Annotated in this window: 52 protein-coding genes and 5 pseudogenes (1 of these 57 cut by a window edge); 24 read left to right on the plus strand and 33 right to left on the minus strand. The window is 60.1% G+C overall.

Annotated features, from left to right (window positions below; genetic code table 11):
- The first annotated feature begins 763 nt into the window (after positions 1-763).
- The 3 genes from RBB39_RS06605 (at position 764) to rlmM (ending at position 4,134) form a co-directional block, all read left to right on the plus strand.
- Entirely contained in the window at positions 764-2,323 is a 1,560-nt protein-coding gene (locus tag RBB39_RS06605) for a BCCT family transporter (RefSeq protein WP_045992980.1), read from the plus strand.
- Between the two features lie 310 nt (positions 2,324-2,633).
- Complete coding sequence (locus RBB39_RS06610) at positions 2,634-3,071, plus strand: DUF2721 domain-containing protein (RefSeq protein WP_045992979.1); 438 nt, start codon at positions 2,634-2,636, stop codon at positions 3,069-3,071.
- The gene (gene rlmM / locus RBB39_RS06615; RefSeq protein ID WP_045992978.1) at positions 3,061-4,134 is read left to right on the plus strand and encodes a 23S rRNA (cytidine(2498)-2'-O)-methyltransferase RlmM; all 1,074 of its coding nucleotides are present in this window, start codon (positions 3,061-3,063) and stop codon (positions 4,132-4,134) included. Before RBB39_RS06610 ends, rlmM begins: the two co-directional genes overlap by 11 nt.
- Before the next feature lie 31 nt (positions 4,135-4,165).
- On the opposite strand, the gene RBB39_RS06620 is transcribed toward rlmM, so the two are convergent.
- On the minus strand, positions 4,166-4,453 hold the full coding sequence (locus RBB39_RS06620) for an antibiotic biosynthesis monooxygenase (protein ID WP_045992977.1): 288 nt from the start codon (positions 4,451-4,453) through the stop codon (positions 4,166-4,168).
- A 26-nt stretch (positions 4,454-4,479) separates the two neighbouring features.
- On the opposite strand from RBB39_RS06620, the gene tusA reads away from it, so the two are divergent.
- Positions 4,480-4,734 carry a sulfurtransferase TusA gene (gene tusA, locus RBB39_RS06625; protein ID WP_045992976.1) on the plus strand — a complete coding sequence of 85 codons (255 nt, stop codon included), beginning with the start codon at positions 4,480-4,482 and terminating at the stop codon, positions 4,732-4,734.
- Between the two features lie 87 nt (positions 4,735-4,821).
- Here the strand turns inward: tusA and RBB39_RS06630 are convergent, their stop codons facing one another.
- From RBB39_RS06630 to RBB39_RS06640, 4 genes and pseudogenes are all read right to left on the minus strand, one after another.
- Positions 4,822-5,535, minus strand: coding sequence for a hypothetical protein (locus RBB39_RS06630; RefSeq protein ID WP_045992975.1), 714 nt, complete (start codon positions 5,533-5,535; stop codon positions 4,822-4,824).
- Positions 5,536-5,633: 98 nt separating this feature from the next.
- A complete protein-coding gene (locus RBB39_RS22750; RefSeq protein WP_371931864.1) occupies positions 5,634-5,861 on the minus strand; it encodes a prepilin-type N-terminal cleavage/methylation domain-containing protein in 228 nt (75 codons plus the stop codon).
- Between the two features lie 91 nt (positions 5,862-5,952).
- Positions 5,953-6,705, minus strand: a pseudogene (locus RBB39_RS06635) (DUF3080 family protein); the annotation flags it as partial.
- Positions 6,706-6,707: 2 nt separating this feature from the next.
- Positions 6,708-8,147, minus strand: a complete 1,440-nt coding sequence (locus RBB39_RS06640) for an MATE family efflux transporter (RefSeq protein WP_231498674.1) — start codon at positions 8,145-8,147, stop codon at positions 6,708-6,710.
- A gap of 449 nt (positions 8,148-8,596) precedes the next feature.
- Here RBB39_RS06640 and RBB39_RS06645 point away from each other — a divergent pair, with 449 nt between their 5' ends.
- The gene (locus RBB39_RS06645; RefSeq protein ID WP_045992972.1) at positions 8,597-9,151 is read left to right on the plus strand and encodes an elongation factor P hydroxylase; all 555 of its coding nucleotides are present in this window, start codon (positions 8,597-8,599) and stop codon (positions 9,149-9,151) included.
- Between the two features lie 9 nt (positions 9,152-9,160).
- Here the strand turns inward: RBB39_RS06645 and RBB39_RS06650 are convergent, their stop codons facing one another.
- From RBB39_RS06650 to RBB39_RS06660, 3 genes are all read right to left on the minus strand, one after another.
- The gene (locus RBB39_RS06650; protein ID WP_253028415.1) at positions 9,161-10,171 is read right to left on the minus strand and encodes an MBL fold metallo-hydrolase; all 1,011 of its coding nucleotides are present in this window, start codon (positions 10,169-10,171) and stop codon (positions 9,161-9,163) included.
- Positions 10,172-10,510: 339 nt separating this feature from the next.
- A complete protein-coding gene (locus RBB39_RS06655; RefSeq protein WP_045992971.1) occupies positions 10,511-10,990 on the minus strand; it encodes a hypothetical protein in 480 nt (159 codons plus the stop codon).
- 1 nt (position 10,991) lies between these two features.
- On the minus strand, positions 10,992-11,861 hold the full coding sequence (locus RBB39_RS06660; RefSeq protein WP_045992970.1) for a TatD family hydrolase: 870 nt from the start codon (positions 11,859-11,861) through the stop codon (positions 10,992-10,994).
- 200 nt (positions 11,862-12,061) lie between these two features.
- Here RBB39_RS06660 and RBB39_RS06665 point away from each other — a divergent pair, with 200 nt between their 5' ends.
- On the plus strand, positions 12,062-14,005 hold the full coding sequence (locus tag RBB39_RS06665) for an ATP-binding cassette domain-containing protein (RefSeq protein WP_045992969.1): 1,944 nt from the start codon (positions 12,062-12,064) through the stop codon (positions 14,003-14,005).
- 205 nt (positions 14,006-14,210) lie between these two features.
- Here the strand turns inward: RBB39_RS06665 and RBB39_RS06670 are convergent, their stop codons facing one another.
- A complete protein-coding gene (locus tag RBB39_RS06670) occupies positions 14,211-14,657 on the minus strand; it encodes a universal stress protein (RefSeq protein WP_045992968.1) in 447 nt (148 codons plus the stop codon).
- Between the two features lie 111 nt (positions 14,658-14,768).
- Between RBB39_RS06670 and RBB39_RS06675 the strand changes: the two genes are divergently transcribed.
- Positions 14,769-15,299, plus strand: coding sequence for a hypothetical protein (locus tag RBB39_RS06675; RefSeq protein ID WP_045992967.1), 531 nt, complete (start codon positions 14,769-14,771; stop codon positions 15,297-15,299).
- A 145-nt stretch (positions 15,300-15,444) separates the two neighbouring features.
- On the opposite strand, the gene slyA is transcribed toward RBB39_RS06675, so the two are convergent.
- A complete protein-coding gene (gene slyA / locus RBB39_RS06680) occupies positions 15,445-15,891 on the minus strand; it encodes a transcriptional regulator SlyA (protein ID WP_045992966.1) in 447 nt (148 codons plus the stop codon).
- Between the two features lie 148 nt (positions 15,892-16,039).
- Positions 16,040-17,434, minus strand: a complete 1,395-nt coding sequence (locus RBB39_RS06685) for a DUF5924 family protein (protein ID WP_083970420.1) — start codon at positions 17,432-17,434, stop codon at positions 16,040-16,042.
- A gap of 232 nt (positions 17,435-17,666) precedes the next feature.
- Here RBB39_RS06685 and fadB point away from each other — a divergent pair, with 232 nt between their 5' ends.
- A complete protein-coding gene (gene fadB / locus RBB39_RS06690; RefSeq protein WP_045992965.1) occupies positions 17,667-19,826 on the plus strand; it encodes a fatty acid oxidation complex subunit alpha FadB in 2,160 nt (719 codons plus the stop codon).
- A gap of 23 nt (positions 19,827-19,849) precedes the next feature.
- Positions 19,850-21,028: an acetyl-CoA C-acyltransferase FadA gene (gene fadA, locus RBB39_RS06695; RefSeq protein WP_045992964.1), complete on the plus strand. Its 1,179-nt coding sequence runs from the start codon at positions 19,850-19,852 to the stop codon at positions 21,026-21,028.
- Positions 21,029-21,125: 97 nt separating this feature from the next.
- Here the strand turns inward: fadA and RBB39_RS06700 are convergent, their stop codons facing one another.
- The 4 genes and pseudogenes from RBB39_RS06700 to RBB39_RS06715 all read right to left on the minus strand — a co-directional run bounded on the left by RBB39_RS06700 (position 21,126) and on the right by RBB39_RS06715 (position 26,010).
- Entirely contained in the window at positions 21,126-21,656 is a 531-nt protein-coding gene (locus RBB39_RS06700) for a hypothetical protein (RefSeq protein ID WP_045992963.1), read from the minus strand.
- A 474-nt stretch (positions 21,657-22,130) separates the two neighbouring features.
- Positions 22,131-22,373, minus strand: a pseudogene (locus RBB39_RS06705) (flavodoxin family protein); the annotation flags it as partial.
- 194 nt (positions 22,374-22,567) lie between these two features.
- Positions 22,568-24,829 (minus strand): ThiF family adenylyltransferase, encoded by a 2,262-nt coding sequence (locus RBB39_RS06710; RefSeq protein WP_306168936.1) that lies wholly within the window; start codon positions 24,827-24,829, stop codon positions 22,568-22,570.
- Positions 24,826-26,010, minus strand: a complete 1,185-nt coding sequence (locus tag RBB39_RS06715; RefSeq protein WP_306168937.1) for a metallohydrolase — start codon at positions 26,008-26,010, stop codon at positions 24,826-24,828. Before RBB39_RS06715 ends, RBB39_RS06710 begins: the two co-directional genes overlap by 4 nt.
- Positions 26,011-26,108: 98 nt before the next feature.
- Between RBB39_RS06715 and RBB39_RS06720 the strand changes: the two genes are divergently transcribed.
- From RBB39_RS06720 to RBB39_RS06765, 10 genes and pseudogenes are all read left to right on the plus strand, one after another.
- Positions 26,109-26,984, plus strand: coding sequence for a YafY family protein (locus RBB39_RS06720; RefSeq protein WP_306168938.1), 876 nt, complete (start codon positions 26,109-26,111; stop codon positions 26,982-26,984).
- A gap of 6 nt (positions 26,985-26,990) precedes the next feature.
- Positions 26,991-27,758, plus strand: a complete 768-nt coding sequence (locus RBB39_RS06725; protein WP_306168939.1) for a hypothetical protein — start codon at positions 26,991-26,993, stop codon at positions 27,756-27,758.
- Between the two features lie 220 nt (positions 27,759-27,978).
- A pseudogene (locus tag RBB39_RS06730) lies at positions 27,979-29,658 on the plus strand (Mu transposase C-terminal domain-containing protein).
- Positions 29,659-29,660: 2 nt separating this feature from the next.
- Positions 29,661-30,583: pseudogene (locus tag RBB39_RS06735) on the plus strand (TniB family NTP-binding protein).
- Positions 30,580-31,797 carry a TniQ family protein gene (locus RBB39_RS06740; RefSeq protein WP_306168940.1) on the plus strand — a complete coding sequence of 406 codons (1,218 nt, stop codon included), beginning with the start codon at positions 30,580-30,582 and terminating at the stop codon, positions 31,795-31,797. The pseudogene RBB39_RS06735 and the gene RBB39_RS06740 overlap by 4 nt, the downstream one beginning before the upstream one ends.
- A gap of 278 nt (positions 31,798-32,075) precedes the next feature.
- Complete coding sequence (locus RBB39_RS06745) at positions 32,076-32,696, plus strand: class I SAM-dependent methyltransferase (RefSeq protein WP_306168941.1); 621 nt, start codon at positions 32,076-32,078, stop codon at positions 32,694-32,696.
- A 142-nt stretch (positions 32,697-32,838) separates the two neighbouring features.
- The gene (locus RBB39_RS06750) at positions 32,839-33,354 is read left to right on the plus strand and encodes a hypothetical protein (protein ID WP_306168942.1); all 516 of its coding nucleotides are present in this window, start codon (positions 32,839-32,841) and stop codon (positions 33,352-33,354) included.
- A gap of 19 nt (positions 33,355-33,373) precedes the next feature.
- Positions 33,374-33,625, plus strand: coding sequence for an SHOCT domain-containing protein (locus RBB39_RS06755; protein ID WP_306168943.1), 252 nt, complete (start codon positions 33,374-33,376; stop codon positions 33,623-33,625).
- A gap of 54 nt (positions 33,626-33,679) precedes the next feature.
- Complete coding sequence (locus RBB39_RS06760; protein ID WP_306168944.1) at positions 33,680-34,429, plus strand: methyltransferase domain-containing protein; 750 nt, start codon at positions 33,680-33,682, stop codon at positions 34,427-34,429.
- 70 nt (positions 34,430-34,499) lie between these two features.
- On the plus strand, positions 34,500-35,114 hold the full coding sequence (locus RBB39_RS06765) for a recombinase family protein (RefSeq protein WP_306168945.1): 615 nt from the start codon (positions 34,500-34,502) through the stop codon (positions 35,112-35,114).
- Between the two features lie 152 nt (positions 35,115-35,266).
- Here the strand turns inward: RBB39_RS06765 and RBB39_RS06770 are convergent, their stop codons facing one another.
- From RBB39_RS06770 to merT, 7 genes are all read right to left on the minus strand, one after another.
- Positions 35,267-37,705 carry a cation-translocating P-type ATPase gene (locus RBB39_RS06770; protein ID WP_306168946.1) on the minus strand — a complete coding sequence of 813 codons (2,439 nt, stop codon included), beginning with the start codon at positions 37,703-37,705 and terminating at the stop codon, positions 35,267-35,269.
- Positions 37,706-37,836: 131 nt separating this feature from the next.
- Positions 37,837-38,493, minus strand: a complete 657-nt coding sequence (locus tag RBB39_RS06775) for a cytochrome c biogenesis protein CcdA (protein ID WP_306168947.1) — start codon at positions 38,491-38,493, stop codon at positions 37,837-37,839.
- Positions 38,494-38,497: 4 nt separating this feature from the next.
- Positions 38,498-39,166 (minus strand): MerR family transcriptional regulator, encoded by a 669-nt coding sequence (locus RBB39_RS06780; protein WP_306168948.1) that lies wholly within the window; start codon positions 39,164-39,166, stop codon positions 38,498-38,500.
- 100 nt (positions 39,167-39,266) lie between these two features.
- Complete coding sequence (gene merA, locus RBB39_RS06785) at positions 39,267-40,673, minus strand: mercury(II) reductase (RefSeq protein ID WP_306168949.1); 1,407 nt, start codon at positions 40,671-40,673, stop codon at positions 39,267-39,269.
- The gene (gene merF / locus RBB39_RS06790; RefSeq protein WP_138179092.1) at positions 40,666-40,923 is read right to left on the minus strand and encodes a mercury resistance system transport protein MerF; all 258 of its coding nucleotides are present in this window, start codon (positions 40,921-40,923) and stop codon (positions 40,666-40,668) included. The genes merA and merF overlap by 8 nt, the downstream gene beginning before the upstream one ends.
- 2 nt (positions 40,924-40,925) lie before the next feature.
- On the minus strand, positions 40,926-41,222 hold the full coding sequence (merP, locus tag RBB39_RS06795) for a mercury resistance system periplasmic binding protein MerP (protein ID WP_306168950.1): 297 nt from the start codon (positions 41,220-41,222) through the stop codon (positions 40,926-40,928).
- Positions 41,223-41,234: 12 nt separating this feature from the next.
- Positions 41,235-41,585: a mercuric ion transporter MerT gene (merT, locus tag RBB39_RS06800; protein ID WP_306168951.1), complete on the minus strand. Its 351-nt coding sequence runs from the start codon at positions 41,583-41,585 to the stop codon at positions 41,235-41,237.
- A 71-nt stretch (positions 41,586-41,656) separates the two neighbouring features.
- Here merT and merR point away from each other — a divergent pair, with 71 nt between their 5' ends.
- The gene (merR, locus tag RBB39_RS06805) at positions 41,657-42,064 is read left to right on the plus strand and encodes an Hg(II)-responsive transcriptional regulator (RefSeq protein ID WP_306168952.1); all 408 of its coding nucleotides are present in this window, start codon (positions 41,657-41,659) and stop codon (positions 42,062-42,064) included.
- A gap of 148 nt (positions 42,065-42,212) precedes the next feature.
- On the plus strand, positions 42,213-42,524 hold the full coding sequence (locus RBB39_RS06810) for an antitoxin Xre/MbcA/ParS toxin-binding domain-containing protein (protein ID WP_306168953.1): 312 nt from the start codon (positions 42,213-42,215) through the stop codon (positions 42,522-42,524).
- 41 nt (positions 42,525-42,565) lie between these two features.
- Here RBB39_RS06810 and RBB39_RS06815 read toward each other — a convergent pair whose 3' ends face one another.
- The 8 genes and pseudogenes from RBB39_RS06815 to RBB39_RS06850 form a co-directional block, all read right to left on the minus strand.
- Positions 42,566-42,778, minus strand: coding sequence for a hypothetical protein (locus tag RBB39_RS06815; RefSeq protein ID WP_306168954.1), 213 nt, complete (start codon positions 42,776-42,778; stop codon positions 42,566-42,568).
- An 18-nt stretch (positions 42,779-42,796) separates the two neighbouring features.
- Entirely contained in the window at positions 42,797-43,045 is a 249-nt protein-coding gene (vapB, locus tag RBB39_RS06820) for a type II toxin-antitoxin system VapB family antitoxin (RefSeq protein ID WP_371931863.1), read from the minus strand.
- Between the two features lie 91 nt (positions 43,046-43,136).
- Positions 43,137-43,607 (minus strand): flavodoxin family protein, encoded by a 471-nt coding sequence (locus tag RBB39_RS06825; RefSeq protein ID WP_306168955.1) that lies wholly within the window; start codon positions 43,605-43,607, stop codon positions 43,137-43,139.
- Between the two features lie 23 nt (positions 43,608-43,630).
- Positions 43,631-44,146: a hypothetical protein gene (locus tag RBB39_RS06830; protein WP_306168956.1), complete on the minus strand. Its 516-nt coding sequence runs from the start codon at positions 44,144-44,146 to the stop codon at positions 43,631-43,633.
- On the minus strand, positions 44,146-46,833 hold the full coding sequence (locus RBB39_RS06835) for a hypothetical protein (protein ID WP_306168957.1): 2,688 nt from the start codon (positions 46,831-46,833) through the stop codon (positions 44,146-44,148). Before RBB39_RS06835 ends, RBB39_RS06830 begins: the two co-directional genes overlap by 1 nt.
- Positions 46,830-48,905 carry a hypothetical protein gene (locus RBB39_RS06840; RefSeq protein WP_306168958.1) on the minus strand — a complete coding sequence of 692 codons (2,076 nt, stop codon included), beginning with the start codon at positions 48,903-48,905 and terminating at the stop codon, positions 46,830-46,832. Before RBB39_RS06840 ends, RBB39_RS06835 begins: the two co-directional genes overlap by 4 nt.
- Complete coding sequence (locus RBB39_RS06845) at positions 48,898-50,094, minus strand: site-specific integrase (protein WP_306168959.1); 1,197 nt, start codon at positions 50,092-50,094, stop codon at positions 48,898-48,900. The genes RBB39_RS06840 and RBB39_RS06845 overlap by 8 nt, the downstream gene beginning before the upstream one ends.
- Positions 50,095-50,184: 90 nt before the next feature.
- Positions 50,185-50,406 (minus strand): annotated as a pseudogene (locus RBB39_RS06850) (flavodoxin family protein); the annotation flags it as partial.
- A 257-nt stretch (positions 50,407-50,663) separates the two neighbouring features.
- Here RBB39_RS06850 and RBB39_RS06855 point away from each other — a divergent pair.
- The 3 genes from RBB39_RS06855 (at position 50,664) to RBB39_RS06865 (ending at position 52,351) form a co-directional block, all read left to right on the plus strand.
- Positions 50,664-51,143, plus strand: coding sequence for a YbhB/YbcL family Raf kinase inhibitor-like protein (locus RBB39_RS06855; RefSeq protein ID WP_045992961.1), 480 nt, complete (start codon positions 50,664-50,666; stop codon positions 51,141-51,143).
- A 75-nt stretch (positions 51,144-51,218) separates the two neighbouring features.
- The gene (locus tag RBB39_RS06860) at positions 51,219-51,908 is read left to right on the plus strand and encodes a hypothetical protein (RefSeq protein ID WP_045992960.1); all 690 of its coding nucleotides are present in this window, start codon (positions 51,219-51,221) and stop codon (positions 51,906-51,908) included.
- 107 nt (positions 51,909-52,015) lie between these two features.
- Positions 52,016-52,351: a zinc ribbon domain-containing protein YjdM gene (locus RBB39_RS06865; RefSeq protein ID WP_045992959.1), complete on the plus strand. Its 336-nt coding sequence runs from the start codon at positions 52,016-52,018 to the stop codon at positions 52,349-52,351.
- Between the two features lie 103 nt (positions 52,352-52,454).
- On the opposite strand, the gene RBB39_RS06870 is transcribed toward RBB39_RS06865, so the two are convergent.
- The 3 genes from RBB39_RS06870 to RBB39_RS06880 form a co-directional block, all read right to left on the minus strand.
- Entirely contained in the window at positions 52,455-53,939 is a 1,485-nt protein-coding gene (locus tag RBB39_RS06870) for a YfcC family protein (RefSeq protein WP_045992958.1), read from the minus strand.
- A gap of 485 nt (positions 53,940-54,424) precedes the next feature.
- Complete coding sequence (locus tag RBB39_RS06875; protein WP_253028414.1) at positions 54,425-56,185, minus strand: ShlB/FhaC/HecB family hemolysin secretion/activation protein; 1,761 nt, start codon at positions 56,183-56,185, stop codon at positions 54,425-54,427.
- 153 nt (positions 56,186-56,338) lie between these two features.
- Positions 56,339-57,151: the end of a collagen-like triple helix repeat-containing protein gene (locus RBB39_RS06880; RefSeq protein ID WP_306168960.1), read on the minus strand. 1,476 nt of this gene lie beyond the right edge of the window; only the last 813 of its 2,289 coding nucleotides appear in the window; its start codon lies beyond the right edge, outside the window; it ends in the stop codon at positions 56,339-56,341.

Here is a 57,151-nt window from a genome sequence, read left to right on the forward strand (position 1 = left end):
AGAGTAGGTCATCGTCAGGCATTTATTCAGAAGAAGCCCAATTCCGAGAGGAGTTGGGCTTTTTCGTACGCATGGGGAAGACCCCCCTCTTTATATGTGGGGCCGCGCCGATAACCCCCTCGGCGCGGTCCGGCCGCTCGCAAGCTCGCGTCGTTCGTCACCCCTTGCAGCTTCGCTGCAAAAGCTCGGGGTGACTCACCCCCATGCGAGAGATAAGCTGCCTTGTTTCTAGTACAACTCCGGATACCGGAATTTTCCACAAGGTTAAGCTCGCTTTCTATAAGCGGGCGCGGGACGATAACCCCCTCGACGCGGTCCGGCCTGGTTCTTCTCAGGGGAAGGCTCGCGTCGTTCGTCCCCCCTTGCAGCTTCGCTGCAGTTCTTTTGAAGAGCGTCGGGGTGACTCACCCTGATGCGAGGGCGCTGTTGTTTGTGTGACGCCCGGAGGTCGTATACCCCTCCAGTGGCATGCTGGCATGACCGGAAAAAGACTCAAGCGTTGAACCATCGCGCTGTTCAGGGGGTGGTCATGCGGCGTCGACATTGTCATGCTTTTTTTTACGACACGCCTGGAACGGGTTCCAGGCGCGTCGCCGGGTTCGATTCGCGCATGAGGCGCGGTGAACCCTTTCCCTTCAGCCACAGAGCTGTCATGAAATCGCGGAATCCTCCGTGCTTCCTTCATGCCCATCAGGGCGCCATTCATCTTTCCCAAAAGGAGAGTCCGACAGCCTGACCCTAGTCTGCTGTCGCTACCCACCACATGAGTCATACCACCGCTTCCTCCGACTCGCGGGCTTCTTCGGCCGGTTCTCGACTGGGTGATCCCATCGTGCTCATCTTGAGCATCGGCTTCATCATGGGCTTCGTCGCCCTGTCTGTGTACGACATCGAGATGGTTGCCAACGGCATCTCTGCAGGCTTCGCCTGGACCGCCAAGACCCTGGGCAGCTATTTCCAGCTGTTGTTGCTGGCGACCTTCTTCATCGCCATGGGCATCGCCGTGTCTCCCAGCGCCAAGGCGCGTATCGGCAATCTCGAGACGCCAGAGATCAGTACCTTCAAGTGGCTGTCGATGATCATGTGCACGCTGCTCGCGGGCGGCGGTGTGTTCTTCGCCGCCGGTGAGCCGGTCTATCACTTCGTGGTGACGCCGCCGGCCTTCGACAGCGAAGCCGGGACGGCCGAGGCCATTTCAGGGGCTCTGGCCCAGTCGTTCATGCACTGGGGGCTGCTGGCCTGGGCCGTGCTGGGTACGCTGGCGTCGGTGGTGCTGGCTCATGCCCACTACGTCAAGGGACAGCCGCTGCAGCCGCGGACCCTGCTGTATCCGGTGCTGGGCGAAAAGGTCATGAAGGGGCCCTTCGGTGGCCTGGTCGACGCTCTGTGCGTGATCGCCGTGGTGGCGGGTACTGTCGGCCCCATCGGTTTCCTGGCGACTCAGGTCAGCTTCGGTTTTCATGAGCTGTTCGGTGTCAGTGAAGGCTACAGCACCCAATTGATGGTGCTTGCTGCTCTGGGGGTGGTGTACGTGACCTCGGCGGTCACCGGAATCCACAAGGGGATCCAGATCCTCAGCCGCTTCAACGTGTTTCTGGCTCTAGCGATCGCTGCGACGATCTTTATCCTGGGACCGACGCTGTTTCTGACCGATGCCTTTACCCAGGGGGCGGGCGCCTATCTGAGCTCGTTCTTCGAGATGGCGACCATGACCACCCAGACCGCACCGGACTGGTGGATGCAGTGGTGGACAGTGTTCTTCTTTGCCTGGTTTATCGGTTACGGCCCGCTGATGGCGATCTTCGTCGCTCGGATTTCTCGTGGACGCTCCATCCGGCAGATGATTCTGGCGGTGGCGGTGATGGCGCCTGTGGCTACCATGATCTGGTTCACCCTGCTGGGGGGTTCCGGCATCTACTATCAACTGAGCGGTGCCATCGATCTGACCGAGGCGTTGAACAACTTCCAGTTTGATGTCGCGACCCTGACCGTGGCCCAGGCGCTGCCCGGCGGAAGCCTGATGGCCATGGCCATCCTGCTGTTGACCACCATCTTCGTGGCGACGACCGGTGACTCCATGAGCTACGCCATTTCCGTGGTCGGTGCCGGTCACGACGAGCCCAACGCACTGGTTCGTGCCTTCTGGGGCATCGCCATGGCGCTGATGGCTGCCATTCTGCTGAGAATGGGTGCAGGCCAGATCAGTGCCCTGCAGCAGTTTATCGTGATCACCGCTATCCCGGTGTCGCTGGTGCTGCTGCCGACATTGTGGACGGCCCCTCGGGCGGCTCGTCAGATGGCCAAGGAGCAGGGCATCCTGTAATCGGGACATCGCCTCTGTTTGCCGCGGCCTGATGGCTCTGAAGGTTGAGTCCTGATGGCGGCCTCCGCTCCATTGTCTGCCCCCGACGCTTGCGTCGGGGGCAGTTTCGTATATGGCACAGCCGTCCGGCAGTGGCTACCGGATCGGCAAGTTGTGCGTCTTTCCACGCGAGCTTGTCTCAGCGTACCGGGTGTGTCGCACCTGGTGCGTCAAGCTGACCTTCGAGGCAGGGGGAAGGGCCGCGCGACTCGTCGCCAGGCGCCGTGACTGCTACCATGATCGACTTTCGTCGATCCTCTGGAGTGCCCCCGTGAATCTAACCACGCCGGCCCTGCTGTTTCCCGCCATTTCATTGCTGTTGCTGGCCTATACCAACCGCTTCCTGACCCTGGCCGGACTGATCCGCAAGCTGGCGGAGCAGGTAAAGGAGGGGGAAGAGGATCACGTCACCCAGATCCGACTACTGCGCCGGCGCATCTCGCTGACCAAGCGAATGCAGATCGCCGGGGTCTTCAGCTTCCTGCTGTGTACCCTGTCGATGTTTGCGCTGTTCCTGTCATGGACGCCGCTGGGTATGCTGCTTTTCGGCATCAGCCTGGCATCGCTGTCGATATCCCTGGTGTTTTCGTTGTGGGAGGTGGTGATCTCCACCAACGCCCTGAATGTTCAGTTGAAGGATATCGAACTGACCGCCGAGGGACGCGCCGGACTCGACTGGAGAAAGAGAACCTTTACCCATGACGCCTGATCAAATCCTTCTATTCTGTCGCCCGGGGTTCGAGCCGGACCTGGCCGCCGAGCTTACCGACCGCCTGCACGCTGAGTTCCTGGCCGAAGGCGAGGGCGCCAGCGTCGAGCCCCTGATGGAGGAGGGGCTGGTCAGGGTCAGCATGGACGGCGAGCACCCGGCCAATGACTTGCATCGTCGCCTGCGTCTCGACGAGCTGGTATTTGCCCGTCAGTCGTTGCTGGCCCTGCCGGAGCTCTCGCTGTCCCGGGACGATCGACTCTCGCCCATCTTCGAGCAGCTCAAGGCCTGTGGCTGGAGCTTCGAGTCGATCTGGCAGGAGACCCCGGATACCAACGAGGCCAAGGCGCTGAGTAGCCTGTTGAAGGCGTTGGAACGCCCGCTCAACTCCCAGCTCAAGAAGCGTGGTGCCTTGCGGCGCAAGGCGGGAGGACGACGGCTGCACCTGGTCTGGCGTGACGGTGACCGGGTCCAGCTGGCGATGAGCTTTCCCGGCAATCGCAGTGAATTCCCCGGCGGCATTCGACGTCTGCGCTTCCCCCACGCTGCGCCAAGCCGATCGACCTTGAAGCTCGAGGAGGCCTGGCATGAATTCGTGCCGCGTGACGAGTGGGACGAGCGGCTCGGGGAGGGCATGCAGGCGGCGGATCTTGGTGCTGCCCCGGGGGGCTGGACCTGGCAGCTGGTGCAGCGGGGGATGCAGGTCTACGCCATCGACAATGGCCCCATGGACAAGGCCCTGATGGCCAGCGGCATGGTCGAGCATCTGCGTGAGGATGGCTTCGTGTGGGAGCCGCCGATGCGCCTGGACTGGCTGGTCTGCGACATCGTCGACAAGCCCTCGCGCGTCATCACCATGATGGAGCGTTGGCTGTTGCAGCGCTGGTGTCGCGAGGCGGTGTTCAACTTGAAGCTGCCGATGAAGAAGCGCTGGGAGGAGGTATCGCTGTGTCTTTCCGGCCTCGCGTCACGCTTGCAGGAGGCCGGGGTTCGGGCCGAAATACGCTGTCGTCACCTCTATCACGACAGGGAAGAGGTCACCGTGCACGTTCGCCTCGATTGAGGCGGCGACACGGGCAGCAGATGGGCGTGGGTCAGTAGGCCGGTTCGAAGATCCGGACGTTCTCTGCCTCGGTCAGCAGCGGCTGGACGTGCTGCATCACTCTTTCTCGGGCCTCGCTGTTGTACCATGCCTTCCAGGCGCGCAGATCGCGCCACTTGGTGATCATCAGACGGCGGTCGGAGCGTCCTTGTTCGACCAGGCTCTCGCCGCCGAAGAAGCCATCGGCGCCCAGCGACTGGCGCATGGCCTCTCGTGCGGCCTGCTCGTATTCTTCTTCCAGGCCCGGCATGATGCGGCGCTCGATGATGATCTTGATCATGCTTTCACTCCAACTCCGAGGTATTGATGGTGGATTCTTCCGATGCGCTGCCCGCAAGCGACAAGGAACTGGATACCAGCGGTCTGTTCTGCCCTGAACCGATCATGATGATGCACAACGCGGTGCGGGACATGAGTCCTGGCCAGGTGCTCAAGGTCACGGCGACAGATCCGGCGACCACCCGAGATGTGCCCAAGTTCTGCCAGTTTCTCGGGCACGAGCTGGTGGAGCATCGCAGTCTTGAAGATGGCTCGCACTTCTACTTTATCCGGCTGGGATAAGATTGCCGAGGGAGGGGACTCAACGCTTGAGCCCCCTCCCTGGTGATGACGCTGATCCTGACGCTCCTTCCGACGCTCCTTCTTACGTTATGGCGCGGCTTCCTCATCGTCGTCAGGCATGACCATCATGGCCAGAGCTTCCAGCGTCGCCGGGTCTTCCTGGCGAATACGATTGGCGATCTGGCGCTGGAAGAAGTACACCACCCGGTGTCGGCTGTGGCCCGGGTAGAGGCAGGCGTCGCCGGGCAGTACCGGGACGGTTTCGATCAGGTTCTCGTCGGCCAGCAGGGACTCGATGGTGCCATCGCTGTACAGGCGCCAGCCGAAGACCTGCTTGAGCTGCCAGGGCGCGCCTTCCTCGTCCATGCACAGGGCGTGGGTACCCTGATGATCCGGCAGGCTCTGGATCAGGGTGGTTTCGCGGGTATCCTCGTATTCGAAGTAGGCCGCCGCGTGGGCCAGTTCCATTTCCTTGTGTTCCGGGGGCTGGTCGAACAGCTCCTCGGTTTCCGGATCACGGTAGCCGACGAAGTGACCGTGGTCCGGATCGTCGAGCTGCTCGCATGGCGTCAGCGACTCCATCCACGGGACCAGCCCGACAATATCGCCGTTCTCACGCATCCCCCAGGCCAGTATCGGCATGCCGTACAGGGTATCCGGGTGCGCGTCGAGTCGGTACACCATCTCCAGTCCATCGAGCTCCGGGGCCAGGCGAACCAGGCGTCTGCGGGCCAGTTGGCGTTGGCGCATGCTCTCCAGGTCGATGACCCGAGCGGGGCGGGGTGACAGTGGAATGCCCATGATCTCCCTCCAGCGGCTGCTTGCTTACGGCATCGCATCTCGGCCCGGGGCCGGACGCTGCGCTCTACGTCCCTGTTCTCATCAATAGCACAGACTCATCAACTAGCGTAAGTCCTCGTGGGTATCACAGCGTTGACGCCATTGCTGACGCAACCACAGGTGATCGTCTCGTACGCGCACGAAACTTGCCAGTGGCGTGGTTTCGGCTTCGAGCTCGAGCCATTGCCGGCGGTAGCCCTGAAAGGCCTGGCTGCCCGCCACATGGGCGTCCAGCAGTCGGTCCATGCCTGCGAACCAGCGTAGCGCCTGCGTCTCGAGGCGCTCAAGTGACGCTAGGGTGTCGCCTTCCTCGGGCAGCGTCGTCGTCTGTGAACATGCCGCATCAGCGCCGGTCCGGTCGTTGTCTGAGCCATGGCGGGAGGCGAGGGCGCGCTCTAGCAGTCGACTGGCTTCCTCGAGGCGTTGGCTTGCCAGCATCAGGGCGCGCATCAGCTCGGCACTCAGTGGACGATCCCGCAGGGTGGCAAGCGCCTGTTCCAGTGGCCCGGACTCTGGCGTCCACTGGCGGTCGAACTGGTGGATGACCGCTTCGTTCAGATAGCCAAGCGCCGCAAGCTGCTCGTCGACCGCCGAGAGTTCGTCGAGAGGCAGGGGAGAGCTTGCCCGCGAGAAGCTGCCGGTCCACTCCTCGGAGGAGACCAGGGCGTTGTAGCTGGCCAGCGGTAGCTGGCGTGTCTTGATGTCGGTCAGGCGAGCCAGGCGCTGGCGGTCACCCTCGGCCAGGGCGTCGGCGGCCTCGGCGTTCCAGCAGGCGCTGAGGCGGCGCCACAGACGCAGCTCGTAGAGCCAGCGCTGGCTGGGGGCGGCGGTCTTGCCAAGCTGGTTGTTGCGCTCGGCGACCAGGTTGGCGATATGGCAGCCGCGCAGGGCAAAGACGTCGAGCATGCCTTCCCTGATCGGCGGGATCTCCAGCGTCAACTGACGGCGTTCGGGGAAGTCGCCGATGTTTGCCACCGGCGCGGGCTCCGGTGGTGGCTGGTCGAGTGCCTTGGCTAGCCGCTGTTGATAGGCCAGCAGATCACGTTCCAGCGCCGAGTCGCCACAGCCCACCAGCAGCGACAGGCAGGAGGTGAGCAGCAGCCGCCACCGGCCAGGACGAAAGCCGTTCATGCTCAGCCGTCCTCCGCGCGCCTGGCAACGCTTCGGGCCTTGCGCCGGAAGCGCTCACCGAGCAGCAGCGCGGCGACGGTCAGCCCCGCGATCAGCCCGATCCAGTAGCCGTGTACCCCCATCGGTTCGATCCAGTCGCCAACCCCGTAGCGTCCCAGCAGGTGGCCGCCGCCGAGGCCGACCAGCCAGTACGCCAGCAGGGTGATGAACATGATCACCCGGGTATCCTTGTAGCCGCGCAGGGCGCCGGCGAGGGCCACCTGCAGGGAATCCGATACCTGATAGAGCATCGCCAGCCCCACCAGCGACAGGGTCAGTGCCTGGACCTCGACGTTATGGGTGTAGAGCCCGACGATGGTCTCCGCCGTCAGCCACAGCAGCAGGCTGTTGAACAGCGCCACCAACAGCGCGATCAGGATGCCGTTCCAGGCCACCAGTCGCGCCAGCCGAGGGTCGCCACCGCCGAGGGTGTTGCCGACCCGCACCGTCAAGGCCATACCCAGTGACAGCGGCAGCATGAACAGTACCGAGGTGTAGTTGAGCGCCACCTGGTGAGCGGCCACCACGATCTCGCCGAGGCTTGCGATAAACAGCGCGATCAGGGTGAACAGGGTGACCTCGACAAAGATCGCCACACCGATGGGAACGCCCACGTAGAGCAGTTCGGCGATCATCCGGGGATTCGGACGGGTGGGCGAGTGCCACAGTTCGATACTGCCATAGGCGCGGCTCTTCTGGGTGTAACGGACCATCGCCAGGGTCATCACCCACATGGCGATGGCGGTGGCGATGCCGCAGCCATAGGCGCCCAGTGCCGGCAGGTCGGCCAACCAGCCGGGGGTGGCGTCGCCCAGTAGGCGAGTAAAACCGTCGCCACCGTAGATCAGCACATAGTTGCTGGGAATATTCACGGCCAGCCCGATCAGGCTGATCCACAACGCCGGCCGGGTATGATTGACCCCGTCGGAGAACGCTCGCAGTGCCAGAAAGATAGCGACGCCGGGCATTCCGAAGGCCACTGCGCCAACATAGTCACGCGCGCGTTCTGCCACTTCCGGCGGCACTTCCATCCAGGCGAATACCGGCGCCACCGCCAGGCGCAGCAACAGCGCCGAGACCAGCCCCAGTACCAGGCCCACCCACAGCGCCTGGTGCACGTTGGGGCGAATGCCCGCCTGGCGCCCGCCCCCCAGCAGCTGGGCGACGATCGGCGTCAGCCCCATCAGGGTTCCGGTCATGAACAGCATCAAGGGCATCCACAGACTTGCACCGACGGAGACCGCGGCGAGGTCGGTGGCGCTCTGGCGGCCAGTCATCATGATATCGACGACGCTCATGCCGGCCTGGGCCAGTTGGGCACCACAGATGGGCAATGCCAGACGGATCAAGGGCCAGCTCTCGCGGCGGCTGGTGGCGCCGAGGCCGGTGGGGAAAGGACGCACGTTGGTGGGCTCCATGCAAAGAATACGGGCTTCTTGCCCTGGTGCCTTGAGTCAGCGGGCCGCTGTCGGGACAGACGGCCAAGAGGTGATCGCCGGGCAAGCGCCGACTCGGGACACGGGGTACCGTGAGAGTGTACCAGCGATGCACCATCTTGGCGCCGCAGGCCCTGGTGCCAGAGTGCGAAGGCCGAGCGCCGTCATCGGTGTCTGGTCAATCAAACCAGCGATGTCGCCAGAATCGAATGCTTCGAGAGTTTGGCTGTGCGCCAAGCCTTGGTATCCTTGCCGGCTCGCGCCAATCGGCATCGGCCACTGTTCTCGCCAGGCGGGTTCGGCAATCGTTGTCGGCAGGCGCCCTTGGCAAGCGCCCTCGCCAACATCGCTCGGTAGTGGCGCGCGGGAACAGCCTGCCGCCGCTTTTGACAAACGCCCGAACTGAAGGAGCCCTTGTGGAGCACCGCCTGGAAGACGTGATCGAACTGTTCGATGGGCTGTTTCTGGGCCCCTGCAATACCCGTCTGGTGCGTGGCGGTGATGAGCCCCTGTATCTGCCCGCCGACGAACAGGTGCCCTGGCATCGGGTGATCTTTGCGCGGGGCTTTTTTGCCAGCGTACTGCACGAGGTCAGCCACTGGTGTATCGCCGGGCCGCGTCGGCGACTACTGGAAGACTACGGCTACTGGTACGAGCCTGACGGTCGCAGCGAGATGCAGCAGCAGGCCTTCGAGAAGGTCGAGGTGGCGCCCCAGGCGCTGGAGCGCATCTTCAGCGAGGCGGCCGGGCTGACCTTTCACGTCAGCGTCGACAACCTCGGCGAGGTGGAGGTCGATCGTGAAGGCTTCGCCCGACGGGTGGCCGAGCGTGCCCGCCGTTACCGTGACGAAGGACTGCCGCGCCGTGCGGCAGCCTTCGAAGCGGCGCTGCGCGGCTTCTATCGGCAAGGGCTGGCGTTGAGCGAGGCGATCGAGCTTGGACGAGAGCAGCTCGAGCCTGCCATCGCCTGATGGCGTCGGTCACTCGATGACGTCAAGATCATCGGGTAGCAGCACCCTGCCATCATAGTCGGCTCGAACCTCGTCAAGCACGCTCTCCCGCGGGGCCGAGTAGTGCAGAACATGGGTCAGCACCAGGGTGCCGGGACGCGCTTCCCGGGCCAACTCTGCCAGTTCATCGCTCAGCGTGTGGGCGTATTGATGGTAGGCCTGCCACTGCGGTGACAGTTGTTCCCACCCCTGACGGCTGATCACCTCGTGGATCAGTACGTCTGCGCCGCTTGCCTGGCGACGCACTTCCTCGGAAAGCGACGTGTCACCCGAGATCACCAGGGTCAGGTCATCGGTGACGACCTTGTAGCCGTAGGCCTGCTCCCAGTCTCCATGAGTTACCCCGAAGGCGTGGATGCTGATGCCGGGTGACTCGTGGACCAGCCCCTCCTTCTCGATTTCGGTCACCAGGGCCCTGGCCGCCGCAGGATTGGTGACAGGACTCTTGTCGGCCAGGCGCGTATTGGTGTCCTCGGCCAGCATGGTGTAGACCCCTTGGCTCATGGCCTCGGTACCCACCGGGCCGACCACCGAGATGGGCTGCTCGCGGCGCCACCAGTAGGTGCCGAGCAGTTCCGGGTAATCCAGTACATGGTCGCTGTGGAGGTGGGTCAGAAACAGCCGCTCGATGTTCACCGGGGCGAGCGCTTCGATGCCCATTCGCTCCTGGGCCTGGCTGGCGCGCTCGACGACGCCGGGGCCAACATCGAAGAGATAGGCCTCGCCATCATGGATGACCGCGACCCCGGAACCGGCCCGCTCCCCGTCGGGTACCGGGGTGCCGGTGCCCAGCATCACGATACTGGTGTCGGCCTGGGCGGAGGTGGACAGGGTTGCGCTGAAAAGGGCTGCGCTGGCCAGCGCCAGAAAGGTGGCGATGGCGCGGGGGGCAGGTCGGGGTCCGGCAAGACGACGGGGCTGGGCAAAAGACGTGGCAATGGTCGTGGCAATGTTCGTGGCAATGTTCGTGGCAATGGGCATGGGCTCACTCTCTCGAAGCTTGTTGTTCGTATAGCGCACTTAAGTTCGATTTGTTGGGAAGAACAAGCGTGGCTCGAGAGGAGGGAGGAGACCAGTCGACCAAGGTATACCGTGACCACCAAGCGGGGGTGACGCCAGCCGCTGCTTTGCTTCGCGCCGGGAGGGGCGGTACTGCTTCGTGACCAAGCGATAGTTCGCGAGAACGCCTGAAGCCCTGGTAACAGGGTATGGAGCTATGGGAGGGCCGGTGGGAGGGCTGGCGGGAAGACTGACGGGAGGACTGGCGGGAGGGCTGACGGTCCGAGTCGCACCGTCAGCGGTCGCATTTCGTTTGCGGACTCAGTCGCTGTCGCTTAGTCGCTTGTGCAGATGCAACATTACCTCTACCTCCTGCTCCGGACGCATGGGCTCGAGGCCCAGTTCGGCAAACAGCTCGTTGCGGGCGCGCGCCCACTCGCCAGGATCCAGGTCGGGATAGAGGGATTCTGCCGGGGCCAGCTCGACGAACGGATCCAGGCCGTAGGTGTCGAACAGCCGTGAGATGGCCGCCTCGTCGTCGAATACGCCGGCGGTCAGCAGGGTGGCGTTGAAGTGATCGGTTTCCAGTTCACGGATCACGTCCAGCGGACTCACGCCGATGCTGGCCAGCTCCTCGCGGCTGTAGTCGCCGAGGGACACCGTCTCGGCATCGAGCCAGTCCTCGTCGGGCTGGATCAGGGTGTGCTTGATGCGGCCATCGTCGAGGCTCCAGGCGATGGCCAGGGGCAGATCGCCGTCGCCGCCGGTCTCCACGGCGATAAAGGCAGGCATGTCGTCCATGTCAGGACTCCTTGATATCGAAGAAGGCGCGGGCCGTCGCGGTGCTGCTGACGGCAAGCTCAGCTTCGCTTTCGCCGCGCCAGTGGGCGATCTCTCGCACGATCCAGGGCAGCAGCGCCGGCTCGTGGCGGCGCCCCTTGAGCTTGGCCGGCAGATTACGCGGCAACAGATAGGGACAGTCGGTCTCTACCATCAGTCGATTGGCGGCGATGTCGCCCACCAGATCACGTAGATGATGGCCCCTGCGCTCGTCGCAGATCCAGCCGGTCAGGCCGATGTGCAGGTCAAGATCCAGGTAGCCGTGGAGCGTCTCGCGATCCGCGGTGAAGCAATGTATCACCGCCCGTGAAATATCATCTCGCCAGGCGCCGAGGATGTCACGCATTCGGGCACCGGCGTCGCGCTCGTGCAGGAACAATGGCAGCCCCGACTCGGCAGCCAGGGCGAGTTGCGCCTCGAAGGCGCGTTCCTGTTCGGCCGGGGTCGAGAAGTTGCGATTGAAGTCGAGGCCACATTCTCCCACCGCGACCACTTGGGGCTTTTGGTGTAGCTCGGCCATGGCGGCTTCGAGCTCCGTACCCCATTCGCTGGCCTGGTGCGGGTGGATGCCGGCGGTGGCGTAAAGGCCTTCGTGGGCCTGGCACAGGGCCACCGCCTGTTCGGCATGCTCACGATCGGTACCGGTGAGAATCAGCGTCTCGACGCCGGCCGCGCGGGCACGGGCGAGGGTGGCATCGATATCGTGGGTAAAGCTCTCGTGGGTCAGGTTTGCGCCGATGTCGACCAGAGGGGCAGGCGAGTGAAAGCGCAGCGGCTCCGGCAGCGGGTTCGGCAGCGTCTCGTCTGGGGCTGGCTTGTCTGGGACGGACAACGCGGTCTCCTTGGGGCGGCTATATCGATGGAGGCGCATTGTACCTGTGTGTCGGCGGCACAACCACGTGGTGCGGTGCTCGAGGTGGCCATGTCGCTGATCGCGTGGTCTCTGATTTTGACTCTCAGGTGGGATCGGTCATGCCAGCAGGAGGGGGGCATGAGGTACACTGTCGCGATGATCAAGCGAAGAGGTGAAGCGTGACCCTGCTACGATTGGAGCAGTTGCAACTGGCCTATGGCCACCATGTGTTGCTCGACGGTGCCGACCTGGTGCTCGAGCGGGGAGAGCGGCTGGCGCTGGTGGGCCGCAATGGCACCGGCAAGTCCACGCTGCTGAGACTGGTGGCGGGCGAGAATCAGGCCGACAGCGGCACCATCTGGCGCGCCCCGGGGCTCAAGATCGGGGTGCTCGAGCAGGACCTGCCCGAGGCCAGCGGCGAGACCATCTTTGATGTGGTGGCCCAGGGCCTGCCCGAGGCCGGCGATCTGCTGTCCGAGTATCACCATCTGGTGCAGTCCGAGGATCCGGACATGAACCGCATGGCGACGCTGCAGACGCGGCTGGAGGCCATCGACGGCTGGTCGTTCCACCAGCGGATCGATGTGGTGCTGACCCGCCTGGGGCTGCCCGAAGACGCCGAGATGTCCTCGCTGTCGGGCGGCTGGCGCCGGCGGGTGGCGCTGGCTCGGGCGCTGGTCGCCGAACCTGATCTGCTGCTGCTCGATGAGCCGACCAACCACCTGGACCTGGACACCATCGCCTGGCTCGAGGAACAGCTTGCCGCCTTTGCCGGCGCGGTGCTGTTCATCACCCACGACCGCGCCTTTCTGTCGCGTCTGGCCACCGGGATCCTCGAGCTGGATCGTGGCAAGCTCGGGCGCTATCCCGGTGACTACGCCACCTACCAGGCTCAGAAGCAGCACGAGCTCGAGGTCGAGGCCCGGGAGAATGCCGAGTTCGACAAGAAACTGGCCCAGGAAGAAGCCTGGATTCGTCAGGGGATCAAGGCCCGGCGTACGCGCAACGAAGGACGGGTGAGGGCGCTCGAGCAGTTGCGCCGCGAACGTAGCCAGCGGCGCGAGCGCCAGGGCAATGCTTCGCTGACGGTAGATACCGGCGAACGCAGCGGCAAGCGGGTGGTGGAGCTGTCTCACGTCACCCAGCACTTCGAGGACGCGACGGTCATCCGTGACCTGAATATCGAGATTCAGCGTGGGGATCGTATCGGCCTGATCGGGCGCAATGGCGCCGGCAAGACCACCCTGTTGAAGATCCTGCTGGGCGAACTCGAGCCGAGCGAAGGCACGGTGCGACTGGGGACCAAGCTACAGGTCGCCTACTTCGACCAGCTCCGGGCCGGGCTCGAGCCTGAGCGCACCGTCTACGACAACGTGGCCCAGGGCAGTGATCGGGTCACGGTGGGTGGCAAGGACCGCCACGTGATGAGCTACCTGCAGGACTTTCTGTTCTCGCCGGAGCGTGCGCGTCAGCCGGTCAAGGCACTGTCCGGGGGCGAGTCCAACCGCCTGCTGCTGGCCAAGCTGTTCACCCAGCCGGCCAACGTGCTGGTGCTCGATGAGCCGACCAATGACCTGGACGTCGAGACCCTGGAGCTGCTCGAGGAATTGTTGCTCAACTTCGACGGCACCCTGTTGCTGGTATCACACGACCGCGCCTTCATGGACAACGTGGTGACCAGCGTGCTGGCCTTCGAAGGCAGGGGGCAGGTACGCGAGTACGTCGGTGGCTACAGCGACTGGGTCCGCCAGGGCGGCAAGTTGCCGCCGGCGCCCTGGGAGGGGGCAGCGCGCCAGCGGGTGGAGCCGACCGCGGATGACGCGGCACCGGCACCGGCATCCAGCAAGACGGATACGGTGGACACGGCCGCAGCGCCAGCCAAGGCCAAGCCGGTCAAGCTATCCTACAAGCTGCAGCGGGAGCTCGATGGCCTTCCGGCGGAGATCGAACGGCTGGAGTCTGAGGTTGCCGAGCTCGAGGCGGAGGCGGGCAAGCCCGACTTCTACCAGCAGCCATCCGGTGTGGTCACCGAGCGTCTGGCGTTGCTGCAGGAGACCCAGGAACGCCTCGACGCGGTCATGGAGCGCTGGATGGAACTCGAGGCCATGGCCGCCGGCGAGTAGACCCGGACGCGCTCTGGCCCCTTTGCGTGGTACCGAGGAGTCGCTCGAAAGGCGCCTCGCAAAAGGTGTCTTGCGAATGGTGTCTTGCGAAAAAAGCTCGCCCGTCCACCGCTTGGGTGGACGGGCGAGGGCAAGCTCCCGGGAATGAACGGGGCAGTGGGTGCGATCCGGTTGCCGCGAGGTGCGATCCGGTCAACCGCTGGGGTTACTCTTCGCTTTCCTTGCCGACGCGCACGGCCAGTACGTCGCACTGAGCACCATGGAGCACGCCGGTGGAGGTGGAGCCGAGCAGCAGCGCAAAGCCATGACGGCCGTGGGAGCCGACCACAATCAGGTCGACGTCGTGTTCATCGGCGAAGCGATGGATCTCGGTATCGGGCATGCCGACGACCACGTGCTGGTCGTCGCGCGCCACGTGGGCATCGGCGATCTCGGCCAGGCGCTGCTTGGCATGGTCGTCCAACTGGTCCTGGATGCTGGTCAGGTCCATGGGGATGTCGCCCCCGTAGGCAAAGCCGAGGGGCTCCAGCGTATGCATGATCGACAGCTTCGCGTGGTTGCGATCGGCGATCTGCAGGGCGCGTTCGAGGATCTTGTGGGAGTCCTTGGTGAGGTCCACGGCCACCAGCACATGACGATATTCATTGCTCACGGGACTACGCCTCCAGCGGCGGTCGGTTGAGAAAAGGTCTGTGCTTCCACTCTAGGCCGCCAGTCCCGTCAAAACAATGCTGATGATCAACGATTTTTCTGAGGAAACCGTATGTTGTGGCTGCTGATCCTGGGGGTGGTAGGAATGGTCTTTGCCCCGGCCATGTGGCTGCGGCCCACCGCCCGAGAGCGTCGTCAGGGGTCGCTGCGCCAGGTGGCGATCGAGGCGGGGGCCAGCGTCAAGCTGGAGACGCCACCGCTGCACGGCGAGACCGACAAGATGGCGGCCTATCGCTGGGTCTATCCGAGTCAGCGGCCTGGCCCACGTTTTGTGCTGGTACGCACAGAACGTGCCAGCGAGGCGCTCAAGTCGTTCGACTACGATAATGGCTGGCGCTGGCGGATTCAGCCGCTGGAGCCGTTGCCATCGGTGATCAATGCGCGACTGTCGCGTCTGCTGACCCAGCTGCCCGAGGACGCCTGCGTGGTCGAATCCAGCGACAAGGCCTTGACGCTGTGGTGGGAAGAGTCGCTGGAGGCCGACGCCTTCGGCAGCCTGGCGGCGCCTGCGACGGCGCTACGCGACGCCCTGCAGGGACGTCCGGATCGTCCCGCCGCCAATTTGCCGAACTCGCCGCCCTGATATTGGCGGCTCTAACTTGGACGATGGCGATCGACCACCCAGGATCGAACAGGGCTGCGTCAGGCTGGGTATCCGGCCCAGGTGTCAGGGTGGGCCCTGAAGGCGATCTCGGCGAGGCTCTTGCTGGGCTCGTCGTGCTCAGGTGTCAGCGCTGGCAATCGTCCGGCGTCAGCAAGGCCTGACCGTTGGCCTCGATGCGGCTGAGCATGTCGCTGAGTCTTTCCTGTTCCTGCTCGTCCAGCCCCTTGAGCATCTCTTCCCTGGCCTGTTGCACGATGGCATCGATCTTCTCGAGCAGAGGCGTCGCCTGCTTGGTCAGGTGCACGCGTTTGGTGCGGCGATCCTGGTCACAGGGACAGCGCTCGACCAGGCCCTGCTCGCAAAGCTGATCCAGCGTCCTGACCAGCGACGGCGCCTCGACGCCGATGGCCCGCGCCAGGTCGCACTGGGGCTGCCCGTCCGGCATGCGCCACAGGTGATAGAGCGTCACCCACCGCGTCTGGGTCAGTCCCAACGGTGCGAGGCGCTGATCGAGCACCGCACGCCAGATGCGTGGTGCCCGAGACAGTTGAAATCCGATGTTCTCGTTCATAGTGATCAAGATCGCAAGGCTGCAAATGATTTGATTGTCCGAACGCAGCGGCGGTAATGCAAGCCAACTCCCTCCTTTGCTTCGAAACTGCGCCTATTCTTCACTCTTCGGGGGTACAGCCGCTCCCTGGCTGTCGCTCGTTCGCGACTCACGACTCACGCCCTGTCTCACCGTTGTCGTGTTCCCCTTCATCGTCTGCTTGCGGCGCTTGCTCCTCCTTGCCCTCGCGATCACCTTTCTGTTCGGCCGGCTGCTCGCCTGCCGAATTGCTCTCCCTCGTCTCGCCGCTTTGTCCCGAGTCATCTTTCGGCTCACCCTCCGCATCCTCTTCAGCAGGGGCTGGCTCCTCGTGATTCGGCGGCTCTTGCTGGCGTGCCTTGTCGGATGCCATGTCCGGTGTCTCCTGCTGTCCCTCGGGGCGGGCGGTCAACCAGCGTAGCCTGAGGCCGGGAATGCCCGCCTGGGTATCGATGCTGGCGTCGGCGGTGGTCGCCGCCCCAGGGTCTTCGGCAACCTCGAAGCGCAGTACGCCGATACGTTGGCCGCCGGCGGTCATCACATCGATGCGCCAGCTGCCGCTGCTGGCCTTGGGGAAGTTCTGCTTGCGGGTCCAGGCGCGATAGCCCTCGGCACGTCCGCCGTAGATATTCAGCGCGATGCGGTCGACGAGTTCTCCCTCGTGGCGCCACTCGTGTACCACCTCTTCCTTCAAGCCGCGTGGCGCATGGATTGCGGTGTAGGCATAGAGCCCTCGGGACGACAGCGCCTCCGGTGTCAGCGCCATGGAGCCCTGCGGCGTGCGTGCGGCCTCGTCGAAGGCCGGCGACAGGGCGCTGCCGGACAACCACAGGGTCGCCGGCGGCACCCACACCCGGCCCAGCCAGGCGACCCCGGCCAATAGCGGCAGCAGCGCGAACATCGCCAGCCAGCGGGCAGGACTCATGGGGCGCAGCAGATGCAACAGACTCGGCAGGCTGAATACCACCATGGCCACGGCGGCCGCCAGCATGCTCTGACCGGTACTCAGGTGCAGGACCAACGGCAGGGTCACCAGCACCACCAGGAACACGCACTGGGCGTGGAACACGAAGTAGAGCCAGCGCTTGCGTTCGGCCAGTCGGTAGTAGAGCGGATCAACGATGGACAGCACCGCCATGCCAAGCATGAACAGGGTGAACAGCGCCTGACCGCTGCTCCACACCGTGGTGGCGACCAGAAAGGGCAGGGCGAAGAACAGCGTCTCCTGGTGGATCATCTGGGCGATGAAGGTGGTGACGCCACGGGGCAGGGCAGGATAGCCGCGCCGCACCATCAGGCGTCCGATCAGACTCTCCGACAGCAGCAGGGTCCAGGCCAGCAACATGCCCCCGGCCAGCAGTACGCCGAGCCATTGCTGGCGCTCGACCAGAAAGAAGCTGGCGACACCGGCAGCGAAGGCCAGCGGTGGCCACAGCCAGTGCCAGGGCCGCAGACGCGCTACCCAGGTCTCGATGAATCGCTGCGTCGCGTTGAGGGTGGTGCGCTGAGGGGGCGAGGAGGGCATGGCGTGGTCCGCGGCGGCTGGGAGGGGCATGCTATCAGTATGCTTAAACGCTGGTGAAGCGCCGCTGCATGCTTCAACGCCTCGCAAGCCCTCTAAGGTATTGGTAGGGGTTGACGGAAGTGAATCTTTGCACCAAGCTGGCGAAATCAAACGGGCGTATGAATGTCGCCTGGCCCATCGCTTGTCGGGCCCTTTCCGGATGACACGGCATGACTTCAGTGGAGATGCGTGGATGATCTATCAAGGCAATGCCATTTCGGTGGCTCGCAATGGCGACGATATCGCCACTCTGACCTTCGACTTGAAGGATGAATCGGTCAACAAGCTCTCTGGCGCGGTGATCAAGGAGCTGGGCGAAGCGCTGGACGCGGTACGCGGCGAGAGCGGCGTCAAGGGCCTGATGCTGAAAAGTGCCAAGGACGCCTTTATCGTCGGTGCCGACATCACCGAGTTTCACGCCATGTTCGGCAAGGACGAGGCGGAGATCCAGGGCATGCTCGAGCAGGTCCACGGTATCTTCAATGGCCTCGAGGACCTGCCCTTCCCGACGGTCAGCGCGATCAACGGCCTGGCCCTCGGTGGCGGCTGTGAGGTGGTGCTGTCCACCGACTTCCGCGTGATGACGCCTGACGCCAAGATCGGCCTGCCCGAGACCAAGCTCGGTATCGTCCCCGGCTGGGGCGGCTGCGTACGTCTGCCCAGGGTGATCGGCGCCGACAACGCTATCGAGTGGATCGCCGGCGGCACCGAGAACCGTGCCGACGCCTGCCTCAAGGTCGGCGCCGTGGATGCGGTGGTGTCCGCCGATGACCTCGAGGCAGCGGCGCTCGACATGCTGGCGCGAGCCAACGCCGGCGAACTCGACTTCAAGGCCCGGCGCGAGGAAAAGAACAGCGCGCTGAACCTCAATCCGGTCGAGCAGATGATGGTGTTCGAGACCTCCAAGGGATATGTCGCCGGCAAGGCCGGGCCGCACTATCCGGCGCCGGTGGAAGCGATCAAGGTGATCCAGAAGGGCGCCGGTGAAGGTCGTGCGCGGGCCCAGGCGATCGAGGCCAAGGCCTTCTGCAAGATGGCCAAGACCGACGTCTGCTACAACCTGGTCGGGCTGTTCCTCAACGACCAGGTGGTCAAGAAGAAGGGCGGCAAGTACGCCAGCAAGGCGCAACCGGTGCGCCAGGCGGCGGTGCTCGGTGCCGGCATCATGGGCGGCGGAATCGCCTACCAGAGCGCCTCCAAGGGCACCCCGATCCTGATGAAGGATATCAAGGAAGACGCCATCGAGCTGGGCCTCAAGGAGGCGCGCAAGCTGTTCGGCAAGCAGGCCTCCCGCGGCAAGCTGTCCGTCGAAGGTGTGGCCGAGAAGCTCGCCAACATTCGTCCGACGCTGTCCTACGGTGATTTCGACAATGTCGACCTGGTGGTCGAGGCGGTGGTCGAGAACCCCAAGGTCAAGGGTGCGGTGCTCAGCGAGGTCGAGCAGCAGGTGAGCGACAACACCATCCTGGCGTCCAACACCTCGACCATCTCGATCACCCGACTGGCCGAGAACCTGAAGCGTCCCGAGAACTTCTGCGGCATGCACTTCTTCAACCCGGTGCACCGCATGCCGCTGGTCGAGGTCATCCGTGGCGAGAAGACCAGCGACGCAGCCGTGGCCGCCACCGTGGCCTACGCCAAGGCCATGGGCAAGACGCCGATCGTGGTCAACGACTGCCCGGGCTTCCTGGTCAATCGCGTGCTGTTCCCCTATTTCGGTGGTTTCAGCCTGCTGGTCGAAAAGGGTGCCGACTACCAGCGCGTCGACAAGGTGATGGAGAAGTTCGGCTGGCCGATGGGCCCGGCCTATCTGCTCGACGTGGTCGGCATGGATACCGCGGTGCACGCCAACGAGGTGATGGCCGAAGGCTTCCCCGACCGCATGGCGCGTGACGCCAAGACCGCCATTCAGGTGATGTTCGACAACGATCGCCTGGGGCAGAAGAACGCCAAGGGCTTCTACGCCTACGAAGAGGATCGCAAGGGCAAGCCCAGAAAGGTCAGCGACGAGGCCGCCATCGAGCTGGTCAAGCAGGTGGTCAGCGAGAACCGCGAGTTCTCCGACGAAGAGATCATCGCGCGGATGATGGTGCCGCTGTGCATGGAGACCGTGCGCTGTCTCGAAGATGACATCGTCGGCACCCCGGCCGAGGCCGACATGGCGCTGATCTACGGCATTGGCTTCCCTCCCTTCCGAGGTGGTGCACTGCGCTATATCGATGCCATGGGTGTGGCCGAATTCGTCGCCCTGGCCGACAGCCTGGCCGAGGAGCTCGGGCCGCTTTATGCGCCCACCGATGGCCTGCGTGAGATGGCCAACAGTGGCAAGACCTTCTACGCCGACGCCAAGTGACCCCACCAGACAGGAGAAGACAGATGAGCTTGAACCCGAGAGATGTGGTGGTGGTCGATGGTGCCCGTACCGCCATGGCCAAGGCCAAGAACGGTGGCTTCCGCCACGTGCGTGCCGAGAACCTGTCGGCGGCGGTGATGAATGCGCTGCTCGAGCGCAACGCCGCCGTTGATCCCGGCGAGGTGGATGACGTTATCTGGGGCTGCGTCAACCAGACCCTGGAGCAGGGCTTCAACGTCGCACGCAACGCCCAGATCATGACCGCCATGCCGCGCAGCGTGCCGGCCCAGACGGTCAACCGCCTGTGCGGCTCGTCGATGAGCGCACTGCACATCGCCACCGCCAACATCAAGGCCGGCATGGGTGACGTCTATCTGGTCGGTGGCGTCGAGCATATGGAGCACATCCCGCTGACCCACGGCATCGACGTCAACCCCAGCGCCAGCAAGCACGCCGCCAAGGCGGCGATGATGATGGGCATGACCGCCGAATTGCTGGGCAAGCTGCACAGCATCTCCCGCGAGCAGCAGGACAGCTTCGGCGTACGCTCCCACCAGCGTGCCTACGAGGCCCAGCAGAGCGGCGCCTTTGACCGCGAGATCATCGGTGTGGAAGGCCATGACGCCGACGGTCGCCGGATTCTGGTCAAGCGTGACGAGGTGATTCGTCCCGAGGCCAGCCTGGACAGCATGGCGGGCCTCAAGCCGGTGTTCGATCCGCGTGGCGGCACCGTTACCGCCGGCACCTCCTCGGCACTGTCGGTGGGCGCCAGTGGGATGCTGGTGATGAGCTACGAACGCGCCCAGGCCCTTGGTCTTTCGCCGATTGCCCGGGTGCTGTCCACCGGAGTGTCCGGCTGCGACGCCTCGATCATGGGCTATGGCCCGGTACCGGCGTCCCAGAAGGCGCTCAAGGCGGCGGGACTGAGCATCGATGACATCGACACGGTGGAGCTCAACGAAGCCTTTGCCGCCCAGGCGCTGCCGGTGCTCAAGGACCTGGGGCTGCTCGACGTGATGGACGAGAAGGTCAACCTGCACGGCGGCGCCATCGCCCTGGGTCACCCGCTGGGCTGCTCCGGCACCCGTATCAGCAACAGCCTGCTGAACGTGATGCGGCGCCAGGACACCCGCCTGGGTCTCGCCACCATGTGTATCGGCATGGGGCAGGGCGTGGCGACCGTGTTCGAACGCCTCGACTGAACTCTTGCCGCCTTCGGGCGGAGCAGAGCGGAAAACGCCGGCACTGTCTGACAGTGCCGGCGTTGTTGCGAGAGTGCAGTGTACACGCGCAAGTCATTCAACCGCTGGATACTGCCGTGGGTATCATCTGATCCTGGCAGAGGCGCACCATGGCGCCTCCTCGTCCCAGTGGCACGATCTGACCGACGTTGTCCGGCGGGTTCTGCTGGTCCGATGGTTCGACCACTTCCTCGAGTTCCACCCTGTAGCGATGTCCGGTGAGGTGGGTCAACACGAACCGATGACCCTCGGGCATCTCGGCGGAGGCCGGGAGGAGCCGGCGTACACGATCCAAGACCTCCTCTGACAATACCTCATCCTGCTTTTTGACCAACATCCAGCCAAGCTGCGTCACGATCCCCGCGACGGTAGCGATGGGGCCCGGGTAGAGCTGCCAGAACTGGGTGAAGGTGGGGCCGCGGGCGATCGATACGCTGACGTACTCGGGGCCGAAAATGATGATGAGAACGGCGATGATCAAGACAATCAGCGACACCGCAATGACCAGATAGCCAAAGACAGTATCACCGGTGTAGGAGGGACCTTCGAATTCGATCGGTAGGGCCTCCAGCGTCTGCTGTGCATCCATGCGCATCTCCTGTGGCTCCGTTGGCCGGAGCCGTTGTACTTCCCTGTAGACCCCGACCTCGCCGTGATTTACGGCATCCCTTGAACGGACGAGTATCGAGCGAGTGACGCACAGTCCGGGCGACATCAGGCATCTTGCCAAAGGCCCATCTGTACGTTGGTGAGAGTGTCTCCACAGGGATCTTGGCCTGGCAATGCCGAGGCTTTATGCGACCTATCTAATACGCCATTGGCGATGTGATGGTGCATAGTTACGAGGTCTTGGCGACATTTCCGTTCGCCGCGGCAAGCAAGGGGACGGCGAGTCGATCGCGACGTCAGGTCTATTCGAACGTCTTCTCCGGCAGAGCATGGCGCCAAGGCGCTGACCAGACGGCGGCTCGGTAGCGGGGCTTCTCGGCTCTGGAGGGTGATACACGCTACCTGAACTAGCGCTGCTTCTGGAGATGGAAGCTTCATGCTTCCCGCCCCCGGATTACACGATCCCCGCATCAAGCCCCGCCGCCAGGGTCATGGCGAGTTCCTCCACTTGGTCGGTGAAGTCGTCCTGCCATTCACCCCTTAATACCAGTGGCGCCTGGACCCATTTCCAGCGCAGACCGGTGACGATGCCTTCCACCGCCCGCTGCGTGCCGGTGCCGTCGTGACCCGCGCGGATGTACAGCACGCAGGGCAACCCCTGGGTGTGTTCCAGCCCGGGGTAGTAGCTACGATCGAACGGGCCTTATACGAATATGAAATATGGGTTATATGTTGCTGCCAGCTATAAATATGAATTTAAACAATCGGTTAACAATATTTTTAGGCAACACTTTTCTTCCAACATTTTCTGAAAGATCTCTTTATGCATCATTTAGGTGACGAATTTTGGTTCCTTGCCTCTTGGTGACACTATCCTGTGGGAATCAAGCATTACCATCGGTCTATGGCACAAAGAAGTTCTGTTGGCGTCCATACAAGTGATACCGCTGGCAACCCACCAGCATCTTCGGCAATTCTGTGCAGTGTCTCGCGATCGATCCCTGAATGCTTTCCTCCCCTAGGGTGGCTATGCCAAGTGCCAATAAATGACAGATAACCAAGAGAGGCTTGATGTGCGCCACGCAATTTCTCAACCAACCTATCAGTGCCGAGAATGAAGCGTGCGGACTCGCGTACGCTGTCGCGTGGAGCATCCACTAGCCCTGCGATAATGATGGTGCGGCTTTCGTAAGCAATATAGCCAACCAGTGCGCCACCTGTTTCACATGGCATCCAGCGTCGAGAGTCGTCATGGATCGTTTGTACAACAGGACGCAATATACGTACTTGCCAACCACCTTCATCGACGACATTGATTACCTTGGTCGGTCCAAGCTCCAGCTGGTTCCACGTCATCCCCAGATCACCTTCTGACGATATACCAGTGCAGAGCATAGCGGTGTCCGGCAGGCCGTCGATTAACCAGCGCTCCAGTTGCAGTGCAGCAATTGAGGAGGCGCGTGATACAGTGGCATCTGACATAGGTGTTGTCAGGGAGCGACAGTTTTCGCCAACAAATAGCTCCGTGGGCTCACTAGTATTACCAGCAATTGTATCTCGCAAGGCGGCATTATTCCGGCAGCACTCGAATAGGTATGCTGCCAGGTCATCAACGCGACTTTCACGCCCCGGACCTTCAAGAAGGGCGACCACACTACGGCCTTGCCCATACATTGCTACTCGTACAAGACGCCCCTCTGTCATATCAAGTGGTGCAGACCGTGATTCCGCCGCAAGTACCTTGAGTGATGCAGTAGTCTCGATGATGAGTGGAGCACCGTTCGGTATGACTTGGCCGAATATCTCTGCGTCAACGAATACTTTCACAGCATCTTCATAGTGGGCAGCAATCTGATCATGGGAAAGCTGCTCTAGTGCCGCCTTCATTTGTTCTGTCTTTTTGGGTGGTACAACGGCTAAATCCCCATCGATGATTGCATGACGTGCGATGTTGTGGGGAGATAAGGACTCGTTGTCGATCAGCGTCATATTGCCAAACCCAGCCCGTGCTAAATGCAATGCAATCTTTGATCCCAGGCTTCCGCAACCAACCATCACCAATTGCTTAGTGGTTGGTTCGTGTGGAATTCCAGAGGTGAGTGCGAGCAGTGCGGGAGACAAAGAATGGGCGTGAAAGGCGGAATGGACTGTAGTGGTACGCTCAAGGAGATTCTGCGAATCAATATCATAACGAACCACATAGGGTAGAAGTTCAAGACTACGCCCAGGAGATCCGACTAGAGAAACAGGTCGCTGCACCGCCAAGAGGACGATAACATAAAGACCATGTTGCCAGGTGCGTGGATCTTGCTCTATCCCCATGATCGAACGCCGATAATACTCAATCAGCGACTGCTCGAGTGCATCATAGTCAATACCCAGTTCGGCAGCGCGCGTAAGTAAAGTCGGAAGATCGCACGCAGTCTCTGGCTGGTAATGCTTGAAAACCTGAGGCTTACCATCAACAAACGGTGCTCCGGCGATGAATGCCACTGTATTCCCGCGACTCCATTTCTCGCGGTTATTTTCGCACAAAGTTTGGTTGAAGGCTGGTTCAGCTTGTGGGGTCAAACTGTCATCAAATATCGCGAAGAGACTACCTTCCACGGTGACATAGCGGCAGCCAATCGTGAGAACTGAACCATCAGAAGGTATTACATTGGCAACCCTTTCGGCACTGTAGACGATAGTAGAGGGGCATCTATCCCGACGGGTAGGTTCCCATCCATGCTCTAGATCAAGCAGAGTACCAGCCGCAGCCTTGGATAGCCAGTCGATCAATTGGTCAATTATGGCGTCAAGACCAAAGCGGTGCAGCAACTCATCCAGTGCTCCCTCGAACACGCAGGGGGATACCGGCTCGTCAGGCTGGTGAGGGTTGATATGGGGTAGATCGAGTGGAAAATCCTCACGCAGTAACAACCACGGTGCTGATAGCGGGTAGTCATGACCGAATACGATCCAGCAGGTTTCGACTTCTTGGACACCGGTCGAAGACACACCCGCACGCTTGGAGCGGCTTGGTAAGGGTACTTGCACATCAATACAGACGCGCGTTATCTCGTCAGAGGCATCGGGCTCGCCTACCTTCAGCACACCGTCGTGTCGCTTCAGTCGGTATACAGCGTCTGCAATGGGTTGAGAGACGTTCATGATGCCCCGTGTGGCATTGGGGTCCGCGCCGAAGAGATCACGGCTGCGGCCTTACTGCCACTCTCCTTCTTTGATGGTGGCTGAATGCCGTCGGCAGTCACAGTAAATACCAAAGTAGAATTTGGATCATCGCCAGTGCAGTAAAAGTCACCGGAACCGTCCTTCAAGATGTCCTGGTACTCGCGCTTTGCACGGATGCAAGGCGGGTCATTGTCATCGTCTTCGATGGGGTTGCAACTGGCAACGATGATAGCGCCATCACGGGCCTGCGATAGCGCGTTGCGAGCGCCCTCGTCGACCTCGGCATCCTCCCCATCGTCGGACCAGCTATCGTGGGACAGTGAGTGCCAAGAACAATGGTGAGGCGCTTGGAGCAGGTCATAGCTGAGTGCTTCGGCCTCGCTCTCATAGTGCTCCCAGAGCCGATTCCAAATAAACACTTCGGCATCTCCCCCCGTCACGAAGTTGGCACCGTCGGGTGTCGACGCATCGGCAGCCAATGTGAAATTGATAATGGTGCTGGAACGGTTCTTGGCCAGGGAGTCTTCCTCAGACTCCTCATCCTTAACTTCCAGCGGAGCGAGCAACAAGCCGGAAAAATAGCTCGATTCTTTCCCATTGATGCGGGAGAAGCGTTCGTCGACCTTAATGAGGATACTGCCTAAATCATCGGTCTTGCCCTCGACATCCTCACCCAAGATCAGAATGCGGTCGCCTTCACCCACGATGAAAGCCTGCTTGCGGTTTACCGATACGCGTCGCCGAGCCTCCTTGGCAAAGGCCTCGGCGTCGGGGCATAGGTTCGGTGAGTCCTTCTTCTTGCGACGGAACACGATAGGCGAGGACCAAATTTCACGGATGACGATTCTTTTGTCCTGATCGTCCTCGTCGTCATCAGGGTACTCGTCAAGCGGGCCAAGGTGAAAATGTCGGGTTATCCCCCGGCAGTGATCCTCATCCGGGTGGCTGAGCAGGAAGGCATCTACGTACGGCCTCCCCTTATCATCTCTTTTCAGTCGCTCACGCAGATCACGGGCGACATCATGGGCGTCTCCATTGGGGTCATCGGCATCCTGACGAATGTTCACATCGATCATCAGGGTGGTGGCTACACCATCACCGAATTTGATGAGCGTCATGTCGCCGTTGCCGACAGGGAAGAAGGTGAGCGTAGTGGGCATGACAGGCACCTCTGGACGGAATCGAGCTTATCGCGTATAATCACTATACGCATATTTTTTATACCCGTCAAGTTTCTATACGGACAGAGGATTCGAACGTGACACACACCGAGCCCAAGGGCATGAGCTGGGGACTTGAGCGACGCCTCCAGTTCATCGACTTCCGCTTGCGCTGGGAAGGAAGGATCAACCGAACGGATCTGACTGAGTACTTTGGACTCTCGACTCCGCAGGCATCCCTTGACATAGCGAAATACTCAGAGCTTGCCCCCAAAAATCTGCTTTATGACCGTAGGTCAAAGACTTACATATCAACTCAGGATTTCCGCCCTTTGTACACGCGGAGTTCAGCCAAGCGCTTCTTGGCAGAATTACTCACGACGAAAATGGGTGTCATGGAGGCCTCCTCCAGCTTCATAGGCACTGCCCCTGAAATGGATCTAGCGCCGAGCCCTTGGCGCACTATCGATGAGCAAACCGTCGAGGCCATGGCCAAAGCTATCCGTGGTAAGCAAGCCATTGAGGTTCGCTATCAGTCCATGAGTTCTTCAGAGCCTTCCGAGCGCTGGTTGTCACCACATGCGCTGGGCTACGACGGCTTTCGCTGGCATGTGCGAGCTTACTGCCACAAGCGGCAACGCTTTGGAGATTTCGTATTAGCCCGCATTTTGCACATAGGAGACGCCCGGCCGAGTGACATTAAATCATGCACAGACGAACAGTGGCACACAGTCGTGACATTAAAACTAGTGCCAAATCCGCTTTTGCCTGAGGCCAATCGGAAAGTTATTGAGCTCGACTATGGCATGGAGAATGGTCAGGTTGACCTAGATTGCCGGCAGGCATTCCTTTTTTACACTTTACGACGCTTGGGGCTGCACAGTCAGGACCCTCTTGACCCGCAAGCTCAGCAGATCGTGCTGAAAAACCGGTTTGAGATTCAGCCCTATATTGATGCTGCCATAACAGGATAGAGGTTTATGTCAACCCTGTTTGAACTTATCAAAGATCCGTACGATCGCAAGGCACGAGCAGTCCCCGGGCTACTGTCAGTGTTGCCTTTGCTCATTCCTCTTCTGGTCATCTATGGGCCCGAGCATCCTACTATTACGGCCGTTGTTGGCCTATTGGGAGGCTGCGGCGCCATTTTTGCACTAGCAAATGTGGCAAGAGGCCGAGGAAAACACCTCGAAGGAACATTGGTTAAGGAATGGGGGGGAATGCCTACAACTATTGTTCTTCGCCATCGAGATACATTTTTAGACAGAATCAGTAAGAATAGGTACCACGAAGCGATATCAACCAAGCTTGGTATAGATATGCCCACTGCAGAAGAGGAGGAAAAGGATCCCTCAAACGCCGATGAGATATATATCGGAGCAACCCGGCAGATCCGCGAGCTAACACGCAAGAACAACCCGCTTTTACTTTCAGAAAACATCTCCTATGGGTTTCATCGGAATATGCTTGGAATGAAGCCTATAGGAGTGCTCTTTTGTCTTATTGGCATCGGGTTTGGCTTGATGATTTCCAATGTCTTGAAGATTTCACCTCCTTATGTTTTCCCAACCAACATTGCGGACCCTGGATTGGCTGGAGGTCTGACGCTACTTGTCTCAGCTTTAATGCTTTTCGCATGGATCTTCTACTTTAATCGAGCAGCAGTTAGGCGCATCGGCTTCGCTTATGCAGAGAGATTGCTGGAATGCCTTCCATCATTGCCCACTGTAGAATTGAAAGATAAATAGCAAGACAAGCAAGGAAAGCGCCAGAAGGGTGCCTCATGGCGCTTTCCTTCAATCATAGTTCCAACCGCTGGCCTTCTTGTCATTTTCAGAAGACGACTGCACCAAGTGACGGGGTACAACGCCAGGTGTGAAAGCGGCCCCTGACAGCCCGGTATCAGCAGTCGCCTTCACCCACCTCGACTATGCTCAGTACTCCTATGCACCACAGGCGAGTCGGGGCATGGCGTCAGACTCAACACCGATTGCCGAGCAAGGCGTGGCCACCCTATCCGATGAAGCCTGGGCCCAGGCCCGGCGCCGAACTGACATCATCGGACCACTGGCAGCGCTAGTGGTGGTGGGGCATGAGGCTGCTGACGCCGCCGCTCAAGCGCTGGGCCTGTCCCGGCGACAGGTGTATGTCCTGATCCACCGTGCCCGGCAAGGCACTGGTCTCCTGACGGACCTGGCTCCCGGCCGATCCGGCGGCGGGAAAGGCAAGGGGCGTCTCCCGGAACCGGTCGAACGCATCATCCGCGAGCTGCTGCAAAAGCGCTTCCTGATCAAGCAAAAGCGCAGCCTGGCGGCGTTCCACCGCGAGGTCGCACAGGCGTGCAAAGCGCAACAGCTTCGGGTACCGGCGCGCAATACCGTGGCTCGGCGGATCGCCGACCTCGACCCGATGAGAGCCGTGCGCAGCCGAGAAGGTCAGGAGGCGTCCCGCGGCCTGCAAGGTGCCGGCGGCGTGCCACCCGCCGTGACCGCGCCGTTGGAATAAGTGCAGATCGACCACACGGTCATCGACCTGGTCGTCGTGGACGAGCGCGACCGATAACCGGTTGGCCGTCCGTACCTGACCATCGCTATCGACGCCTTCACCCGCTGTGTGCTCGGCATGGTGGTCACGCTGGAAGCCCCATCCGCCGTCTCGGTCGGCCTGTGCCTCGCGCATGTCGCCTGCGACAAGCGTCCCTGGCTGGAGGGGCTGGACGTGGAGATGGACTGGCCGATGAGCGGTAAGCCCAAGCGGCTCTATCTGGATAACGCGGCCGAGTTCAAGAGCGAGGCCCTGTGCCGAGGCTGCGAGCAGCATGGCATCCAGCTGGACTACCGCCCGCCCAGGCAGCCGCACTACGGCGGCATCGTGGAGCGGGTCATCGGCACGGCGATGCAGATGATCCATGACGAGCTGCCGGGGACGACCTTCTCCAATCCCGGCCAGCGCGGGGAGTACGACGCCGAGAACAAGGCCGTCCTGACGCTGCGCGAGCTGAAGCGCTGACTCGCATTGGCGGTCGGCACCTATCACGGCTCGGTGCATAACAGCCTGCTCCAGCCGCCGGCCGCGTGCTGGGCCGAGGCGGTGACGCGTGTCGGCACACCGGCCATCGTCACCCGCTCTACGGCGTTTCTGGTCGATTTCCTGCCGGTGATCCGCCGCACGCTGACGCGAACCGGCTTCGTCATCGACCACATTCACTACTATGCCGACGCGCTCAAGCCGTGGATTGCGCGGCGCGACCGCTTGCCCGCCTTCCTGATCCGGCGCGACCCGCGCGACATCAGCCGCATCTGGGTATTGGAGCCGGAAGGCCAGCACTACCTGGAAATCCCCTACCGCACCCTGTCCCATCCGGCCGTCACGCTCTGGGAGCAACGCCAGGCGTTGGCGCGGCTGCGTCAGCTAGGACGCGAACAGGTAGACGAGTCATCACTGTTTCGCATGATCGAGCAGATGCGTGACATCGTGACCACCGCGCAGCAGACCACCCGCAAGGCGCGGCGCGATGCGGATCGTCGCCGTCATCTCAAGGCGTCGGCTCCACCTGGCAAGCCCGCTCTGCCGGACACGGACCTGGTTGACTCGCCGACGGGGAGCCAACCGCCGGCCAGGCCGTTCGACCAGATCGAGGAATGGTAGCCGTGGACGAATATCCCTTCATCGACTTGTCCCATCTGCTGCCGGCGGCGCAGAGATTGGCCCGGCTGCCGGCTGCCGGCTGCCGGCGGACGAGCGCATCCAGCGCATTCGCGCCGACCGCTGGATCGGCTATCCGCACGCGGTCGAGACATTGAACCGGCTGGACACCCTGTATGCGTGGCCGAGCAAGCAGCGCATGCCCAATCTGCTGCTGGTGGGCCCGACCAACAACGGCAAGTCGATGATCATCGAGAAATTCCGGCGTGCGCATCCGGCCAGCGCCGACGCCGACCAGGAGCACATGCCGGTACTGGTCGTGCAGATGCCGTCGGAACCGTCGGTGATCCGCTTCTACGTGGCGCTGCTTGCCGCAATGGGCGCGCCACTGCGCCCGCGCCCACGCTTGCCGGAAATGGAGCAACTGGCGTTGGGATTGCTGCGCAAGGTCGGCGTGCGCCTACTGGTGATTGACGAGCTGCACAACGTCCTGGCTGGCAACAGCGTGAACCGGCGGGAATTCCTCAATCTGCTGCGCTTCCTCGGCAACGAGCTGCGCATTCCGCTGGTCGGGGTCGGCACGCGCGACGCCTACCTGGCCATCCGCTCGGACGACCAGTTGGAGAACCGGTTCGAGCCCATGATGCTGCCGTTGTGGGAGGCCGACGACGCTTGCTGCTCACTCCTGGCCAGCTTCGCCGCGTCGCTCCCGCTACGGCGGCACTCCCCGATTGCCACGCCGGACATGGCCCGCTACCTGCTCACCCGCTGTGAGGGCACCATCGGCGAACTGGCGCACCTGCTGATGGCGGCAGCGGTCGCCGCCGTGGAGAGCGGCGAGGAGGCCATCAGCCATCGCACGCTCAGCATGGCCGATTACATCGGCCCCAGCGAGCGGCGCCGCCAGTTCGAGCGGGAGCTGATGTGAGACCGGCGCCACGCTGGCCGCTGCATCCGGCCCCCAAGGAAGGCGAGGCGCTATCGTCCTGGCTTCAGCGTATCGCCGCTTGCTATCAGATGGAGGTGCGCGACCTGCTGGCACACGATCTCGGTCACGGTCAGGTCGATGACCTGGATACCGCGCCACCGCTGTCGTTGCTGACGGTGCTCTCCCAGCGCAGCGGCATCGAGCTGGACCGCCTGCGCTGCATGAGCGTGGCCGGTTGGGTGCCGTGGCTGCTGGACAGCCTCGACGACCAGATTCCAGCTGCCCTGGAAACCTATGCGTTCCAGTGCTCGGTGCTGCTACCGAGACACAAACGTAACATCAGAACAGTCGCACGTTGGCGGGCCTGGCTATCCAGTCAGCCGGTTGACCGGGCCTGCCCGCTCTGCCTGAACGATCCGGCGGAACAAGCCATATTGCTCGCCTGGAAGCTGCCCCTGATGCTGAGCTGCCCGCTGCATGGCTGCTGGCTGGAGTCCTATTGGGGAGTACCTGGGCGGTTTCTCAGGTGGGAGAACACCGACCCTTCACCTCGCGCAGCCAGCGAAGCGATGACGGCGATGGACCGGCGCACCTGGCAGGCGATGACAACGGGCTACGTTAAGCTGCCGCGCCGGCGCATCCACGCCGGCCTCTGGTTTCGGATGCTACGCACGCTGCTCGATGAGCTGAACACCCCGCTCTCGATGTGCGGGACCTACGCGGGATATATCCGCCATGTCTGGGAAGGCTGCGGATATCCGCTGCGCGCTGGACAACGTCTATGGCGACCGTATGAAACCCTGGACCCGGCAGTGCGGTTGCAGATGCTGGAAGCGGCGGCAACGGCCATCGACTTGATCGAGACGAGGGTGATAAGCCCACCCGGAGAGCAGGCAACGCTATTCTGGTTGGAGCCGCAAACCGGGTTCACCAACGGCCTGCCCGCAAAGGAGCGAAAGCAGGAGCCCATCCACGACTGGCAGGAGATGGTCAAGGCAATCAACGAAGCAATCGCCGAAGCGCGGTACAACCCCGAGACAGCCCGCTCACTGTTCGCGCTGGCAGCCTATGGGAAGCGAGACCCCGAATCCCTGGAACGTCTGCGCGACGAGTTTACCAAGGAGGGCATTCCGTCGGAATTCCTGTCACATTATGAGCCCGACGGGCCCTTTGCATGTCGTAAAATAAGTGACTGGTTAAGTGACAAATTTTGACGGCCAGCGCTTTCCGGCGCAAACTGTCACATAATCGATCGTATATGTGACAGGTGTAACATGCTGATTGGTTACACGAAACATCAGTCTGGCTCATGCCCGTCGCCTGAACCACGCCCATTACGGGACGACACTCAAGTCCGAGGCTGTAGAGGATGCGCGACCGGTTCGGCTCGCCGAGCAGCTTTTGATATGTGCAACTACTCTTATGTGTCATAGCTCATACAAAAAAAATATGAGACATCGTTGACCCTCATCAAGGCCGATATCGACGGGACATGGAAATGAATAAGCCTAGGGAGTTACAGAAGGAGTTCTTCCCGGCCACGGCAATGCCGGACAACGCATGGTGGTCGGCTCTATGGCCCGACCCTGACGGCATTGTTCGGACCCTCGGGATAGAGGCCGGAATGACGGTTGTGGATCTGTGTTGTGGCGACGGCTACTTTACAGCACCCTTGGCTGAGCTGGTAAACGGCAACGTTTATGCCCTCGACATCGACCCCGAGATGCTGAACCAGGCCCGTTCAGAGGTTGAGCGGCGGGGCGCATCCGTTGCTGAGTGGCTTTGCGCCGACGCGCGGGACATTGCTGGGTTGGTCCCTCACGAGATCGATTATGTCTTGATTGCCAATACGTTCCATGGCGTTCCGGACAAGACCGCATTGGCGCAGGCCGTATGGCGGGTGCTTAAGGCGGGCGGGCGCTTCGCCATTGTCAACTGGCACCAGGTCGCCCGTGAGCAAACCACTGTGCTGGATAAGCCGCGCGGTCCCAAAACCGAAATGCGCATGTCGCCGGAGCAGGCCCGGGCGGTTGTCGAACCGGCAGGGTTCCAGTTGACTGACCTGGTTGAGCTTCCGCCCTACCACTACGGAGTAATATTTCAAAAACCATAATTTAACGCAGCAACAGCTGTGCCGGAATGTCCGAGGAAGAAAAGGAGGATTTCGAGGCGAAAATTTGAAATGCCAAAGCGATGAAGACGCTCATTGGAGCGTTTTACTTCCAGCACGTGGCCTGAATCGCAAGGAGAACGTTATGACTGAAGATGAGAAAGACACGGGTAAACCCGATAAGGAAAATTCCACTGAAAAAGCTCAGGGAAGTAGCAGCGCCTCCGGCCCCATGGAAATGGGTATGGGCATGGCGAAGAAGATGATGGGCCAGATGGGCAAGGGCGGGCCGAGCCCTATGGCAATGATGCAGAAGATGATGGCGCAAATGGGCCAAGGTCAGGAAAGTGGCGCGCAGATGCCCCCGATGATGCAGATGTGCATGGGCATGTGTTCGGAGATGCTGACCGCCATCAAGCGGACGACTGACATGGCCGCCTTCGCTACACCCGAGCTACAAAACCTTTTCACGGAATGGCTGGAGACTCTGGAGGAAGAGGCGCTCCGGCATCTCGAAGAAGGCGGGGAAACCGATGCGGCGGGGCTCGCTAAAGCGTTGAATATCAGCGAGGAGAGCGCCGTTTACCTCGTAGCCCACATGACCAACAGTGGCAAGGTACTCTCGAAAATTCAGGCCATTGGGGAAAGTAAGAAACAATGAATATTGAAGGAGAGGCGCTATGCCACAAGGATGGGAAATGATGCCCTGGTACGGAATGATTTTCGGCCCGATCATGATGATTCTGGTGCTTGCAACAGTCGTCACGGTTGTGATCCTGCTCGTCCGTTGGTTGGGCGGGGGCTCATGGCAGCCGTTTCACGACAACCGGCAGCCATCTAAGGCGGCGCTCGATATCCTCAAGGAACGCTTTGCGAAAGGAGAGATCGATAAGGACGAGTTTGAAGAGAAGAAGCGTTTACTTTCGGATTGAAGGATTTCATATGCCACCATTCGTAGCAGGCTAAACGTTAAGGGGATTGGTTCAATGACCTCAGCAGACCCAGACGAAATTCAAACAGGTGGCGCCAAAGAAGTACAAGCTCTTTATACAGAGTTGGCTCTGCACCCAGAAAAAGATTTCGGCTGGGGAAAAGGCAAGGAGAATGCGCGCACGCTAGACTATGACCCCGCATGGCTGGAAAGATTGCCTGACGCGGTATGGGCGTCGGCGGCAGCCGTGGGCAATCCGTTTCTTCTGGGACCCATCCGGCGAGGTGAAACTGTCGTTGATCTTGGTTGCGGAGCAGGTGTTGACCTTTGCATCGCCGCTCTGCTCGTGGGCGATGAGGGCCAGGCAATTGGCATCGATTTCACACCGGCAATGGTAGTAAAAGCCAAAGATAACGTGAGGCTTACCGGCCTGAGCAACGTGGCGATTTATGCGGGCGATATAGCCTCTGTTCTGCTGGAAGACGCCTCTATAGATGTTGTCATATCCAATGCTTCCATCAATTTGTTATCAGATAAAGCATGCGTATTTAACGAGATTTTTCGCATCCTCCGACCGGGTGGGCGGCTTCAGTTTGCTGATATGGTTAAAGATGCCAGTGTCGAATCTGCTGTCAGCGCTCGTAGCGCGTCATGGGCTGATTGTGTGGCGGGTACTGTCGAGCCAGACAGTTACCTCAAAATGCTTGAAGATGCCGGATTCCGGCAGGTTGAGTTCGTCTCGTTTACGGGCTATCGAACCGCTGCGACCACAATCGGCGCTTGTTTCCGGGCTCTGAAGCCCTGAGCCCCGGACATTCTTATTGAGCAAAAACTCCTTGTGTTTCCAAGACGATCATTTATGTGACGGACAACATATGCTCATTGGCTACATGCGGGTGTCGAAAGCAGATGGTTCTCAAGCCACCCACCTCCAGCGCGATGCGCTGATAGAAGCGGGTATCGACCCGACGCACATTTATGAAGACCAGGCCTCCGGCAAGCGAGAAGACCGCCCCGGTCTGGCGAACTGCCTCAAGGCACTTCGCCCGGAAGACACGCTGGTGGTGTGGAAGCTGGATCGACTCGGGCGTGACCTCCATCACCTGATCAACACTGTGCACGAGCTCACCGGCCGCGGCGTGGGCCTGAAGGTCCTGACCGGCCACGGCGCGGCTATCGACACGACGACCGCGGCGGGCAAGCTGGTGTTCGGGATCTTTGCCGCTTTATCGGAATTCGAGCGTGAACTAATTTCCGAACGTACACAGGCTGGCTTGGCGTCAGCGCGAGCGCGCGGGCGGCATGGCGGTCGTCCCTTCAAGATGACAGCCGCCAAGCTACGCCTGGCGATGGCGGCGATGGGGAAACCTGAAACCAAGGTGAGTGATCTCTGCCAGGAACTCGGCATCACGCGGCAAACCTTGTACCGGCACATTTCGCCTAAGGGCGAATTGCGTCCCGATGGAGAGAAGCTGCTCGCACGTACCTGACGAGAGATCGGACGCAATGGCACAGGCAACTGGTCGCTAGTGTCAGCAGTAACGCGTGAATCGTGCGTGTCATGATGGTATGCCTCGTTATGGATGTGTTGTTCTGCCCAGCCCGCTTGAGGGGCTCCTGGGCGGGTAGCTGGGACAGGGCTTCACGGCCCATTCGAGCGCACGCTGGCCACGGCATCGAACAGCAGTGCTGGCCGCTGCCACAGGGAATTGATGAAGATGGCGGTCACGCTGGCGGCCATGGCCACCATGGCCCACACGGGGTAGATCAGGCCGGTGGACGCCAGCGGGATGCCGATGCCATTGAACAGGAACGCCAGCGAGACGTTCTGCAGCATCTTGCGATACCCCCAGCGGCTGATCCGCCTGGCGGTGACCACGCTGCTCACCTGTGCGTTGAGGATGATGATGTCGGCGGCGTCGATGGCGATATCGGTGCCGCTGCCCATGGCGATGCCCACATCCGCCTGCATTAGGGCTGGGGCGTCGTTGATGCCGTCGCCGACCATGGCCACCCGCCCTTCGTGCTGCATCTTCCGCAACAAGTCGGCTTTCTGTTCCGGCAGTACGCCGGCGTGGACGGTGTCGATGCCCACTAGTTTGGCGATATGCCGGGCGGTGCGTTCGTTGTCGCCGGTCATTAGGGCGGTACGGATGCCCAGCCCACGCAACTGCTGCACGGTCTCCGCGGCATCGGCCCGCAGGCCATCGCCCAGGGCGATGATCCCCAGTAACCGTTCGGCACAGGCGACGACGATAACGGTCTGGCCTTGATGCTCGGCGGTCTCGATGCCATCGCTCACCGGTGCCAGATCGATGCCCTGCTCGACGAGGAAGGCCGGGCTGCCGACCCATACCGGTTCGTCGTCCACCCGAGCGGTGACGCCTCGGCCGGAATGTGCCTGAAACTCGGCCACGTCGGGGATTGCCAGGTCCCGTGACAAGGCCGCTTCGACCACGGCACGACCCAGGGGATGTTCCGAGGCGGACTCGACCGCGGCGGCCAGCGACAACAGGGTGTCGTCGTCGCCATCGACACTGGTCACGCCACGTACCGCGGGGCGGCCCTCGGTCAGGGTGCCGGTCTTGTCGAACACCACGGTGGTGACGCGACGCAGGGCTTGGAAGGACTCGCCGGTGCGCATCAGCACCCCCTGGTCGGCCGCTTCGCCGGCGCCCCGCACGATGGAGAGTGGCGCGGAGATGCCCACCGCGCAGGGATAGCCCATCACCAGCACGGTCAGGGCGGCGAACACGGCCCGTTCCAGGTCGGGTGCGGCGCCCCAGAGCAGCGGCGCACTCATCCAAAACCCGAAGGCCAGTGCTGAGACGATCAGCACCGTGGGGGTATAGACCCGCAGCACCCGGTCCACCAGATGCAGCAGGCCCGGCTTGAGTGCCCGGGCATCTTCCAGGCTGCGGACCACCTGCTGCAGGAAGCTCGCCTCGCCGGTGGCCGTCACCCGCACCACCAGCGTGCCGCTGCCATTGATGGCGCCGCCGACCACCGCATCGCCTACCGTCTTCTCGATTGGCAGGGGTTCGCCGGTGACCAGGGACTGATCCACGGCCGAGTCGCCATCGATGACCTCGCCGTCCACCGGGATACGCTCGCCGGGGCGAATACGCACCCGCATGCCGGTGTCCACCTGCGCCACCGGCAGGTCACGTTCGCCACCCTCACCGGTGACGTGGGCGGTCTCCGGCTGCAGGTCGAGCAGGCGGCGCACCGACTGGGAACTGCGGGTCTTGACGATCAGCGAGAGCCACTCGGAGAACAGGTGGTAGGTCAGCACCATGACCGAGACGGCGAAGAAGGCGGCGGTGGGGTAGCCGTCGGGCCTCAGCATCAAGCCGATACCGCCGCCGACAAGGCCCGCGAAGGCCCCGATTTCCACGAGTACGTGTTGATTGAGAATGCCCCGGCGTAGCGCCTGATAGGCCATGAGCAGCATCTGCCGGGCGATCCCGAACACCATGGCCACCGCCAGGATCGCGACCAGGATCGCCTCCTGGCCCGCCAGCAGGCTTCCGGCGCGTAGCGCGAACAGGATCAACCCACCCAGGGCCAACAGCGCGCTACCGCCCAGGGCGGCTCGGGTGCCCTGGCCGCGAAGGACGGCATAGCCGAAGGTCACCAGGCTGACATAGACCAGGGTGGAGAGCCCCAGGGTCCAGGGCGAGGTGGGATCGACGATCAGGCCCACCGCCGCCAGACTGGCGGCCAGCGCCACCAGGAAGCGGTTGCGTTCACGGGCCAGCTCGCGCTCCTGGTGAGCATAGGGTTCGATCTTGCGAGGGTCGCTGAGGGTGTAGCCGATGGCCTGCAGGGTGCCCATCAGCGTCTCGGCGCTATTCTCGCGCGTGTCGTATTCCACCAGGGCTTGTTCGTGAGTAAGGCTGACCGCCACGCGGCGTACGCCCGCTTTCTGTCCCAGGGCGCGCTCGATGGTACCGGTGCACAGCGAGCAGTGCAGTCCGCCGATATGGGCCCTCACCCGCTGGATCTCCGGCTCCCCGGTGGCTTCCAGGCGCCAGGGTGGGAGGCCTGCCTCCGTCGTGGCTGTCGCTGCCGTACGCATCGCCTGCCCTCTTGGTGAAAATGAGGTCATGCGTCAAGGATAGGGGCCGTACTTTGCTACGGGGTCAAGCGCCGATGGGGAGCAATGGGGAACGGTACAGAGGCACAGCAGAGGTGGCGCCGGTCAAGCCCTCACGTCCAGGAGAAGGCCAACCACAGGGTCCAGGCCCCCAGCCCCACCAGTACGGCACCCGTCCAACGCGGCATGCGTCCGGCGAGTCGCGCGAGGGCCTCGAGCCAACGCCGGCCACGGGCAGTATAGACAGCCAGCACCAGGGGGCTGGAGAGCGCCAGGCCGAACACCAGCAGGGTGGTGGCGCCGAAGATGATGCCCCCACCGGCCGCGGCCCGCGCGGCCGTATCACCGAGCAGCACCGCCAGCAGAGGGGCGGCACAGGCCGGCACATTCAAGCCGAACAGCACGCCCAGTCCCAGGCTGCCCGGAGTACCGGAGAGGCGTGGCAGGAGGCGGTTCAGGTGGGCCAGTAGCCAGGGCGTGCCTCCACCGAGGTACAACAGCCCCACGCCCACATAGAGGCTTCCCAGCACGGCCCAGAGACCATGCTGTAGCCCCGTGAACGCACTGCCGATCAGTGCCGCGAGCACCCCCAGCCCGGCCATCAGCGCGGCCCGGGTCAGGGTGAACAGCAGCGTCTGGATGGCCTGCATCCGAAGAGGCAGGCGCTCGAGATGGCGGATGAACAGCAGGTGGCTGCCGACCGAACAGGGCTCGACAAAGCCCAGCAACCCGAGTCCGGCGGCCAGCGGCAAGGCCGTGGCAAACTCCAAGACGCTAGCCAGCCGCTGTCACGAGACTTGCCGAATACCCTGCGCTGCGCACCGCTTCGGCGAGCCGCTCACCGGAGGTCTGACCGGTGTCGACGGCCACCTTGGCCTCGCCGTTCTCATGGGAGACCGAGCACCCCTTGACCCCCGCCTGTTGTTCGAGAACGTGGCGGACGATCTCCGCGCAACCATCGCAGTGCATGCCCTCGATCGCGAGTCGTACTGTCTGCATATCAGGCTCCTGTCGCTTGGCTGTCTCGCCGTTCAGTACCCTGTCATGCTCCAGGGCCTCGATGATGGAGCAGCACCGCAAGGGGCCTTCTCCGGGACAACGGTCGAGCAGCGTCATCAGCCCTCGGCGAATATGCTGGAGCCGCTCGATCTTGCGGTCCACATCCTGGAGTTTGGCGGTGGCTCGCTGCCGAACCTCTCCGGCATCGGTGTCGTGGTCGGTACGCAGCGAGAGCAGCTCGGCGATCTCGCGCAGGGAGAAACCGAGCTCCTGGGCGCGGCGAATAAACTGCACCCGCTGCACCGTCTCATCCGAATAGACGCGATATCCTCCCGCTGCTGGACGAGGCGGCTGTTCGATGAGCCCGCGTCGCTCATAGAAGCGAATCGTCTCGACCCCGACGCCCACCGCTTGAGCCACTTTGCCGATGGTCATGTCACTCATGTCGGCACCTGCGCAGTCTGCGAAAAGAGTTTACTGGCCGTATCATGGTACGGGGGCAAGGGGCAGATACCTACCGAGAGATCACAGCTAGGCATGTTGCTCATCCCGCACAGCAGGACAACTGCTTCACGTCCTTGGTGAAGGTCTGGGCGCAGAGCTTGAGGCCTTCCACCATGGTCAGGTAGGGGAACAATTCGTCGCCGATGGCCTGCACCATCATGCGGGCGCGTAGCGCCATCACGGCGGTCTGGATCAGCTCGCCGGCGTCCCCTGCCACCGCCTGCACGCCCAGCAACCGTCCCGTATCGCGTTCGGCCACCATCTTGATGAAACCACCGGTGTCGAAGTTCACCAGCGCCCGGGGCACGTTCTCCAGATCGAGCACACGGGTCTCCACGTCAAAGCCCTGCTCGAGTGCCTCGGCTTCCGTCAGGCCGACGGTGGCGACCTGGGGGTCGGTGAAGATCACCGCCGGCATGGCGCTGAGGTCCAGGGTGGCCTTGCCCCCGGTCATGTTGACGGCGGCCCGACTGCCCCCGGCGGCGGCGACATAGACGAACTCCGGCTGATCGGTGCAGTCACCGGCGGCGTAGATGCCCGGTACCGTGGTTTGCAGGTGCTCATCCACCAGAATCGCCCCGCGTGCGGTTTCCACGCCGATGCTCGCCAGGTTCAGGGCCTCGGTATTGGGTGTCCGTCCGGTGGCCACCAGCAGTTGATCCGCCCGCAAAGTGCCGGCGTTGGTGTCCAGCACGAACTCGTCTTCGGTATAGTCCACGCGGCTCGCCTGGGTCTTCGTGAATACCTCGATGCCCTCGCGGCGAAACGCCGCCTCTACCGCGTCACCCACCGCCGGATCTTCCTGGGAGAGCAGGCGGTTGCGGGCCAGCACCGTGACCCGGCTGCCTAGCCGGGCGAATGCCTGGGCCAGTTCCAAGGCCACCACCGAGGCCCCGATCACGATCAGCCGTTCGGGAAGGGTGTCCAGTGCCAGCGCGCTGGTGGAGGTCAGGTAGGGGGTGTCGGCCAGCCCCGGGATCGGCGGCTCTGCCGGACGGGCGCCGGTGCCGATGAAGGCGCGATCGAAGCGGACGGTCTGCTCGCCGCCCTCATTTAGCGTGACCGTCAGGCTATGGGCATCGACGAACCGCGCCTCCCCCTTCAGGACCGTGATGGCCGGGTGGTCGCGGAGTATGCCTTCATACTTGGCATCGCGCAGTTCCTCGACACGCCGCTGTTGCTGCTCGAGCAGCTTGGCCCGATCTACCACCGGCGCTTGGCTGCTCAGGCCGGCATCGAAGGGGCTTTCCCGGCGCAGATGGGTGACATGCGCGGCGCGGATCAGGATCTTCGAGGGCACGCAACCAGTGTTGACGCAGGTGCCGCCGAGGGTACCGCGTTCGATCAGGGTGATGCGGGCGCCGCGCTCGGCCGCCTTCAGCGCGGCTGCCATGGCCGCGCCGCCGCTGCCGATCACGACGATGTGCAGGTTCATGTCATCACTCATGAGGGGAATTCCTTGAATCTTTAGAGGTGTTGTCACCACAGGCGTCGTATTGCTTCTTGCGCCATAGCGCATAGAGGGTCAGGCCGATGAAGAAGGCCAGAGCAGGAAGCAGTACCACGTCCAGGTAGCCGGTCAGTGCCGCCAGGCCAACGGTGCCAAGCAGGATCACCAGGATGGGTGTAAAGCAGCACAGCGCCACCAGGACGGTGCCAATCACGCTCGCGCGCAGCAGGGTCTTGGGGTTCTTCATGGTCACTCCCGATCCGCTTCCGAGGGTGTCGGGGATGAGGGGTAGCCGGCGTTGGTGGTGGCTTCGGTCAATGCTTCGACGGACGTTCGTGAATCGTCGAAGGTGACCACCGCCTCACGATCCGGGTAGCTCACATCGACTTGCGAGACGCCGTCTACCTTGTTGAGGGCGGCCTTGACGGTGATCGGGCAGGCGGCGCAGGTCATGCCCGGCACCGACAACGTCACGGTCTGCGGGGCGGCCCAAGCCGACGTGGCGAGCGTCGCGGAAAGCGCAATACAGGCAGCGAGTCGTTTCATGGCGATCTCCTCTTAATAGAACAGGGGCAGGAGGTAAGGAAACAGCAGCGCGATCAGCACCAAGGCAGCGACGATCCAGAAGATGGCTTTATACGTCGTGCGAACCTTTGGCATCGCGCAGGTTTCGCCTGGCTTACAAGCGGTGGCAGGCCGGTAGATTCGGCGCCAGGCGAAAAACAACGCCACGAGTGCCGCGCCAATAAACAGCGGTCGGTAAGGCTCCAGTGCGGTGAGGTTGCCGATCCAAGCGCCCGAGAAGCCCAGTGCGACCAGCACGAGCGGCCCGAGACAGCAGGTCGAGGCCAGGATCGCAGCGAGGCCACCGGCTGCCAGGGCACCACGACCGTTCTTGGATTCCGTCATTAGGTTGTCCTTCTGAATTCTTGGCCGATACGCTAACGTTACTTCCGTAGTCAACTACAGAGTCAAGTTCGATGAATGAGGCACCGGAAAATCTGACCATCGGCACCTTTGCCCAAGCGGCCGGGGTCAATGTGGAAACGATCCGCTTCTATCAGCACAGGGGGTTGTTGCCGACGCCGGAGCGCCCTCCTGGCGGCATCCGGCGCTATGGCAGCGCCGACGTGGCGCGCGTGAAATTCGTGAAAGCGGCGCAGCGGCTGGGATTCAGCCTGGACGAGATCGGGCAGCTACTGGCTCTGGAGGATGGTGCTCATTGCAGCGAGGCGGCGGAACTGGCGTCACAGCGGCTTGACGACGTGCGCGCCCGGCTGGCTGATCTGACCCGCGTCGAGGTCGCCTTATCCCGGCTGGTCGATGAATGCCATGTGCATCAAGGGAAGGTGTCGTGCCCGTTGATCGCTGCCCTGCATGACTGGTAGGTCATGCAGAGGCTCGTCGATGTGGTGCTGCCAGCTTCTGAAACTGACATCCAGGGCGCTCTGCGGGGCTGGTTTTCCGTAAAGAAATCGCGTAAATCTTTCTATGTATAGAAAAGGTCCATTTCTCGGTTACCCGATGGAGGCTGAGATGACGAATCGACGCGATAGGCCGCATGAACGGCTACGGGGGAGCGTCATCAAGAATGAGGCCCCGCTGGAGCCAGCTGCAGAAGAGAAGGATTGGGCAATGCTCGGCACTGATGAGCCAGAAGAGCACATCGCAATCGCAGTCTGGCGGGCGGCTATCGAGCTGTTTGAGGGTGATCGAACAGCGGCAGACCGGTGGTTACATCACGAGGCAATAGGCCTTGGATGGAAGCGGCCCATCGATGTCATGCAAGCAGACCCTCAGCAGGTGCTCGACCTGATAGCCAGGATAGAGCATGGGGTTTACACCTGATCCGAGCCTGACGATGGCATGGCTGTGAATTCGTGACGCCTTTAGCCGGCTGGGCCTGCTTCCAGTGATTGCAGATAGCACAGCAGATCGTCGGCGCGCCCAGCGCTCATCAGCTGTTCGGCAGTCAGGTGAACGAATACGTCAATCGGTTCATTGTGAAACCAATGGCAGGCCTGAGCCTTGGAGCTGCAAACCCGCTCGGCTTCATCCAGCACTGCCGTTGCATGTTTTTCAGTCGTGCTTGGTTCTGCCATGGGGGCATTCCTAGGGCTTTAGGAAATGCCGGGATGAAGATTGTTCCCTTTCCTTCCATTGCCAATGATCACGGGGCGCTCTTGAAGAAACTCGTCATCAACCTTTTGTAGCTCTGGGAAGGAAGCCCAGGATGGGCGAACAGGGCGTAGGATGATCATGTCCCCATCCCGAGAGATTTTCAGCCTTTCCGCTCTTTCATAGGCTATGTCAGCGGGCAGGCAAACAGCTTGGCCCTTACCCATATTGTAAATAGGTACGGTTTCCATCTGCTAAACCTCAGGGTCACTGCGGGATAGGTGTCGGTCCCCGGGTGATTAATTGCTCGAGACCCTGAGCTAAGGTGTAAGTCATCGGTATTCATATTATACCGGCATCTAGGCTGGCGGCCATGGATAAACCGAGCTCTTCGCACTGATCAATGAATTCTGGCTGAAACTCTCCTCTGCATATCAAAGGTTCTTGAACCAACTTCCAGCGTAACCCTGTAGTGATTGACTCAATTGCCCTGCGTGTTCCAGTGCCATCGTGACCGGCACGAACATAAAAAGTAAATGGCATGCCCTGAGTCTTATCTAGGCACGGGTAGTAACAACGGTCGAATACGTCTTTAATCAAGCCCGCCATATAGCCCAGGTTTTCCGTTGTTCCAATGATTACGGCTTGAGCAGAGATTATATCCTCAGATTGAGTATCAAGAGGTGAGCGGCAAACAAGATCAATGTCAGTTACATCAGGATGCGTAGCTCCTTTGATGACTGCATTGACCAGTTTTTTTGTATTTTCAGATGGCGCGTGCGCAATCAGTAGTAATGTCTTGCGTTTGGTCATAATCAACTCCAGTATTTTTCCCATCAGTCAATACCAAGCTTTTTCTTTACAGGTAAAGGTAGCTGGTCAAAAGCATACCGTACCAATTCTTCGGTCTTTTGTTCCTCCAGTTTAGATACTCGGTTTTTTAGTTCGGTGTTAGCTTGAACCAGTTCATCTTTGCTGCTGCGAATGGAACCGCGAGAAGGTGTATTTTTTGCCTTTTGAATCTTGGCCTCTTTCGCTGCCATTAATTCCGCGTTAACGCTATCCAGATATTTTCTGAAATGCGGTGAGTAACTGGACGTGTTCATTAATGAGGCGCGGTTTATTTTTAAAGCGATGGCGACATCCGAACCCTTGATTTGATAGGTCTTCTGCGCTAGAAAATCTGTGATTTTATGATGACGCTTAATGTACAGTGCCTTTTCTTTTTTGAGCTGCTCGACATATTCCCAGGCTTGCAGGCTGGCATTTTTCTCGGATACCCAGTCAGGGCGCTCTATTTCTTTTTCACTTGCCGCTTCTTCGACTCGTTTTTTAAGGTAGTTCATAACCATCAGGCAGCCCTCGATGCATTGTAATGATCCAATACCTCTTGCAGCTCGGAAAGCGCCTCATGCAGAGGATTTAGGGTTCGTACGTGTCGCGTCACATTTTTAACCAAGTTGTAGGAAGATGCTTTGAAAACCTCGGGAACGACTGGGTTTTTTAGCGCCTCCACATGGGACGCAACATGGAACAAGGCCCACTCGATATTTTCCGTCTGCATGAGATTGTGGACGCAGCCTAAGCAGAGGTCAGGAGATGCATTGTGGCGCATGGGTTCGCCCATTTCCGCGCATTTTGCTTTATTTCGGGTTCTGCGTTTGAGCAGGCAATATCCCCAAGGGTTTGACTTGATGTTTTCAATCTCGACGGTAGCCAGACGTTCGGCTAGTTGTTCTTGTTCCTCGGGAGAAAGGATGGAGGTTTTTTTGAACAATCTACGCAGCCAAGTATGTAGTTGACCGACATAACCTTCTCCTTGGTGCTTAAGATAATTGTGAACCAACGAACTAATGACCTGGGCCTTGGCTTTCTCATGGCCAAGGCGGTTGTCCTTATCGCGGATATAGGACAGCCACATGACTCGTGAGATATGCTTGAATTGACTGCGAATCATCCAGCCGGCATCCCCATCAAAACGTCGATAGACGGCTTCTGCCCACATATGACGAAAGGCATGTGGGCTTGGATAAATTGCACTTTCTATGATGCTACTAGTAACCATTCTTGTTACATGCCTGGAGCGTAGTTCTTCTTGCGGTAAGGATTGAATCCAGTCCTTCATCTCATCTGAAAGATGTGCTTCTAACAAAGTAAGCCAATCGGCTGCTAGAGTTCCGTCACGGTAGCGTATTAGCCAGTTCTTTTTTCTTTTATTGTTGGATCTCAGAAAATAAAATTCTATGCGAGGCCACTCTTCACGCACTCGTCGCCAGGACTCTTTCAGATTGATATCTATCAAGAGATTTTCCCACTCCTCTGCAGAGTGTTTTGCAAGCAATCGATTTCGCTCTTGTTCTTCTGACGGAGTCAATGATTTTCCGGTGTTGCAGGCCATCTGCAATGACTTAAATTTTGTGTAATCATCCATAAGCTTGAAGCCTGAATAATTCTTAACGAAGTGAGTCCAGAGGACGCGAACGGCTCTTTGTACAATAACTCCTGAATCAAACGGATCACGATTTGTTGTGTTAACTTCATACAAACAAGCTTGATCACCGGTTGCACCGAACAATGACCTAAGCCTCTCGGCAATTACGTAAATGCTGAAAGTAATTTCCCTCTGTTCACGAATCTTCCCACTCGTTTTATACACATACCAGTTGACTTTGTAGCGCCAAGGAAAAGCGTACTGGTCTAACCTATCATCATTTCTCGTAATATTGATCGCCGAACGCGAAAAACCATATTCACTTTTCCGCCAGCCGGTCAAAGCGACCACACTGGTGAGTCCTGCGGAGGCAACTAGGCGTACCAACTGTCGAGGGTATGTATTACTGCTGTCTCGAAATTTATTTTCAACGAGCCCCATTGCCAAATAATCCTCGTCAGAGGGTAGCTGACAAGGGAACTGATCACAGCGATATTTTAATGTGCCCAATACTTCTTGAAAGAGTGCCATAGATACGCATGGTTGGCACTCGTTCAAGAGGCGCTGGGTTTCTGCTATATCCTGTTTGCGTATCCAATGCCAAAGGATAACACGCATCCGGTCCATATTTTCGAGAGAGGGCTGTAAACCTAAATCGACTACCAGGCATTTAAGTGTGTTGTCTTGAAGCAACGTGGCTTCAAATCGAGCTTGTTGGTAGGTAGCTTTATACTGATAAGCCACTTGTTTGTAAATATTACGTACACTTCGGGCAGACCAGGTGGGCCAGCGCCGGTTTATTTCATCAGGGGATCTTCCACGCAGAATCTGAGGTAACACATTGCTCACAGTGGACAGTTCGTAGCCTAATGACGCGGCTAACTTTGGAACTTCGCGAATTACCGAAGCCATCGCAATGGCCATTGGATAATGTTTTTCAAAGAAGGATAAACAGTGCTCCACATAATAGCGACCATGGTCCAGGGTCAGCATGTTGTAACTTCCCCCCTGAGTCCAATCGCGGTAGGTCAACTCGTTATCTGTCAATTCTGATATTAAATTTTTTAATTGCCTGTTGACGACCGCCTCTGTTAAATTTCGCGAGATAAAGTCTAAGCGAAGCCCCTCTAGCTCTTGCTTCCATGCTTTGATCTGAGCTGTGACTGAGAAAAGGGTATATGATTTGATAGTTGGGTTATTTTTTGATCCTCCCATCCACCAGCTGTGTGTAAGAAGATACGTCAATATTTCGGAACTATTATCCCGATTCAGTTGGGTAATGCTATAGTGTGCCATTGCAGCCCAAAAGAGCTTTATGCCGGCAAGACGACTTGCATACAAGTTGGGAGTTGTCACTTTAGCAAGTGAGAGCCATAGCCGCTTGGTTAGCAGAACCCAGTCGACCATGTTGGCCAAGGGCCAATCAGGATGCTTTATGCTTATGTTCAATAGGTCATTGAAATCAATGTTTATGATATTCCCGCGCTGATTTTTAAATTTCCATCTATTATCTTTAAATACGTTATCAGTATAGCCAGGTAGTGCGTTCAACTGTGCTTGTGCTTCATCGAAATTAATCTCTTGCAATGTAATTGTAGTTTTCCTCATTCCGTTGTCTCCATAACATGGCTAAAGAGCGGAGGTAGATGAGCTGATAATTTGATATAGGCTTTTTGTGCAGCCGCGGCAGTTTTCATGCGCATGAGGGTTCTAGTCATCCACTCGAGCTTGACTATAAGGGTGCGTTCCACCCAATCGGGACGAACCGACAGTAATTTCGACAGGTTCTCCTCGGCCTGAGTGATGTAGTGAATGAAATAGAGTGCAGTATCGATAGTGTCCGAGACGATGATCTTGCTGCCGTTGCTATCTTCAATAGAACTGTATCTCAGCGAATGGGTAACAACTTCATTCATATGAGTAGCTTCGATTATTCGCGTACGTAATTCCAAGTCTTTCACAGACTGGCTGATTTCCGTGATGGATGGCTGAAACACCACGTTTTGTAAATCATGTAACACTAGGCGTGTTATGCGGTGGGCCTGGTTTACCCATTCTTTGTTAGCATCAGTTAAATAGGATATTTTTTCTGTTAGTGATGTATGCGAATGGTGGTTGATAAGGTCTGATTCGCGGTAAGTGTCGGATCTAGCATGCACTGCTGTGGTTTTTATGTGCGTGAGCGTAAAACAGCTGGCTGGTAATGGCTTCGGTGTTAAATTATAGTACTCATTCACACTCTTTCTGGTCCGTTTATAAAATTGGGTGTAGTTTTCATTTCCCAGCTCTAGTGCCAGCATGGCACGAGAGAAAACTGATGTGGCGTCGGCTAATTCAAGTTTGGTATTGAGTGTCCTCTGGAAGCTTGGTAATTTCCAGACTTTCACAAGAAGACTCATGGCATTATGTGTGTGATCTAAGGCTGGAAATTTGTTTTGTTCGGCGATTTTTGTCCTGAACAAGGATGGCATAGACAAACCAGTCATATAATTATCCATTGCCTTCGTCCAAGGGTCGCTACCCATGAGGATGGCAGGTTGTTTGGTTGTGCCCGCTCGCCCCTTGTAATAAGTACACTCCATCGCGATTAATCGGCCGAAGCGGTTGCGTTCACAGGCATAATTGCTGGTTTTTAACTTCGGTATATCGGAAGGTTGGACTGCCTCACATGCCACCAACCAAGCACAAAGCAATTCCTCGACAGGTGAGTATTGTGTCTGATAGCTTGGGTGGAAGAATACTGGTCTTTGCCAGGGAGGGTTTTTGTTCTTTCCATAAGTTATACTTTTCGGAAGATCCTGTGAGCCATATTTGTCCAGTCGGTTTTTTACAACACTTTGTGCATTTGGCACAATTAAATCTATCAGTAGCAATTGGGAGAACTCATCTTCGGCTTCATCTTGAGAATTGAACTCTCCGATGTGTTTCAACAGCAACCGATTCCAATCGTAGTACCAACACTTGTAAGAGGGGGCGAAGTCAATCGGGCACGATTTCTCCCAGCGGCCTCGCTGCTCCAGCAACCACAGTAAGCTAGTGGCGATAGTTACACGAAAGCTATTAAACAACAGGCGCGGACTTTCCAGCTGTAAATACGCTTCTTCTCCAAGAATAGCACGTAACCATGGTAAGTCTAACCACCGGGAGAGTGTCACCGATTGTTGCTCAGTGCTTTTTGAAGGTTTAGATAATGACGTTAGTGTCCGAATGTAATCGTGATCTTCGCTTGTTAAAGAGGTGCAGGCCAAACCTTCTCTGAGAATTGTGTTAATGAGGCTCAGTGTGCTGTGCTTCAATTCTTTGTCATTCATCAAATAAGCTTCATAATCTTTCAGCACGTTGTAACGGTTTGTGCCTTCCGCTTTGTAGCCTGATTCGTTGATCCAGTCAAAAAAACGCCTAATGTTATCGTGGTACCTGTGTTTAGAACGATCTCCGAGTCTGGAGAACCAGTCACTTTGTAGTCCGAAAGCACATGCATTGAAAATAATTCTGCTGTATTTGCTTTGTTTTTTTAGCTCAATGATCTTTGTCGTTCCGGCGTAAGTTTTATAATGGATTCTTTTGAGTTGTTGTGATAGTCTCCAAGATTGTTGGGGTATGGTCTTTTCAAAAAAAACCAATTTATTTTCAACTGCATAGCCTTGTATGTTTTTCACTACGGGGTCGATGTCATCCATACACCATTTCCTCCATTTCCAGCATCTGCAACCGCATGCGAATATACAAGGTGGTTACTGAAGGAGCCTGCCCACTTTTGCCAATGGTATGACCAAGCCGCTGCGCAACCACGATGAGTGCTGCTGACTCAGAGCGGGTTTCCCGACCATCGGGGCCGGCCAGCTCGGCGTGAAACAGTTCGGTGGCGAAGGTATGTCGCAGGTCATGAAAGCTTAGGAGAGGATTCAGACCTGCCGATTTCGCACGTTTCTTGAATACCCGTGATGCCTGCTCTTCACCAATACCGGTACCGATAAATCGTTGATCGGTTCTCAGGAAAAAGCTGGTGTCTTCACTACCGGTCTGGTCGATGAGCCATTGGCGCTCCGTTTCATAGTAGCGCTTCATATCCTGTAATAGGAGTCGGTCAAAATAGATCCAACGTGATTTGGAGCCCTTTGTGTATCGTCCTGCCAGCCTATAGCGAAACTGATTAACGTGGCTGAGATCATTGTTGTTTAGTTGTTCGAATAATGAGAGAAGGCTGTCTTTTCCGGCAACGCGTAGCCCCATCAGCTCGGAGGTTCTAAGTCCGACCTCGAAGCCCATCCGCATCATCAGCTTTTCGGCCAACGTCTCACAGGTATTTAGCAATTCGGTGCGCCAGTAGCGAGGAACGTACTGTATATAATGCTGTTTGTTGCTTTTTTCAGCCATTAACTGCCGGGTTTTTCTGTCAATCCTTAACTTTAAATGAGGACAGATACCCATGTAGTCTAACCAGTGGTAGTAAGCTGACAGTGCAGATCGATGAACGTTAAGTGAGTGAAATGAGTCAAGCCTTTTTGCTAAAACCTGGTTTATGTAATGATTTACGAATCGTTCGCTGCATGCTGGAGAGGCATGCAGTCCCGGTTTTTGTTGATGAGCTCGACATTCCTCCAAGTAGCCAAGAAATGTAGACAGGCAGTAAATGTAAGAACGTATTGTTGTGTCCGAAATATCCCGCTCAATCAACGAGCTGATTCGCCTACGAGATGATTCATCAGAAATCTCACGAGCCTCATACACGACGCCATGCCGGGATAGGTGAGTCGAGAACATCAACGGCAGAATTGGTGGTGCGGACTGTTGGTCAAGAATCACCCAAAGTGGGTCTAGCAAATGACCGTGATAGCTCAAGGTCAATTTTTCGACTCGAAGAGACATATAGTTGCCCACTTTTTCAATGTCTCTTTGTATAACAGCACAAGCCAGGCAGGCGGGCAACAAATTTCAAAGAATAGATGTGTCTAAGGAAAAGAAGTCCTTGAGGGCACCGCTCATGTAGCCGAGGTTCTCGGTGGTGCCAAGCAGGATGGCGTCGGCTTTCCTGACATCCTCGGGGCCAGCATCGAGCGGCGCCAGTACCTGAACGTCCACGCTGTCAATGTCCGGATGGCGGGCGCCACGCTCGGCCGCTTCCCTTAGTGCCAGGGTGTTGGGCGAGGGTGCATGGGCGACGATCAGCAGACGTTTCATGCAGGGCTCCGGCAAGGCTGGTGCGAGGATGGTGGCTAGAGCGGCGAGCGACGGTTCGGTGAGTCGATCTTCGGGCTGCCCCCTTGAAGCCATGGGGGATCATCATCATGTCAAAGACATGCGGGTTTGACAGCCCGGGGCGACTCGTCAAGGCTGGACATGGCTGCCGCGGTGAAATATTGCCTAGCGGTTGCATGAAAATCACGCAGACGCCCTTTGCAGATTGTGAACCATTTCGATCCAGGGAGGATATCACCATGCCCTTTGCGCTTTCTTCGCTAAGAGTGACCAGCACCGCCTTCGACAATGATGGCGCCATCCCCGCACGGCACTCCCAGGAGGCAGAAGACCTGTCTCCGGCGCTGGCCTGGGACGGCCTGCCCGAGGGTACCAAGTCGGTGGCGGTCATCTGTCATGACCCCGACGCGCCGCTGGTCCAGAAGGGATGCTACGGCTTTGTTCACTGGGTGCTCTACAACCTGCCGGCGTCTCTCTCCTCGCTGGAGGAGGCCACCGAGGAAGGCACCCGAGGAACCAACGACGCCGGCAACCTCGGTTTCAATGGTCCGATGCCGCCGGAAGGGCATGGCGTGCACCGCTACTACTTCTGGGTACTGGCGCTGGACACCGAGACGAACCTGCCGGAGGGCCTCGGCATGAATGAACTGCTGTCCGAGGTCGAGCCGCACCTGCTCGGCATGAATCGGCTGGTGGGGAGCTATCAGCGCGACGCCTGAGGCGCCTCGGCCTCCATCAGAACATGACGTACTGAAGCCCGTTTTTAACGGGCTTCTCGTTCAAGGATGACGCCCATGTACGAATGGATTTCTGCCCACAAGGACGTATTGCAGACGCTGGCCAGCGTCGGCTCGTTCATGATCTGGCTGATCTACGCGCAGCTTCTGTACTTTGGCTTTCGCCGCCAGCGTCGACCCCGTTTGATCATCAATCGCGGCAAGCGAAAGAATCTGGATGCGCTGTGCGTGATCAGCAACATGAGCGCCGAACCCATCTACTTGCAACATATCATGATGACGCTGGAGACCTCGGAAGGGGACTGGACGCTGGATGTCAGTGACCACGAGGCGGATCTTGATGATGATGAAGACCAGCAGGAAGCGGGCCACAACGCCAGTCATTGTACCCACCAGGGACCGCTGGACAGCGGTGGCTTCGTTCATATCGGTTCGTTCAATGCCTTGAAGGAACGTATCACCACCATCGCCGACATCGACGAGTCGCGGGATGGGCTGGTATTCAAGGCCGTCTGTGTACGGGTGATCGGCACCTACTGTTCGGAGAACCTGCCGATCGGTGCCGAGCGGCGTTTCGTGTTTCACCAGAGTAAGGATTCCTGCACCCTGGTGCCCGAGACCTGGGATACTCTGCAGTTCAGTACTCGCCGCCAGCGGCGGGCCCTGAAGGCCGATATCAAGCGTATCCATGAGCGCCAGGCCCAAGGCGAGGGCGAAAAGGCGGAAAAGGAAGATAAGGAGGAATAGGGAGCAATAGGAAGACAGCGCCTGACAAGGCTCTCCTTCCATTGGACGACTGGCAATCCGGCGGGGGGCGGAGTACCGTCTTCGCTTTTCCCACCTGCGAGAGTGTCATGAGCGACCTGCCCCCCTGTCCCGCCTGTGAGTCCCCATACGGCTACGAGGATGGCCATTCCCTGATCTGTCCCGAGTGCGGCCACGAATGGTCGTTGAACGCCGAGCCCGATGAGAGCGGTGACCAGGTGCGTGACGCCCACGGCAATGTGCTGAGCGACGGCGACAGCGTCACCGTGATCAAGGATCTGAAGGTCAAGGGGTCTTCTTCGGTGGTCAAGGTTGGCACCAAGGTGAAGAACATCCGCCTGGTCGATGGTGACCACGACATCGACTGCAAGATCGATGGCATCGGTGCCATGAAGCTCAAGTCGATGTACGTCAAGAAGGCCTGAATGCGGCCCTTGAGGCGTCATGCAAGGGCAAACGCCAGCGCTTGGAAAGCGCTGGCGTTTTTTTATGCTCGACTTGCGTTGGTTGCCCTGACGCGACCTGTGCTCAGGTGAGGCTGGCGCCCACGAACAATGTCACGGTGGTGACTCCCAGGGTCATCAGGATATAAGGCAGCGCCCACTTGACGAAGCGCTCGTAGGGTATCTTGGCAAGCGCCAGTCCGGCGACCAGATGGGCGGCGGTGGGGGCGAACATGTTGATCCAGCCGCTGGCGGACTGGAAGGCGGTGACCACCAGTTCGCGATCCACGCCCGAGAAGTCGGCCAGTGGCGCCATCAGCGGCATGGACACCGTGGCCAGCCCCGAGGTCGATGGGATGAAGAAGCTCAGCACGATGTGGACCACGTAGGCCACCACCACGAACAGTCCCGAGGACAGGCCGGCTACCGCGCCTTCGGCCCAATTGAGGATGGTGTCGATGATCACGCCGTTGTCCATCACCACATAGATGCCGCGTGCCACGGCCACCACCAGGGCCACGCCGATCAGGTCCTTGGCACCATTGAGGAAGGTCTCGATGAAGTCGGATTCGGACTGTCGATTGATCAGGGCGATCAGGATGGCAGCGCTCAGGAACAGGGTGGAGAGTTCATCGAACCACCACCACAGGGTCGGAAAAGCCGTGATGCCCATGTCTTCCCAGGGCACGACGCCGTAGACCATGATCCCGAAGGTCATGAAAAACACCGTCATGGTCAGCTTGTGGCGCAGGGTGAACGCCTGGGTCGAGGCGGCCTCCTTGGCCTGAGGGGCGGCCGCCAGCTGCAGGTCCGCCAGCACCGAGCGCTGCGGGTCGCGCTTGATCCGCGCGGCGTAGCGCATCACGAACCAGATAGCCAGCGACACCAGGATCACGAACTGCACCAGCCGGAGGGTGATACCGGCGCCGATCGGCAGGCCGGCGAAGCCCGAGGCGATGCCGGTGGCGAAGGGGTTGACGGTGGAGGCCAGCACACCGGTGCCGGAGCCGAGCAGGATGATGCCTGCGGCCACCATGCGGTCGTAGCCGGCGGCGGTGATCACCGGCAGGATGATGGCCCAGAAGGCGACCGTTTCCTCGGCCATGCCGTAGGTGGACCCGCCGAGGGCAAACAGCACCATCAGTACGGGAATCAGGTACTGCTCGCGCCCGCCAAAGCGCTCGACCACCGCGCCGATCCCGGCATCCAGGGCGCCCGAGCGCATCGTCACTGCCAGAAAGCCGCCGATAACCAGCACGAACAGGGCAACGTCCACGGCCTTGTGGAATCCCTGGATCGGGGCCACCAGCACATCCAAAGGCCCCTGGGGGGAGCTTTCCAGCACCTGGTAGGTGCCGGGAATCGGCAACAGGCGGCCGTCACCCTGATAGTCGAGCACGTCGCTGGCAGCAATGACCTGATCGCTGCCTTCCACATGGTAGTCGTACTTGCCGGCGGGCATGACCCAGGTCAGCACCGCCACTAGCGCGGTGATCACAAAGAGCAGGGTATAGACCGTGGGCATGCGCAGGCCGGAGCGCCGTTTGGAGGAGGTCGCTTGCGTTTCCATCTCGGTTTCCTCGTTTCAGAAGGTCATGGTGTAGGCTCTTTTGTTGTCGGTGTGATCAGGGACAGACGGCCCTTGTGTGACCGCCTGTCTTCGAGTCTACGGGCCTCGACAGTCTGTCGGGACTTGGGTCGGCACAATGCTTGATCCGCTGCAAGGACGGCGACGATGCGGCGAGATGAGAGATAAATTTGCTGGCCTGGCTCAAGAAATGAGGCGACGCCAATGTTTCACCACACGCGGTCTCGCTGCACGACGAGACACGCGCAGGGTTGTCGTGTGCAGGGCAATAGGAAGTGGCGCTGGGGGCGGCTGACAGGGCGGCTGAAAGGGCGGCTGAAAGGGCGGCTGAAAGGGCGGCTGAAAGGGCGGCCGGGAGGCCGACTGAGCGAGCGGCCGGCCCTGCCGCAAATGAGGGCCTTGGGTCAGGTGATATGGCCAGGGGCCCGGTGTGGCGGCCCCTGGCGAGTTCATCCATAGCCCAGAGATCAGCCTTCGAAGTTCCAGGTCAGGCGGGCGTTGATGCGACCCTCGCGGCTATCGGTCTCGAGGTCACGATCGCCGATGGGCTCAGCGTATTCCAGGGTGAGGCCGTACAGACGTCCTTTGCCCAGGCTGACGCCGGCCGCCGCCGAAGCCAGGTGGCTATCCGCGTCGCGCTCCTGAAACTCGGTGCGGGCGCCATCCAGCACCAGGTAGGGCTCGACGCGCGAAAGCCAGGCGCTATTCACAGGCTGCAGATAGCGTAGTTCCAGCGCCCCGGCGAAACCGTAGTCGCCCTCCGCCTGGCCGGCGTCATAGCCGCGCCCGAAGCGTTGGCCACCGTAGTTGCCGCGCTCGGGTTCCGGCAGCGCATCGTCGGAGTAGAAACCGTTGGCGCTGGCGGTAAGGCGCCAGTGATCGCCATACAGGCGTCTGTACTGGGCGTCCAGCTGCCAGCGGGTGAAGTGCAGATCTCCGTTGTCGGCAAGCGGTGTACCGTTGAGCCGACGCTGCTGCTCGTTGGCCCCCAGATCCATGCCCTGGCGCAGGGCCAGCGAGGCCAGCCAGAACTGCCGTCCACGCTGGGTGCGATAGTTCAGGTCCAGATCGGCGGCCGAATACTCGGACTCCTCGACCAGTTGGTTGAGGGTCTGTTCCTCGAAGCTGAGTGATGTGGTCTTGGTCTCGTCGTGATGACGCAAGGCACCGCCCAGGGTCAGGCTCGAGGAACGTGACAGCAGCAAGGGGTAGGACAGCCCCAGGCGATAGCGTCTGCGGTCGGTATCCTGATCCTGGCGCAGATCGAAGCGCTGTCCGTCGAGCAGGTAGATCAGATTCTCCTCGTCCTCACCGTCATAGCTGTCGGCGGAGGCGGTCAGGGTCAGGCCGTCGTTGCCGATATCGGTACGATAGTCCAACGCGTAGAGCTCGTTGTCGTTGTCGATGGGCCACAGCCAGGAGAAGCCCAGGCTGTCGCCCCAGGTAGTCAGGCTCTGGGTCGAGACCCTGTTGATGAAGACGGCGTCCTGCTCATCGCCGCCGCTGAGGTTGCCCGAATAGTCAAAATGATCGATACGACGTTCTTCGACACGCAGGGTAGTGGCGCCGCTGGGGGTGCGCGGCACCGGTGCCTTCAAGGTCAGGCTGGCACCGGGAATTCGCTCGATCAGCCCGCTGACACGCTCAAAGGTGCTGCGCGTCAGAGGGCGTTCTTCCAGCAATGGCTGGACCAGTTTCTCCACCCGGCCCGCCACGGGGTCATCGTCCACCACGATCTCGGTACGGGCGATATGCCCCTCCACCAGTACGATGCGCACGTTGCCGTCACGAAAGTTGTTGGTTGGCAGGTAGGCGAAGGACAGCGGATAGCCGCCATCCTGGTAGGCGTCGGTGATCGCCTGGACTTCGGCCTCGATGGCCTCTCGGCTCACACTCTGCCCGATCATGGCCTGAAGTCCCTGACTCAGTTCGGCCAGATCCAGCACGCTGTCGCCGATGAAGCGCACGTGACGCACGGTGACGCGGGCAGGGATGCCGGCGCTGGCGTCGCTGGGCAGGTCAACCTCGGTTTCCACGCTGCGCTGTTGTGGCGCCAGCCGGCGATTTTCGATGATGTCGTCGACGGTCTCCAGCGTCTGCTGGGCCTGGAGGGGGGGCACGGCCAGCAGGCTGCCGGCGGCCATCACTAGTGGAAGGGGACTGTATCGCGAACGTGGCGGGGTAGGCGGCTTGGTGTAGGGCGTTGGTTGCGGCGTAGTGCTTGGCATAGGCTTCCTTGTCGATCCCTGGTAGAGGCCCCTCAAGGGGGCTCGAATATTGTTATGAACAGCGTCTGGACTGGTGTTGGGTTTGACCTCAAGAAAAGGCCCGATACCCGCGGGGGTATCGGGCCTGCGTCTGGCATGGCTGGTCAGGCGAGATCAGTTTCTGCCCAGCAGTCCTCCCAGAACGTTGCTGACCAGGCCGTCATTGCTGCTGGCGTCGTTACTGCTGCCGTCCTGGCTGCTACCCATGTCACCGGTAAGCTTCTCGGTCACGCCACCGACGGCGTCCAGGGTGCCGCCGACCAGGCCACCGCCGCTGTCGCTGTCGCCACCGCCGAGGGTGCTGGTCAGGGTGTCGGAGACGCCGGAGACCAGGCCGCCGCCACTGTCGCCACCGCCGAGGGTGCTGGTCAGGGTATCGGAGACGCCAGAGACCAGGCCGCCGCCACTGTCGCCACCGAGGGTGTCGCCAAGCCCTGCGGTCAAGCCGCTGCCGCCGCCCAGCGTATCGTTGAGTCCGGCGATGAGGTTGCTGTCACCACCAAGCTGGTCGCCAAGCCCTGCCTCGAGTCCGCCCCCGAGGCCGCCTTGCTGGCTTCCTCCGAGGTCCGAGAGCAGAGCCCCTTGGCCCAGCAGTCCGGCAGATTCCAGTTGACTGAGTCCCTGACCATCGAGGCGTGAAAGCAGTCGAGCCTCATCACCGCCCAGCAGTCTGCCGGTGTTGGCGGCGATGCCTCCGACACCACTGACAGCACCACCCACGCCAGCGGCGAGGTCATTGCCCTGGCCCAGGCGGCCACCCAGTCCATCTACCGCTACGCCGGCCTGGATCAGCACGTTGCCTACCTCGGGGCCGACCACCAGGGCCTGGCTGAGCTGGGTAACGCCGCTATCCGTCTGGATGACAACGGGGCGCAATACCGCCGACACTTCGCGGGTCAGGCCACCAAGGTGCGAGCCATCGTCGTT

Origin of the sequence: Halomonas sp. MMSF_3323, from assembly GCF_030733595.1 — a bacterium.
GTDB lineage: Bacteria > Pseudomonadota > Gammaproteobacteria > Pseudomonadales > Halomonadaceae > Halomonas > Halomonas litopenaei.

Coding starts and splice junctions, on each gene's coding strand:
- RBB39_RS06605 (WP_045992980.1), top strand. CDS start 764: ATGAGTCATACCACCGCTTCCTCCGACTCGCGGGCTTCTTCGGCCGGT.
- rlmM (WP_045992978.1), top strand. CDS start 3,061: ATGACGCCTGATCAAATCCTTCTATTCTGTCGCCCGGGGTTCGAGCCG.
- RBB39_RS06620 (WP_045992977.1), bottom strand. CDS start 4,453: ATGATCAAGATCATCATCGAGCGCCGCATCATGCCGGGCCTGGAAGAA.
- tusA (WP_045992976.1), top strand. CDS start 4,480: ATGGTGGATTCTTCCGATGCGCTGCCCGCAAGCGACAAGGAACTGGAT.
- RBB39_RS06630 (WP_045992975.1), bottom strand. CDS start 5,535: ATGGGCATTCCACTGTCACCCCGCCCCGCTCGGGTCATCGACCTGGAG.
- RBB39_RS06650 (WP_253028415.1), bottom strand. CDS start 10,171: ATGCCCATTGCCACGAACATTGCCACGAACATTGCCACGACCATTGCC.
- RBB39_RS06655 (WP_045992971.1), bottom strand. CDS start 10,990: ATGGACGACATGCCTGCCTTTATCGCCGTGGAGACCGGCGGCGACGGC.
- RBB39_RS06675 (WP_045992967.1), top strand. CDS start 14,769: ATGTTGTGGCTGCTGATCCTGGGGGTGGTAGGAATGGTCTTTGCCCCG.
- slyA (WP_045992966.1), bottom strand. CDS start 15,891: ATGAACGAGAACATCGGATTTCAACTGTCTCGGGCACCACGCATCTGG.
- RBB39_RS06685 (WP_083970420.1), bottom strand. CDS start 17,434: ATGCCCTCCTCGCCCCCTCAGCGCACCACCCTCAACGCGACGCAGCGA.
- fadB (WP_045992965.1), top strand. CDS start 17,667: ATGATCTATCAAGGCAATGCCATTTCGGTGGCTCGCAATGGCGACGAT.
- fadA (WP_045992964.1), top strand. CDS start 19,850: ATGAGCTTGAACCCGAGAGATGTGGTGGTGGTCGATGGTGCCCGTACC.
- RBB39_RS06700 (WP_045992963.1), bottom strand. CDS start 21,656: ATGGATGCACAGCAGACGCTGGAGGCCCTACCGATCGAATTCGAAGGT.
- RBB39_RS06710 (WP_306168936.1), bottom strand. CDS start 24,829: ATGAACGTCTCTCAACCCATTGCAGACGCTGTATACCGACTGAAGCGA.
- RBB39_RS06715 (WP_306168937.1), bottom strand. CDS start 26,010: ATGCCCACTACGCTCACCTTCTTCCCTGTCGGCAACGGCGACATGACG.
- RBB39_RS06725 (WP_306168939.1), top strand. CDS start 26,991: ATGTCAACCCTGTTTGAACTTATCAAAGATCCGTACGATCGCAAGGCA.
- RBB39_RS06745 (WP_306168941.1), top strand. CDS start 32,076: ATGGAAATGAATAAGCCTAGGGAGTTACAGAAGGAGTTCTTCCCGGCC.
- RBB39_RS06750 (WP_306168942.1), top strand. CDS start 32,839: ATGACTGAAGATGAGAAAGACACGGGTAAACCCGATAAGGAAAATTCC.
- RBB39_RS06755 (WP_306168943.1), top strand. CDS start 33,374: ATGCCACAAGGATGGGAAATGATGCCCTGGTACGGAATGATTTTCGGC.
- RBB39_RS06760 (WP_306168944.1), top strand. CDS start 33,680: ATGACCTCAGCAGACCCAGACGAAATTCAAACAGGTGGCGCCAAAGAA.
- RBB39_RS06765 (WP_306168945.1), top strand. CDS start 34,500: ATGCTCATTGGCTACATGCGGGTGTCGAAAGCAGATGGTTCTCAAGCC.
- RBB39_RS06770 (WP_306168946.1), bottom strand. CDS start 37,705: ATGCGTACGGCAGCGACAGCCACGACGGAGGCAGGCCTCCCACCCTGG.
- RBB39_RS06780 (WP_306168948.1), bottom strand. CDS start 39,166: ATGAGTGACATGACCATCGGCAAAGTGGCTCAAGCGGTGGGCGTCGGG.
- merA (WP_306168949.1), bottom strand. CDS start 40,673: ATGAGTGATGACATGAACCTGCACATCGTCGTGATCGGCAGCGGCGGC.
- merF (WP_138179092.1), bottom strand. CDS start 40,923: ATGAAGAACCCCAAGACCCTGCTGCGCGCGAGCGTGATTGGCACCGTC.
- merP (WP_306168950.1), bottom strand. CDS start 41,222: ATGAAACGACTCGCTGCCTGTATTGCGCTTTCCGCGACGCTCGCCACG.
- merT (WP_306168951.1), bottom strand. CDS start 41,585: ATGACGGAATCCAAGAACGGTCGTGGTGCCCTGGCAGCCGGTGGCCTC.
- merR (WP_306168952.1), top strand. CDS start 41,657: ATGAATGAGGCACCGGAAAATCTGACCATCGGCACCTTTGCCCAAGCG.
- RBB39_RS06810 (WP_306168953.1), top strand. CDS start 42,213: ATGACGAATCGACGCGATAGGCCGCATGAACGGCTACGGGGGAGCGTC.
- RBB39_RS06815 (WP_306168954.1), bottom strand. CDS start 42,778: ATGGCAGAACCAAGCACGACTGAAAAACATGCAACGGCAGTGCTGGAT.
- vapB (WP_371931863.1), bottom strand. CDS start 43,045: ATGGAAACCGTACCTATTTACAATATGGGTAAGGGCCAAGCTGTTTGC.
- RBB39_RS06825 (WP_306168955.1), bottom strand. CDS start 43,607: ATGACCAAACGCAAGACATTACTACTGATTGCGCACGCGCCATCTGAA.
- RBB39_RS06830 (WP_306168956.1), bottom strand. CDS start 44,146: ATGGTTATGAACTACCTTAAAAAACGAGTCGAAGAAGCGGCAAGTGAA.
- RBB39_RS06835 (WP_306168957.1), bottom strand. CDS start 46,833: ATGAGGAAAACTACAATTACATTGCAAGAGATTAATTTCGATGAAGCA.
- RBB39_RS06840 (WP_306168958.1), bottom strand. CDS start 48,905: ATGGATGACATCGACCCCGTAGTGAAAAACATACAAGGCTATGCAGTT.
- RBB39_RS06845 (WP_306168959.1), bottom strand. CDS start 50,094: ATGTCTCTTCGAGTCGAAAAATTGACCTTGAGCTATCACGGTCATTTG.
- RBB39_RS06855 (WP_045992961.1), top strand. CDS start 50,664: ATGCCCTTTGCGCTTTCTTCGCTAAGAGTGACCAGCACCGCCTTCGAC.
- RBB39_RS06860 (WP_045992960.1), top strand. CDS start 51,219: ATGTACGAATGGATTTCTGCCCACAAGGACGTATTGCAGACGCTGGCC.
- RBB39_RS06865 (WP_045992959.1), top strand. CDS start 52,016: ATGAGCGACCTGCCCCCCTGTCCCGCCTGTGAGTCCCCATACGGCTAC.
- RBB39_RS06870 (WP_045992958.1), bottom strand. CDS start 53,939: ATGGAAACGCAAGCGACCTCCTCCAAACGGCGCTCCGGCCTGCGCATG.
- RBB39_RS06875 (WP_253028414.1), bottom strand. CDS start 56,185: ATGCCAAGCACTACGCCGCAACCAACGCCCTACACCAAGCCGCCTACC.